This window comes from Rhodococcus sp. HNM0569, assembly GCF_012726205.1.
Taxonomy (GTDB): Bacteria; Actinomycetota; Actinomycetes; order Mycobacteriales; family Mycobacteriaceae; genus Rhodococcus_F.
Genome location: NZ_JAASAE010000008.1, coordinates 168,972 through 209,705, shown reverse-complemented (window position 1 = coordinate 209,705; position 40,734 = coordinate 168,972). Strand labels below are relative to the sequence as shown.

The window sequence follows — 40,734 nt, the reverse complement described above, 5'->3', positions numbered from 1 at the left end:
GGGCGGGCGTTCGTGAAGATCGACCGCTGGTTTCCCTCGTCGCAGCTCTGCTCGGCGTGTGGAGTGGTCGACGGACCGAAGCCGCTCTCGATTCGAGAGTGGACGTGTGCAGCGTGTGGTGCGGTCCACGACCGCGACATCAACGCTGCGAAGAACATTCTCGCCGCAGGACGTGCGGAGAGGTTAAACGCCTGTGGAGGGACCGTAAGTCCTGCCGCGTAGCGGAAGGCACGTCCCGGTGAAACAGGAACCCACCGAAGCGGCGCACCGTGTCGCTGTAGGAATCCTGGTCGTTCACGGCCGGGAGGACGTCAATGAACTGCGCGTCGCTCGCCGCGACGACGAGATCGCACAGCAGCGCGAGATTCCACCCGGCGCCGACGGCATAGCCCTCGATCGCCGCGACCTTGGGCTTCGGCAGCTCGGTGAGCGCCGTCGCGACCGCGGTGATCAGCCGCATGCGTTCGATCGGGTGTGGCGGCGCCGGCGCGCCGAGGTCGGCACCCGAGCAGAAATTGCCACCCGCCCCGGTCAGCACGACGGCCCGCACGTCGGGGTCGGTGCCGAGGGCGTCGAACGTCGTGAGCAGCGCACGGTACATCTCGGGGGTGAGCGCGTTCTTGCGTTCCGCCCGGTCGAGCGTGATGGTCGCGACCGGCCCGTCGCGGTCGACGACGACGGCCCGGTCGCTCACTTGCCGCTCCACACGGGCGCCCGCTTCTCGGCGAACGCCGTGGCGCCTTCCTGTGCGTCGGCGGACGCGAACACGGGGTCGATGATCGCCTTCTGCATCGCGAAGCCGTCGCCCGCCGCGTAGTCGATCGACGCAGAGAGCACCTGCTTGCTCGCGCGCACCGCGAGCGGCCCGTTGGCGGCGATCCGCGCGGCGAGCTCGCGTGCGCCGTCGAGTGCACGGCCGGGCTCGGTGAGCCGGTTGACGAGCCCGTGCGTGTGTGCGACCTGCGCGGTGAGTGGGTCACCGGTGAGCACGATCTCCATCGCAAGCTGGTACGGCAGCGTCTTCGCGAGTCGCAGCAGTCCGCCGCCTGCCGCGGCGAGGCCGCGTTTGACCTCGGGCAGGCCGAATTTGGCGTCGTTCGCGGCGACGATCAGATCCGCGGCAAGCGCGAGCTCGCAGCCGCCCGCGAGCGCCCAGCCCTCCACGGCGGCGATCAACGGCTTCGTCGGCGGCGACTGCGCGATTCCGGCGAAGCCGCGGCCCGGCAGCGACGGCCGCTCGCCGCGCGTGAACGCTTTGAGGTCCATTCCGGCGCAGAAGCTGCCGCCCGCGCCGGTGAGAATTGCGACGGTCATGTCGGGGCGTGCCTCGAACTCGTCGATCGCGGCGGCGACGGCCTCCGCGACCTCGAGGTCGACGGCATTCTTCGCCTCGGGACGGTTGAGCGTGATGACGGCGACGCCGTCGGCGAACTCGGTGAGTACTGTGCTCATGGGATCTCCTTCGATGGTTGCGACGCAGGGCTGGAACACGGGCACGGGCTGGGTTACGGCACTGACACGGGCGTCGGCGCGGGACTCCAACGCACCGGTGACGGGCCGTCGCCGGCGACTCGGCCGCCGGACGCGAGTACCAGGAGATGAGAATAGGTCTCGCGCACGGCCAGACGGCCGAGGTTGGCGTTCATGTCGGCGAACGGCCGCGACCACGAGATTGCCGCCGCGACGTCCCACGCCGTCGACTCGGGCCTGTCCGTGACCGCGGCCGCGATCTCGTCGAGCCGTGCGTCGTGGTGGTGCAGCAGGTCGCGGGCCCGTGCCGCGAGGCCGCGGAAACGGTACTCGTGCGCGGGCAGGGTTTCGCCGTCGGGCATGAGCGCGGTGCGCCGCAGTGACGCCAGGTAGCGGTCGAGCGGGTTGGGCAGCTGCCCTGGAATCACGGAGATGTTCGGCGAAATCCGCGGCAGCACATGGTCACCGGTGAAGACGACCTCGGTGGTCTCTTCGACGAAGCACAGGTGCCCGGGGGTGTGGCCCGGCGTCCAGACCGCGCGCAGCGACCAGCCGGGCAGGTCGAGAGTGTCGCCGTCGCCGAGCATGACGTCGACGGTCTGGCCCTCGGCGAGCCGCACGAGATCGATCAGGCCCGCGTCGACGACCGGCTCGGGTGCGCCGAGACACGCGAGCTGGGTGTCGGATTCACGCTTCATGCGACGCAACGCGTCCGGGGTGCGGTACGCGAGGAAGGCGGCGTCTGCGGCATGCATCGCGACCGCGGCCCCGCTCGCGGCCTGCACTCGCGGCACGAGCCCGAAGTGGTCGGGATGCAGGTGGGTGATCGCGGCGATCCGCACGTCCGACACGTCGTGCCCGGTGGCGCGGATCCCGTCGGTCAGTGCGGTCCAGGATTCCTCGCTGTCCCAACCGGTGTCGACGAGCGCGAGGCCGTCGTCGAGGGCGAGCGCGTAGACGAGCACGTAACGCAGCGGATTGCCCGGCATGGGCACCGGGATCGACCACATGCCCGGGCGGACCTGTTCGACGGGCGGGAGTACCTTGTCGCGCCACGCCTCGCGTTGCCGGATCCCGGTGGTCTCGATCATGCCGTCTCCTCGTGCACCGACAGTTCCTGCCGTAGCTGCCTTTTCAGCACCTTGCCGGTCGACCCGCGTGGAAGATCGGGCACGATCACGACCCGGCGGGGCTTCTTGAACGACGCGATCCGCGCACCCGCGAACGCGATCAGCTCCGGTTCGGTGGGCGCGGGCGCATCCGTGACGAGCCGCACCGCTGCCGTGACCGCTTCGCCCCACACCGGATGGGGCACGCCCACGACGGCGACATCCGCGACGGCGGGATGTTCCGCGAGCGCGGATTCGACCTCGATCGGGTACACGTTCTCGCCGCCGCTGATGATCATGTCCTTGATGCGGTCGGTGACGAACAGATAGCCGTCGTCGTCGAGATGGCCCGCGTCGCCTGTGCGCAGGAAGCCGTCGGTGGTGAACAGTGCGGCCGTCTCGTCGGGCCTGTTCCAGTACCGCTCGGTGTTGTTGCGCGAACGGCACACGATCTCGCCGGTTTCGCCGGGACCGAGCGGTTCACCCGTGACGACGTCGCGGATCGACAACTCGACTCCGGGCATCGGAGTGCCCGCCGACCGCAGCAGGTGGCTGCGGGGCCCGCTCGGGTCGTGGTCGCCGGTGCGCAGCGCCGTGACCGAACCTGCCGTCTCCGTCATGCCGTAACGCTGCAGGAAACCACAGTTCAAGCGCGCGATCGCCTCGGTGAGCAGAGCCGCCGTGGCGGGCGACGAGCCGTACGCGACGAGCTGCAGGCTGGACACGTCGTGCTGGTCGAGGGCGGGGCTGTCGAGCAGCATGCGAATGGTCGACGGGACGAGGAATGCGTGGGTGATGCGGTGCGCCTCGATCAGTCGCGGGACGGCGTCGGCGTCGAACGTCGGGAGCAGCACGACCGGCACAGCGGCGGACAGGCACGTGCTCAGCCAACCGGCGCCCGCGATGTGGAACAGCGGCATCGCGCCGAGCGCGACCGAATCGTCCTGCCACGCATACACCTTCAAGGCCTCTGCGTCGTTGTACAGATTGCGGTGGGTGATCACGACGCCCTTGGGGCGCCCCGTCGTTCCGGATGTGTACAGCTGCAGCAGCGGCGCCGATGCGGCCGCGCCGAAACCCGGGTCGCGGACTGCTCCCGATGCCACGAACGCGTCCCACTCGCCGTCCGTGCGGAGCACCGTCGCGTCGGGCAGTGCCGCGCTCAGGGCCGCCGCGGCGCCGGCATCGGAGTCGTCGACCAACGCGAACGCGAGTCCGGCGTCGACCGCGATCACCGCGGCCTCGGCCGCGGGCAACCGCCAGTTGAGCGGCGTGAACACCATGCCCGCTTTCGCGGCGGCGACGAACAGTGCGGCCCCGGGTAGTCCCATCCGCAGAACGCCGCCCACTCGGTCGCCCGGGCGTGCGACGCGGGTGAGCGCGTCGGCGATGCGGGACGTCAGTGCGTCGAACTCGGCGTGGGTGAGGGCTGCGTCGCCGTCGATCACCGCGACCCGGTCCGGTCGGTCCTGTGCGTGTCGGCGGATTCGTTCCGGCAGATGCAGATCGCTCAACTGACACACTCCTGACGTCGCGGTGGGCAGCGAGGCCCTCGCAGGTCATCCGACCACCCCGCGCAGCGCACGGCAAAGTTCCGTGGGCGAACGATCCATGAGGAAGCGCCTATGGTGCGGACGTTGACTCGCGACGCCCGGTGGGTGATGGTTCGACGGTGGACGAACCAGGCCGGCTACCCCTCGACGGCATCACCGTCGTCGCACTCGAACAGGCCGTCGCGGCACCGCTCGCGACGCGACACCTCGCCGACATGGGGGCGCGCGTCGTCAAGATCGAGCGTGTCGGTGAGGGCGACTTCGCCCGCAACTACGACGACGCCGTGCACGGGCTCGCCACGCACTTCGTGTGGCTGAACCGGTCGAAGGAATCGCTCGCGATCGACGTCAAGTCCGAGCGTGGCCGGGCGCTGTTGCGCTCGGTGATCGACGGTGCCGACGTCTTCGTGCAGAATCTCGCGCCCGGGGCCGCCGACCGGCTCGGCTTCGGTGCGGACGAGTTGCGCCGCGAGCACCCCGAACTCGTCGTCGTCGACATGTCCGGGTACGGGTCGTCGGGGCCCTACCGCGACCGCAAGGCGTACGACATGCTGGTGCAGGCCGAATCCGGTCTGATCTCGGTGACCGGCACGCCCGACGACGCCACCAAGACCGGCATTCCGACATCCGACATCGCGGCAGGCATGTATGCGCTGACCTCGATTCTGGGCGCGTTGGTGCGTCGCGCGACCACCGGAGTCGGTGCGGCGATCGAGATCTCGATGTTCGATGCCACGGTGGAGTGGATGGGTCATCCGATGTACATGCGGCTCTACGGAGATCGGCAGATCCCGCGTGCGGGCGTCGGGCACGCCGCGATCGTGCCGTACGACAAGTACCCCACGAAGGACGGCGAGTTGCTCGTCGGGGTCCAGAACGACCGGGGCTGGCGCACTCTCGCGGAGGACGTGCTGGACCGCCCCGATCTGGCCGCGGATCCGCGCTATGCCACCAACATTCTCCGGGTGCGCCACCGCGGTGAGGTCGACGCCGCCGTCGCCCGCGAGACGGTGCGGTTCACGACGGCAGAGCTGACCGAGCGGCTCGCCGCGGCGGGCGTGCCCGCGGCGGCGGTGCGCGAACTCGACGGCGTCGTCGCGCACCCGCAACTCGGCGAGCGCGACCGCTGGCGGGACGTGGACACCGAGGCAGGCGCGGTGCGCGCGGTGCTGCCGCCGATGACCTTCGGCGACGTCGAGATGCGGATGGATCCGGTGCCCGCCCTCGGCGAGCACACCGCCGCGATTCTGCGCGAGCACGGGGTGTCCGCCGACGAACTCGCAGACCTCGTCGCCGACGGGATCGTGCAGAACTCGTCGCGATAGGCTCGTGCCGTGCGCGAAAGAGGCGTACCCGGACTCGTCGAGTGCTCACAAGCGCACGGGAGGAGGACGCCGTGACCGACGGTCGCGACACCGTGCTGGGCAAGGCCATGGCGATCCTGCAGGCGTTCACCGTCGAACGCACCACCCTCACGTTCGCGCAGATCCGCGACGCCACCGGGCTGCCGAAGGCCACCGTGCATCGCCTGCTGGGCGATCTCGTCGAGCACGGCCTGCTCGACCGAACCGGGTCGACCTACCGGCTGTCGCGGCTCGTGTTCGAGCTGGGCATGCGCGCGTCCGTCGAGCGAGGGCTGATCGAGGTGTCCGGCCCGTTCCTCGAAGAACTGCGCGACCGCGTCCGCGAGATCGTCCACCTCGGGGTGCGTGAGGGCTCCGAGGTGGTCTACGTCGCGAAGATCGGCGCGCACCTCGGTGGCGGTGCTCCGTCGCGCATCGGCGGCCGGATGCCACTGCACGCCACCGCGCTGGGCAAGGTGCTGCTCGCGTTCTCGCCGGTCGACGAGCAGAACCGCATCCTCGCCGAGCCGCTCGCCCGCTTCACACCGCGCACCGTCACCGAGCCCGGCCGGCTACGCCGCCAGCTCGACGAGATCCGCGAGAGCGGCCTGTCGCGGGAGTACGAGGAGTCCGCGGTAGGGGTCGTCTGTGTCGCCGCGCCCGTGCTCGACCGGGACGACCGGATCGTCGCGGCGGTCAGCGTCACGGGCCCGACGACGGGTTTCCAGCCCGAGCGGCACGCGGGCGCGGTGCGCGCCGCCGCGCGCGGCATCTCCGCCACCCTTGCACGGCGCTCCGAGTTGACGGACTGACCGATCCCCAGGTTCCGCTCAGCGGAACCTGGGCGTTGTCCCAGCGTGCACCGGGAGCGCACGCTGAGATGGTGACTTCGACGACAAGAATCCCCGACGCGGACCTCGTGGCCGCAGCGGACCGCCTCGTGGCCGCCGCCGCGAGCGGAACCCCGTGCGCCCCGATCCGCGACCTCATCGGCGCCGACGACCTCGTCGCGGCGTACGCCGTGCAGCAGCGTTTCAACGAGACCCGCACCGACGCCGGTGCCGTCGTGGTGGGCCGCAAGATCGGGTTGACGTCGAAGGCCGTGCAGGAACAGCTCGGCGTCGGCCAGCCCGACCTCGGCGTCCTGTTCGACGACATGAGCTTCGACGACGGAGCCGACATCCCGATGTCGCGGCTCATCCAGCCGAAGGTCGAGGGCGAGGTCGGCTTCGTGCTCGGCAAGGATCTCGTCGACGGCGAGCTCGACGCCGCGCAGGTCCGCGACGCCATCGACTACGCCGTCGCCGCGCTCGAGATCTGCGACAGCCGAATCGAGAACTGGGACATCCGGTTCGGCGACACCGTCGCCGACAATGCGTCGTCCGGCGTGTACGTGCTCGGCACCGAGCGTCGCACGCTCGACGAGATCGTGCCGGTCGACGTCACGATGTCGATGTCGATCGACGGCGCCGAGGTGTCCACGGGCAACGGCGCCGCGTGCCTCGGCGACCCGATCGACGCCGTCGTCTGGCTGGCGCAGACGGCCCGTGAACTCGGCCAGCCGCTCACGGCGGGCCAGGTCATCCTGTCGGGCGCGCTCGGCCCGATGGCTCCCGTCTCCGGCGGCAGCACCGTCTCCGTCACCGTGTCCGGTCTGGGCACCGTGACCGCCCGTTTCGTGGAAGGAAACCACTCATGAGCAAGACCGGTTCGGACAAGACGAAGGTCGCGATCATCGGATCGGGCAATATCGGCACCGATCTCATGATCAAGGTGCTCCGGCACTCCGACGTGCTCGAGATGGGCGCGATGGTCGGCATCGACCCGGAATCGGACGGCCTCGCGCGCGCCGCGCGGATGAAGGTCCCCACCACCGCAGAAGGTGTCGAGGGCCTGGTGAAGCTCCCGAACTTCGACGAGATCGACATCGTGTTCGACGCGACGTCGGCCAAGGCGCACATCGCGAACAACGAGCGGCTCGCGCCGTTCGGCAAGCGGCTGATCGACCTCACGCCCGCCGCGATCGGCCCGTTCGTCGTGCCCGCCGTCAACGCGGACGAGCACCTCGATGCACAGAACGTGAACATGGTGACGTGTGGCGGCCAGGCCACGATCCCGATGGTGGCGGCCGTCTCGCGCGTCGTCCCGGTCGCCTACGCCGAGATCGTCGCGTCGATCGCGTCGAAGTCTGCGGGCCCCGGCACGCGCGCCAACATCGACGAGTTCACCGAGACGACGTCGTCCGCGATCGAGACGGTCGGCGGCGCACGGCGCGGCAAGGCCATCATCATCCTCAACCCGGCCGAGCCGCCGCTCATCATGCGCGACACCGTGTTCTGCCTCGTCGACGCTCCGGATCCGTCGACGCACGACGAGATCCGGCAGTCCATCGAGAAGATGGTCGGCGACGTCGCGGCGTACGTGCCCGGCTACCGCCTCAAGCAACAGGTGCAGATATCCGAGATCCCGGCCGACCAGCCGGTCGAGACGCTGCTCGTCGACGGCAACCGCCCGACGCACCAGGTGTCGATCTTCCTCGAGGTCGAGGGCGCGGCCCACTACCTGCCCGCGTACGCAGGCAACCTCGACATCATGACCTCCGCAGGCATGCAGATCGCGGAGCGCATCGCCCAGAAGAAGGACAACAGCTGATGAGCAACACCACGATCTTCGTCCAGGACGTCACGCTGCGCGACGGCATGCACGCCATCCGGCACCGCATCACCCCGGCCGACGTCAAACGCATCGTGAGCGCGCTCGAGGACGCGGGCGTCGACGCGATCGAGGTCGCACACGGCGACGGCCTCGCGGGTGGATCGGTCAACTACGGCCCCGGCTCGAACACGGACTGGGAGTGGATCGAGGCCGCGTCGTCGGTCATCGAGAACGCGCGCCTCACAACCCTGCTGCTGCCCGGCGTCGGCACCGTGCACGACCTGCAGCATGCGTGGGATCTCGGCGTGCGGTCGGTGCGCATCGCGACGCACTGCACCGAGGCCGACGTGTCGGCACAGCACATCGCGACGGCCCGCGAGATCGGCATGGACGTGTCGGGCTTCCTCATGATGAGCCACATGGCGCCTGCCGAAGAGCTCGCGAAGCAGGCCAAGCTCATGGAATCGTACGGCGCGCACTGCGTCTACGTCACCGACTCGGGCGGCCGGCTCACCATGAACGGCGTGCGCGACCGCATCCGCGCGTACAAGGACGTCCTCGACGAGGGCACCGAGATCGGCATCCACGCGCACGAGAACCTGTCGCTGTCGGTGGCCAACAGCGTCGTCGCCGTCGAGGAAGGCGTCTACCGCGTCGACGCGTCGCTCGCGGGACACGGTGCGGGCGCAGGAAACTGCCCGATCGAACCGTTCATCGCCGTCGCCGACCTGTACGAGTGGAAGCACGGGTGCGACGTGTTCAAGCTGCAGGACGCGGCCGACGACATCGTCCGTCCGCTGCAGGACCGCCCGGTGCGCGTCGACCGCGAAACGCTCACTCTCGGCTACGCGGGCGTGTACTCGAGCTTCCTGCGGCACGCCGAGGCCGCGTCGGCCCGCTACGGCATCGACGTCCGCACGCTGCTGCTCGAAGCGGGTAAGCGCAAGCTCGTCGGCGGCCAGGAGGACATGATCGTCGACATCGCGCTGAGCCTCGTCGCCGAACGGGACGGCGTGTCCGCCTGACTCGTCCCTCGTAACACCGCACGGGCGCCGCGATCACCCAGGTCGCGGCGCCCGTGCGTGATTCAGGCGTGCAGAGACTCGCAAAGTGCTCACGGGTGGTGGGAGCCGAGTTCCGGTGCCGGGCCGGTGAACAGGTGCTCGCCGTCGAACGACGCGGGCAGTCCCGCCGCGAGGAAGCGTCCGATCCCGGGCTGGTCGAGTTCCGCGAACAGGGGATTGGCCTCGAGTTCGCCGCTGTCCGTGACCTCCTGGAAGGTGCGGTAGCGCTCGTGCAACACCGACGTCGACGCGAGCGCGTCCGCGACCTGCACCGAGGTTCGGCTGCGGAACCACGGTGCGAACAGGCCGTTGAGCACCGCGCGGTGCGTGTACCTTTCGGCTTCCTTCGCGAAGTCGGCGCCGAGAGTCTTCTCCACGGCCTCGACTGCGTCGCGGGTCCCGGTCACGTCGACGAGATCGCGGAAATGCCGTGGCGTGAGCGCCACGATCATGAACCGCCCGCCGTCGTCCGTCTCGAAATCCGTTCCGTACGTGCCGTATAGATCGTTTCCGGTGGCCTCGCGGCTGCGGCCGTTGACCTGTGTCTCGGTGAGATAGCCGAGCGCGCTCGAGATCGACAGTGCGACGTCGTCGAGAGGCAGGGTGATCCGCGCGCCCCGCCCGGTGCGCTCGCGCCTGCGGACGGCCGACGCGACGGCGAGCGCCGCATACAGACCGCACGCGACGTCCCACGCCGGCAGAACGTGGTTGACGACGCCGGAGTAGTCGGTGGGCCCGGTGAGCATCGGGAAGCCGAGGCCCGCGTTGACGGTGTAGTCCACTCCGGTGCGGCCGTCGTGGGTGCCGAGAACCTCGACGGTGATCACGTCCGGGCGCATCGCGCCCAGGGTGTCGTAGCTCAGCCAGTCGCGTCCACCCGCGTTGGTGACGAGAATGCCGCCGCCGTCGCCGGATTCGGTGACGAGTCGCTGCACCAGCCGTTGGCCGTCCTCGCTGCGCATGTCGCACGTGACCGACTTCTTGCCCTTGTTGAGGCCGGTCCAGTAGATCGACTCTCCGGTGGACGTGACCGGCCAGCGGTGCACGTCGGCCGCTCCGCCGATCGGGTCGACCCGAACGACCTCGGCGCCGAGCTGCGACAGCGTGAGACCGCACAGCGGGGATGCGACGAAACTGGACACTTCGACGATGCGGAGTCCGTCGAGTGGGCGGGCAGAGTCGTTGGGTGTCACGAAGAGTCCTTCCGGTTCAGGCCATGAGGGCGGCGAAGCGCCAGTCGAGTACCGGACGCGGGGTGTCGGTGTCGTGCGCGTACACGAGCGAGCGCAGCTGCAAGACACCCGAATCATCCAGCGGAGTGGCGGATTCGACGTGCAACTCGCTCGTGAGGGTGTCGCCTTCGTGGACCGGTCCGGTGTGATCGCACGACTGCCACGCCAGGACGGTGACGAGCGACGGCAGCGCGCGCGTGGCCTGTGCGAGTGCGAGGCCGATGGTGTGCCCGCCGTACACGAGACGGCCGGCCTGGCCGACCCGCTCGTCGTGATGTGTCGCGGCGATGTTGAGCGTCAGGCGCGCGAGTTCCGGTGCGCTCGTGACGACGTCGGCGCTGCTCTGGAAGACCGTGCCGGCGAGCGCCGGGGCGAAGTGCGGGCCGGGCACGCGTTCGCGGTACACGCCCAGGTCCCAGTCCGGTGGAATCGCGAACCTGGGCTCGTCGGCCGGGCCGACGTGCGAGAGGTCGTCGGAGCGGGGAGTGCGATCCGGGTCGGCGTCGGGGCTCAGCGGCAGCATGGCGCACCGGTGGAAGTCGAGCACGGTGCGGCCGTACTGATCGGTGGTGTGCATCCGCAATGCGGCGAGGCCGGTGGGGGCGCGGCCCGGCTTGGCGGAGTTCTCGCGCAGGCCGACGACCTCGGTGCGCGTCGACAGCGTGTCGCCGAGATGCGGGAACCGGTGGAAACGCAAGCCGCGGTAGAACAAGTTGGCCTTCACGTGGTGCGTCGCGAGCGTCGACTGTCCGATAGCGAGATCGGTGACCAGCCCGGGATGCGCGACTGCCGTCGACGCACCGGTGACGGCCGCCGACAGGTGCGCGTCGAGCGGCAGTCGCACCCGATGTCCGACGATCGCGTGGTGTGCGGCCGACAGCCCTTCCGTGAGGGTGACCGACGGTGCGCCGTCGAACACCTGACCGGGCTCCAGGTCGTCGAAGTACGGGCCGCCCACCGCCACCGTGCGGCTCATCGGGCGCCCGCCCGCGCGAGGGTGCGCCGTGCGGCGACCGCGACGGCCTCGTCGAGCATCTTGCCGTCGAGCTGCGCGGCACCCGCGCCCGCGGCTTCGGCGTCCGCGAGGGCTGCCAGCACCCGAGTCGCGTCGTCGACCGCCTCACTGCTCGGTGTGAACACTGCAGTGGCCGTGTCGATCTGCGCCGGATGGATGACCCACGTGCCGTCGAATCCGAGGTCGGCGACCCAGCGCTTCGCGGTGCGGAACTCCGCGTCGTCACGGATGCCGAGATACGGGCCGTCGACAGCCTGGACGCCGTGCGCGCGGGCCGAGACCAGCACGCGATCCTGGACCGCGAGCCACTGTGCGGGCGCGGCGGCGGCGGAACGACCCAGCGCTGCACCGAGGTCCGCATACCCGAGAACGAGCGCCGCGAGTCGGTCGGTGGCGCCGCACATCTCGCGCAGGTTCTCGATCCCGAGTGGCGTCTCGACGAGCGCCTGCAGCCGGATCCCGGTGCCGTCCAATGCCGCGTCGGCGTCACGTAGGCCCGCCGCCGTCTCCGCCTTGGGCACGACAACCGACGACAATGCGTCGCCCACCCGTCGACACGCCGCGAGGTCGTCCCGGCCCCACTCGGTGGCGAGCCCGTTGACGCGGATCGAGACGGTGCGAGTGGCGCCGTACTCGGCGGCGAGCACGGCCGCGGCCGCACGGGCCGAGTCCTTGTGGGCCGCGGTGACGGCATCTTCGAGGTCGAGAACGACCTCGCCGGCGGTGGACTCGAGCGCTTTGCGCGCCTTGCGGTCGTCGGACGCCGGTGTAACGAGCACGGCGCGCCGGGCGACGGTGTGGCTGTCGGTCACGAAGATTTCCTCCCGCGCCGCATTTGTGCGGCCAATTGGTCGTGTGATGTTTTCCTACCACTCGGTGGTGCGTGGCCACAACGGTTGACATCCGACTTGCACGCGCCGAATATGGCCGTACAAATCGACGCAGGCACGAGCACAGGTGGATTCCATGACGCACACGATCTCGACCGGACTCGGTGAGGAAGAGGACTTCCTCGTCCGTACGGTGCGGGCCTTCGTCGACCGCGACGTCAAGCCGACGGTTCAGCAGGTCGAACACGCCAACGAGTACCCCGAGAAGTGGATCGAGCAGATGAAGCAGATCGGGATCTACGGGCTCGCGGTGCCCGAGGAATACGGCGGATCGCCCGTCTCGATGCCGTGCTACGCGCGGGTCACCGAGGAACTCGCACGCGGCTGGATGAGTCTCGCGGGCGCGATGGGTGGGCACACCGTCGTCGCGAAGCTGCTCACGCTGTTCGGCACCGACGAGCAGAAACAGCGGTACCTGCCGCGCATGGCGACCGGCGAGGTCCGCGCCACCATGGCGCTCACCGAACCCGGTGGTGGCTCCGACCTGCAGAACATGGCGACCACCGCCACACGCGACGGCGACGACCTCGTCATCAGCGGAAGCAAGACATGGATCTCCAATGCGCGCCGATCGCAGCTGATCGCGCTGCTGTGCAAGACCGACCCCAAAGCCGAGCCCCGGCACACCGGCATCTCGATCGTGCTCGTCGAACACGGTCCCGGCCTGACCGTCTCGCGTGATCTGCCCAAGCTCGGTTACAAGGGCGTCGAGAGCTGCGAGCTGTCGTTCGACGGGTACCGCATTCCCGCGACGGCGATTCTCGGCGGGGAGCCCGGCCAGGGCTTCGGACAGATGATGAAGGGCCTCGAGACCGGGCGCATCCAGGTGGCCTGCCGTGCGCTCGGCGTCGCGGCCGCGGCGCTCGAGGACTCGCTCGCGTACGCGCAGCAGCGCGAAAGCTTCGGCAAGCCGATCTGGAAGCATCAGTCCGTCGGCAACTATCTCGCCGACATGGCCACCAAACTCACCGCGGCCCGTCAGCTCACCAGGCACGCCGCGGAACGCTACGACAGCGGCGAACGGTGCGACATGGAGGCGGGAATGGCGAAGCTGTTCGCGTCAGAGACGGCGATGGAGATCGCGATGTCGGCGGTCCGGATCCACGGTGGCTACGGCTATTCCACGGAGTACGACGTCGAACGCTACTTCCGAGACGCACCGCTCATGATCGTCGGCGAGGGCACCAACGAGATCCAGCGCAATGTCATCGTGGGCCAGCTCGTCGCACGCGGCGGCGTGTAGCGAGACGACATGAACGATTCGCCCCCCGCCTACCGTCTGCTGTCGGACCAGCTGCGACGTCAGATCGCGGCGGGCCGGTTCCGCGACGGCGTCAAGCTGCCCACCGAGTCCGAGCTCGCCGATCGACATGGTCTGAGCAGGCAGACGGTTCGCCGTGCGTTCCAAGACCTCGTTGCCGAGGGCATCGTGTACCGGGTGCCCGGGCGCGGCACGTTCGCGACCGAGTCCGACGGCCGCTACCTGCGGCAACTGGGTTCGATCGAGGACCTGATGAATCTGTCGGCGGACACCACGATGGAGGTGCTCGAGCCGCTGCGCCGACGCGTCGACATCGAGACCGCGGGCCGGCTGCGGCTCGACACCGACGTCGTGTACCGACTGGTGTTCCGGCGACTGCACGACGGCGTGCCGTTCGTCGTGACGACGGTGTCGTTGCCCGAGCGGGTCGCGCGGCTCGTGGCCGACGCGCCGGAGCTGCAGGCAGGCGCGTCGAGCGCCTACACGATCATCGGACTGCTCGAACCGCACCTGGACAGCCCGATAATCGAAGCAGCGCAGTCGATCACCGTCGCGACCGCCCCGGCATCGGTGGCCGCCGAGGTCGGCTGCGAAGAAGGCCACGCGATGCTCCGCGTCGATCGTCTCTACAGTGACACACAGGGCCGCGCCGACGAGTTGGCGGTGAGCTATTTTCTTCCCGAGCACTACACGTATCGCGTCACGCTCCGAAGGAGCGGGCACGGATAGCACAGAACGCTCCGAAGGAGCGGGCACGGATGATCGAGGAGAGTTGAACCATGCGGGTTTTCGAGAACATCGACGCCGTCGAGGCTGCGGTCGGTGAGAAGCTCGGCCACGGCGAGTGGCTCGAGGTGACTCAGGAGCGGGTGAACCAGTTCGCGGAGGCGACGGGCGATCATCAGTGGATCCATGTCGATCCCGAGCGCGCGGCGGCGGGTCCGTTCGGCGGTCCGATCGCGCACGGCTACCTGACGCTGTCGCTGTTGCCGCTCCTCGGTGGCGATCTGATGAAGGTCGAGAACACGTCGATGACGATCAACTACGGCCTCGGCAAGGTGCGTTTCCCGCAGCCGGTGCTCGTCGGCTCGCGGGTGCGCGCGTCGGGCGAGATCACGTCGTTCGAGAGCACGCCGAAGGGCGCTCGTGTCGTCGTCACGATGACGGTCGAGATCGAGGGCTCGGACAAGCCTGCCTGCCTGGCCGAGACGATCCGCGTGATCGTGCCCTGACAATGCCGCGAGCCCACCGGTCCGGACGGGATCCGTGGGCTCGCACCTTTTCAGCGGGTCTTCTTGTCGTAGAGCGCTGTTGCTCCACATCAGGGTGCGAATGTCGACGCTCGGTGTGCGGGCGAGTCTGGACGCCCCTTCTGTATTGCAGTGCGTCCCACAGATTCCGACGATCGTGGACGGTGGGCGCGATGCGGGCCGCCGGGGTCGGCGAAGCAGAGCTGCCCTCACCTACGTTTGTCCCGGACAGTCAGTCGTCCAAGCGTTCCCGCGCCTCGGCCACAGCGGCTTCGGCGTCACGGACGGCCTTGTCGGCGGCATTGCGAGCCGATACCGCGAACCGCTGTTCCTGTTCCGCCCGGGTGAGTTCGGACTTCAGCTCCCTTATTCGCGTGACGGATTCGTCGACTGCCGCACGGGTCCGGGCGGCGGATTCGCGGGCTCGGCCCAGCGCGCGTTCCGCGTCGACGACGGCCCGGTGCGCGGCTGCGCGCTCCTCGGCCTGCCGTTCCGCCGCGACCCCGGCGTCCGCGCCGTCGTCCGGGTTTTCCGGAGGATCGGGCACCGAGGCGAGGACGGCGCCGTCCCCGAAGCCCCCGTACTCCCCGAAGCCGCTGTAGTCCTCGCCGCGCAGCATGCGCCCGCTTTCGAGACGGTCGCCCACATCGGGGTCGGCGACCGCGGCACCGAGCGTCTGGCCGACTTCGCGCACCACTCCGGCCGACAGCAGGTGGCCGCGTGTCGACGCGGTTTCGGCGACGCGGGTGACGAGTGTGTTGGTGAGCTGGGTGCGCTCGTCGGCGAGGCTGCGCATGCGGGCCGCGTCAAGCGACGATTGAGCACGGCTCAGGGACCGGCCCAACGCGCGGAGGCGCGCGAGCTCGCGCGGCTGTGTGCGGGCGAGCAGGTTGAGCGCCCAGCCGGTCACCGTGGGCTTCTTCAGGCGTGCGATCTCACTCGCGAGCTCGCGATGGCCGGCTTTCTTCGCGGACGCGGCGGCCTTGGTGCGTTCGGCGACGAACTCGGCCGGCCACAGCCCGTACAGGAAGTCCGCGACGCTGTCGAAGTCCACCCACCGATTGTCGCTGTTTCAGTGCCAGGTGTGGTCGACGATCGGCGTGCGCGGGCCGAACTTCGGCAGCACCGCGTGGCCGCTCACGACCAGCAGACGCACCGCACGGTAACGGTGCGGACGTACGTCTTCGAGGTATTCGACCATTTCGTCGTCGTCGAACGGGCGGCCCGCGAGCGACCAGCCGACCATGCGCGCGATGTTGTAGTCGCCGACGGCGAGTGCGTCGGCGTCGCCGAACGCGCGCTGTGCGACTTCCGCCGCCGTCCACACACCGATGCCCGGCAGCGACGTCAGACGGCGCTGTGCGTCGTCGGGCGGCAGGTCGGCGAGGGCTTCGAGTCGATCGGCGACCTCGGCGGCGCGCACGATCGCGCGCGACCGACTCGGGTCGACGTTCGCGCGGTGGTACTCCCACGACGGGATGCGCCGCCACACGTCGGGAGCGGGCGGCACGCGCATGCCGTCCGGCGCGGGCCCGGGTGCGGGCGTGCCGTGCGTGCGGACGAGCCGACGCCACGAGCGGTGCGCCGCGATGGTGTGGACGCGTTGTTCGAGCACCGCGGGCACGAGGGCTTCGAACACCCGCCGCGTGCTGCCGATGCGCAGGTGCGGGTGGGTGCGATGGGCCTCGGCGAGGATGGGGTGGGCGGGTGCGAAGTCGTCGCATGCGTCTTCGTCGCCGAGCAGCGCGGGCAACCGGCTGAGCAGTTCGGCGCCACCCGGCCCCCACACCTGGCAGCGCGCGCTGTGCCGGCCGGTCTGCGTGACCCGATACGTGACCGGCCCCGTGGCCTGCAGGGACGTGCGCCAGATCGAGCCGTCGGCGGCGCGCTGCTGGCACGGATCGCCCGGCCCACGGCCGTGCGGGGCGAGCGTGAGAGCGACGTCCAGTGGGCGTCGGGACGTCAGCGTGGCCTGCATGCCGTCGGACGCCGGAGCGTCGGGAGCGGTGCGTGTGGCCGGGTCGAGCGGAACGGTCATCACGGCGAGCGTAGCGCCGGATCCTGAGCGGGCCCACATCGCGGCCGCCGAAATGTGGTGGGCGTCGCGGGCACGGCCGTGTCGGCCTCACCGCTGTCGGGGCGCGGACGTAGAGTCCGAAGGCATGATCATCGTGAGCACCGACGGATCCTGTCTGCGTAACCCCGGTGGGGCGATCGGCTGGGCGTGGGTCAATCACGAGGGTCCCAGCCGCAGCGGTGGCGAGGCGTCCGGTACCAACCAGATCGCCGAACTCCGCGCGCTGCTCGAGGCGATCGAGGCGCACCCGGGGGACGAGCCGCTGCTCATCGAGTCGGACTCGCAGTACGCGATCAAGTGCGCGTCCGAGTGGATCGCCGGATGGCGTCGCAAGAACTGGAAGACCTCCACCGGCTCGCCGGTCAAGAACCTCGCGCTCGTGCAGAGCATCGACGCCGCGATCGCCGAGCGTCCCGGCCCGGTACGTTTCCGATGGGTGCGCGGCCACGTCGGCAACCACTTCAACGAGATGGCCGACACGCTCGCGGGCGACGCCGCGCGTGCGGTGGCGGCGCAGCCGGCGAGTGTGAAGACAGTCGCGAAGCGCGAGACGTCTCCGGAGCCGGTGCGCGCCGAGCTCCGGCCTGCCACCGTTGCCGAGCCTGCCGCCGACGAATCGGCCGACGACGCTCTCACGCTGTTCTGACCATGTGTGCCACCGACTCCGCGAGCCCTGTCCGACCTGACGCCGACATGGCGGAGATCGCGGGCGTCACGCGGTTCTGGCGCGAGCTCGGTCTGCCCGGAATCGTCGACGTGCACACGCATTTCATGCCCCGCAACGTGATGGACAAGGTGTGGGCGTACTTCGACGCGGCAGGCCCGCTCGTCGGGCGTCCGTGGCCGATCACGTACCGAGACGACGAGGACACCCGTGTCGCGCGCCTACGGGAGTTCGGAGTGCGACGCTTCACGTCGATGATCTATCCGCACAAGCCGGGCATGGCCGAGTGGCTCAACGCGTGGGGCGCCGACTTCGCGGCGCGCACACCCGACTGCCTGCACACCGGGACCTTCTATCCCGAGCGCGGGGCCGCCGACTATGTCGGTGCCGCAATCGAATCCGGTGCACGCGTGTTCAAGTCGCACATCCAGGTGGGCGACTATTCGCCGCTCGACCCGTTGCTCGACGACGTGTGGGGCCGACTCGAGGACGCCCGCGTCCCCATCGTCATCCACTGTGGTTCGGGGCCCGCACCCGGCACGTACACCGGACCCGAACCGATCGCGCAGCTGCTGGCGCGGTTCCCGGCGTTGCCACTCGTGGTGGCGCACATGGGGATGCCCGAGTACGGCGCCTTCCTCGATCTCGCCGAGCGTTACCCCGACGTCCGACTCGACACCACCATGGCGTTCACGGACTTCGCCGAGGCCGACGTCCCGTTCCCGCGTACGGACGTGCCGAGGCTCGCCGCGCTGGGCGATCGCATCCTGTTCGGCAGCGATTTCCCCAACATCCCCTATCGCTACCTGCATGCGCTCGAGGCGCTCACCACGCTCGGTCTGGACGAGTCGTGGCTGCGCGGCGTCGTGCACGACAATGCGGCCGCGCTGTTCGACCTTCCGGCGCCGCAGCCTGCATGAACGTCAGCGCGAGTAGTCGCGGAACGTCATGACGAAGCCGACCGCGGCCACCACAGCGGCCACGACGAACACGATCACCTGCACCCACGGCGCGGGATCGGCGCGGTACACGAAGAACGCCGCGAGCAGTGCCGCGATGATCATGACCACCCCGTAGAACGGGGTGCGCTGCGGATGATCGCCTCGGGCCATAAGTCCAGTGTCCGCTCGCCGCGCGGCCGCGGCGTCCGGTTCGGTGATTCCGTCAGGGGCGCGCCGCGAGATAGCCGCGTGTGACGAGTTCGACCTGTGCGGCCAGGTCGGTGAGCACCTCGGCGGCCCCGCCGGTGCTCCTGTGCGCGGCCCGCACGAGCGTCATGTGCAGCGACGTCGACACCGTGCGGGCCGCGATCTCGGGGTCTGGTGGCGACGAGCCGTGCCGCTCGCGCCACGCGTCCGCGAGTGCAGCAGCGATCGCACCGCGCAGTCCGGCGACGATCTCGAGCGCCTCGCCGCGGTACCGGTCGGCCGGGCCGAACAGCACCTCACGCTGATAGGTCGCGACGTTCTCGTCGCCGAGAGACTCGGCGACGACCGGCGACACGAGCGCCATGATCTGCGCGGTGGCGTCGGACCGCGCGTCGTCGCCGCGCGCCTCGGCCAGAGCGTCCAGGCCGTGCGCGACGCGTTCCCGGAATGCCGCGTTGTAGACCATCAGCAGCAGCTCGGGCTTGGTCGACGCGTAGCGGAACACCGTCCCGCTCGCGACCGCGGCGTGGCGCGCGATCGAGTGGGTGGTGACCTCGTCGTAGGGGAGTGCGCGGAAGAGTTCACGTGCCGCGTCGAAGATGCGGACCTCGATCTCGGCCCGTACGTGCGGTCGGTTGCTGTTCGGGCGTCCCGGTCCGCTCATGCCGGCCACCTCCCGAACACGCGCGATCGATGCTCCGAGCGAGCCTACGCGGGGCGCGAGCCGCGCGTCCCTGCATCGGACGCGTTCACACCTCGCCGGTGGCCGTCAGGTAGAGCAGTGCGACATTGAGCGCGACGATGAGCGCCGCCGCCACCCACGCCGCGACCGTGACCGGGCGGCGGTTGACGTGCACGCCCATGACGGCCGGGTCGGACGTGATGCGCACGAGCGGGATCAGCGCGAACGGGATGCACAGGCTGAGCACGACCTGGCTGAGCACGAGTGCGGTCGTGGGGTCGATGCCGATCGCAAGGACCGCGACCGCGGGGATCAGGGTGACGAGGCGGCGCACCACCAGCGGAATGCGCATCGACAGCAGTCCACGCATGATCTCGGCGCCCGCGGCGCTGCCGACGGCGGTGGACGCCAGGCCGGACGCGAGCAGTCCGATCGCGAAGACGACACCGATCGCGGGGCCGAGCGCGTTCTCGATCGCGGCGTGGGCCCCCTCGATCGAGTCGGTGCCGGGTACGTCGCGCAGCGCCGACGCGGCGAGCAGCAGCATGCCGATGTTGACGCTGCCCGCGACGATCAGCGCACCGACGACGTCCCACCGCGTGACGCGCAGCAGACGGTCGAGTGCCCGCCCCGAGGTGTGCCCGTGCCGGTCGCGCGCGAGCGCCGAGTGCAGGTAGATCGCGTGCGGCATGACGGTCGCGCCGAGCATGCTGGCCGCGAGCAGGACGGTCTCGGCGCCTTCGAAGCGCGGCACGAGCCCCCCGACCGTGTCGGTGACCGACACGTCGGTGAACGCGAGCCCGGACAGGAATCCGACCGTGATGATCGCGAGCATCGAGATCACGACGAACTCGAAGGCGCGCTGACCACGGTGATTCTGGATCAGCAGGATCACCATCGAGATCGCGCCGGTGATCAGTCCGCCGACGAACAGCGGGATGCCGAACAGCAGGTGGAGCGCGATCGCACCGCCGATGACCTCCGCGACGTCGGTGGCGATGGCCATCCCCTCGGCCTGCAGCCAGAACGCGCGGCGGTTGTTCGTGCGCAGCCGTGCGCCCATGAGTTGGGGTAGCGATTTGCCGGTGACCAGGCCGGCCTTCGCCGACAGGTACTGCACGAGCACAGCCATCACGTTCGCGAGCACGAGCACCCACACCAGCAGGTAGCCGTACTTGGCACCTGCGGTGAGGTTGGCGGCGACATTGCCCGGGTCGACGTACGCGACCGCGGCGACGAAGGCTGGTCCGAGCAGCGCGACGGCACGCAGCCGTCCGCCGCGACGTCGCCGGGGCATCGTGTCGGTTTCCACGATCCACACTATAGAGTTCGGGTATCCGAACTTCTACTCGCGCCCCTCGGAAACGCGAATGGCCCCGTCGCGGCACCCACCCCCAGAGGGGTGCCGGAACGGGGCCACCGCGTCGCGTCGTCGCCGACGCACAGCCGTGTGCTCTGTCAGAGCAGATGGACCAGCTTGTACAAGCGTTTCGACGGGCCGCCGACGAGGCCGACACTGTCGAGGAACTGCATCAGCTTCGATCCGGACGTGCGGACCATGTCCTTGTAGTGCTGGTTGTTCTTCGCCTCGCGCAGTGCACGCTCGCCGTCGAGACCCGCATTGGTGTAGACGTCCTTGCGGATCATGCTCTTCATCACGAAGAACACGGTGACCGCCGTGTTGAAGCGCTCGAACTGCAGTCGGCCCCAGCTCGCGCCGTCGAGTCGGCGGGCGACTTCCTCGCGGGCGAAGCGGATGTGCCGGGCCTCTTCGAGGACGTGGATCTTGCTGACCGTGCGGGTGATGGGCTGCACGCGCTCGTCACGCAGGAAGTCGCGCTGCATCATGTCGAGGATCTCTTCGGCCGCCATGACCGACGCGTACGCATTGGCACCGCGGTAGAGCGCACCCCACACCTTGCCGAGCTGGTGGATCGGGCCCTTCGGGCCGTAACCGGGCATGCCGAGCTGCTCACCTGCGCGGGCGAACATGACCGAGTGACGGCACTCGTCGCCGACCTCGGTGAGGGCGAACTGCACGTGACGTGAGTGCTTGTCGCGGCTGTAGACGTCGCGCAGCAGCATCTGCATCAGCAGGATCTCGAACCACAGGCCGGTGCCCGACACACTCGCGGCCTCGTGCTTGGTGACCTCGATGCGCTGGGCGTCGGTCATCTCGTCCCAGTACGCGGTGCCGTAGAGCGTGCTCCACTCGGGCGTCATGCCGTACTTGTCGTCGGGGATGGGGGCTTCCCAGTCGACCTCGACCACCGGGTCGTAGGACTTGCGGGCCGACGACGCCAAGAGTCGCTGCGCCGTTTCCTCGCGATCGGAGAGCGCCGGCCGAGCGGCAGAGATGGACGCGGTCATGAACTTCCCTCACTCCTCGGCGGCGCGGCCACCGACTTGTACATGTGACGTTCGGTTACTGGTACCGAACGATACAATGACCACTGTCACAAACGCAACGGAATCCCGATGAGTGGTTGCAGGGGGCGGTCGATTTGTTGCATCCGGTCGATCTACCGCGCGACCGACCGGATGAAGGCATGTGCTGCGTTGTCCACCCGCTCGACGTCGCCAGTTACGAGTCGGTCGAGTAGCAGGCCGCGGAAGGTTGCGGCAGCGATTGTGGCGTCGACCAGCGCCTCTGGCGATTCGCTCCCTGCTCGCACCAATGCGTCTCGAAGTGCGGTCGAGATTGTGTCGAATGCGGCGTTCGCGAACCGGGCGAACGGCTCCGGCCGTGTGAACGCCATGGCCATGACCTGCAGCAGGACTCGCGTGCTTACCGTGTCCTCGCCCGTCGTCATCGAGTTCCACAATTTGCCGAGTGCGTACCGGATTTCCTCGGCATCCTTCACTTGGTCGAACCGGCGCTTCATGTCTGGGTGCTGCAGTTCGAGTGCCTGAACCAGCAATTCTTCTTTGGTTCCGAAGTAGTGGACGAGCATGCGTGAGCTGGTGCCGAGGGCGGTGGCGAGTGGGCGTAGGGACAGGTCGGCGAGACCGTGCGTAGCGATGTAGTCGAGCGCGCCGCGTAGCAGTTCGCGCCGTTTGTCGAGGTCGAGTGGCCTGGCCATGCATTTGACTGTAGCGAATGTTACAGGTATTCACTACCTTATGAATGTAGCGATCGGTTCACAAACCGTGCCGCGGTCCGTGGTTGTAACGGAAATGACGGCGACGACCTCCCTTGCGGATGGTCTCGACGAGACATGGGCCGCGCTGGTCGCCGGCGCGAGCGGTATTCGCGCTCTGATCGACCCGGAACTCGACCGATACGCCCTCCCTGTACGCATCGGCGGAACGCTTCGGAACGATCCGGGAAAGAGCATCACCCGCGTGGAGCGTCGTCGTCTGTCCTTCGTGGAGCAGATGGCGCTGATGCTTGTCCGCAGACTGTGGCCAGCCGAGGACATCGCGGCGACCGACCCCGAGCGGGTGGCGGTGTCTATCGGCACAGGTTTGGGAGGAGGCGAAGTGCTGGTCCGGTCCGTGGACGCTCTGCGTGCCGACGGGTTCCGGAAGGTGCCGCCGCTAGCGGTTCCGATGATCATGCCGAATGGGCCGGCAGCGGTCGTAGGGCTCGAGATTTGCGCGAAAGGTGGAGTGCACACACCTGTCTCGGCATGTTCGTCAGGAAGCGAGGCTGTCGCCCAAGCCTGGCGGCTCGTCGCGACAGGGGAAGCCGATGTAGTCGTCGCAGGCGGTGTCGAAGGGAGAATTGGTGCCGTTCCGCTGGCGAGCTTCTCGAGTATGCGCGCATTGAGTACCCGCAACGATTCGCCGCGAGAAGCAAGTCGCCCGTTCGATCAGGACCGTGACGGATTTGTATTCGGTGAGGCAGGCGCGCTTCTACTGGTCGAAGCCGAAGAGCATGCTCGCGCTCGGGGCGCGGCTATTCGAGGACGACTCCTAGGGGCGGGCATCACCTCCGATGCATACCACCTGGTTGCGCCGACGCCAGACGGCGACGGAATCGCGCGTGCGATGCGCAAGGCGATCCAGGTGGCGGATGTCGACCCCCGTGATATCGGGCATGTGAATGCCCACGCCACCTCGACCCGCATCGGCGATCTTGCCGAAGCATTCGCCATAGCGCAGGTCACCCCGGCCGCTGCGGTGTACGCCCCGAAATCGGCGACCGGCCACTCAATCGGAGCCGCAGGCGCATTGGAGGCAGCCCTGACGCTCCTGACGTTGCGCGACGGCCGCACCCCACCGACACTCAACCTCGATCGCGCCGACCAAAAGATCGAGATCGACGTGTCCGCACGGCTGCGTCGCCTGCAGGGCGTCGAACTGGCGATCAGCAATTCCGTCGGGTTCGGCGGACACAATGTTTCGCTGGTGCTCGGGCGAGCGTGACGTCCGCCAGTCAGCCGCGCTGGCGCTGAGTGCGCATCGCCTTCCGGCCGGGTGCCCAGACGGCGAGGACCACCGCCGTCGCGAGGAGAAGGAAGCCGAGCACGGTCGACGTGTTGTGCATCGCGTCGACGAACGCGGCCCGCGCGAACTCCGCCAGTTGCGGCCCCTGAGTGGGCCCCGCCATGTCCGCGACCTGCAAAGCCGCCGCGAGGGAACTCTCGATCGGCTCCTTCGCGACCTCCGGCGCCGCGTCGACCACCGGTGCGATGTTGCGGCCGTAGCCCGCCGCCAGCAGGCTGCCTGCGAGCGCGATGCCGATCGCCGCGCCCACCTCGCGCGCCGCGTCGTTGACCGCCGACGCGACGCCCTGCTTGTCCGCAGGCGTGTTCTCGACGATCGCCGTCGTCGACGGGGTGGTGCACAGACCCACGCCGAAGGCCGCCACGAGCAGCGGCAGGGCGGCATGCAGATACGACGAGTCGACGTCGAGCCGCACCATCAGCAGGCTGCCCGCGCCGAGCGCGGCGGCGCCGACCGCGAGCAGCACCTTCAGACCGGTCCACCGGATCACGAGCGGCATGAGCACCGACATGATCAGAATCGGCACCGCGATGGGCGCGATCGCGATCGACGACTGCAACGGCGAGTAGTCGAGGACGAGCTGGAAGTACTGGATGACGAAATAGAAGATGCCCATCACCGCGAGGAATTGCACCGCCAGCGAGACCGCGCCCGACGCGAACGCGCGGTTCGCGAACAGCCGCACGTCGAGCAGTGGCTGCGTGCGCCGCAACTCCACGACGACGAACGCGGCCGCGACGACGAGCGACGCAGCGAACAGTGACAGGACGACGACGTCGAGCCACCCACGTTGCGGCGCTTCGATCGTCGCGAGGACGAACAGGGCGACGGCACCCGCGATGAGCACCGTGCCCGGCAGGTCGAGTGGCGTCGTCTCCTCGTCGCGCGACGAGGAGATCGTGAACGACGCGAGGAACAGCAGACCGGACACGGCCGCGAGCGAACCGAAGATCACGGTCCACGACCAGTTCTCCAGGAGCACGCCCGACACCACGATGCCGGCGATACCGCCGGATCCCGCGACACCGGACCAGATGCCGACGGCCCGGCCACGGTGTGCCGCGGGAAAACCGGCGGTGAGCAACGACAGCGTCGCGGGCATCACGAAGGCGGCGCCGATGCCGGCGACGACGCGCGAGGCGATGATCGCGACGGGCTCGTCGTTGAACAACGGAAAGGCATTGGCCACACCGAAGACCGCGAGGCCGAACACGAGCATGCCGCGCCTGCCGTACCGGTCGCCGAGCGCGCCCGCCGGCAACAGCAGCGCGGCGAGGGTGAGCGTGTAGCCGTCGACGATCCACGTCAGCTGGCTCTGGGTGGCGCCGGTATCGCGCGCGAGATCGGGGAGCGCCGTGTTGAGCGCGGCCATCGCCGCGACGACCAGCGCGACGCCGCAGCACGCGACGACGAGCATCCAGATCTGCGCGAACGTCCAGCCGCTCGAGGGTTCGTCGTCACGAGGCGTGACGGTCTCGCGTTCGGTCATGCTGTCCCTCTCCGGTTGCTGGAAACGAGACCGACAGTATCGTTTGTCGTGGGTCGGGTCACTACTTCGTCCGGCGACGGGCGAGTCGGCACTGGTGAGGTGGGTCTTGAAGGATCGGGACGATCCCAGGAAGGTGCGTTCGCGCGCACGGCTGCTCGACGCGGCCACCGAACTACTCGCCTCGGGACGTGCCGAGGCGGTCACGATCGACGCGGTCACCCGGCGGGCCGCCGTCGCACGCGCGACGCTCTACCGGCACTTCTCGAGCAGCACCGAACTCGTCGCGGCCGCGTTCAATCGACTGATCCCGCCCGCTCCGGTCGTCGCCGACACGGGTGACCTGCGGTCACGACTGGTCGAACTGCTCGTCGGGCAGGCGAAGATCATCGAGGACGTGCCGGTGAACGTGGCGGCGATGTGCTGGCTGGGGCTCGGCCCGTCGCTCGGTGACTACTCGAGCTCGGCGTCGGACAATCCCGAGTCGCGTACCTTGCGGAGCACGATCGTCGAGCGCTATCGCTCGGCATTCGACAAGGTGCTGCGGACCCCTGAAGGCGAACGGCTGCTCGGCGACCACGACTACGACCTCGCGCTGTGTCAGCTGATCGGCCCGCTCGTGTTCACCAAACTGCTCACGCTCGATCCGCTGGGACGGGACGCGTGCGAGCGCATCGTCGACGACTTCCTCGCCGCCCGCTCCCGTGCGTGAAAAAGGCGTACCCGGACTCGCAAAGTGCTCACGGTTGGGCGCGGCGGACGGCGTACTGCTCGAGCCTGCGGATGCCCCGGACGCGCCGCGGGCGTAGATGACGGACGTGGTACCGGTCGTCGTCGCCCACGGCGTCCGCGAGATGCGCATCGACGAGGACGGTGCCCGGCCGGGCCGAACTCGTCAGGCGTGCAGCCACATTGACGACGGATCCGTACAGGTCGCCGAATCGTACGAGCACCCGGCCGAGTGCGAGCCCGACGCGGAGCTCGGGATCGGCGTCGTCGACGAGCACAGATTCGTGCAGCCGAAGCGCGATCTCGACGGCGTCGTGCGGGCTCTCGGTCGCGAACATCACCTCGTCGCCGACCGTCTTCACGACCCAGCCGTGATGGCGCGCGATCACGGACGTCGACACCGACTCGAACCGTTCGAGCAGATCGGACAGATCGCGCGCGGCGAGCCTGCGGGTGAGCGAGGTGTACCCCACGATGTCGGCGAAACCCACCACCAGCTCCCGGCTCGCGACGTCGTCGGCGGGATTGCCGACGCTGCGTCCGGTGGTCGACGCGACGTGACGGCGCCACACGTACGACTGGAGTTCCTCGACGGTCGGCACGATCTGCGCAGTGATCGCGAGGACCTGCTCGCGCAGCGCGTCGGGATCGCGGATGTCCGAGCCCGCGAGCACCTCGACGATGTGCGAGCTGACGAGGGACACCTCCCACTCGGCGAGTCGCGACATCGCTTGTCCGAGAGCGCGGGCCGCGGCCACCTCGCCTTCGCGGGGCAGGACGCCGTCCTCGACGAGCTGCGTGATCGACCGCAGCGCGCGGGCGTCGCTGTCGGTGAACATCACGGCGTCCGGGTCGGGATCGAGCGCGAATCCCATCGCGACCCACAACATGTCGGCGCGCTCGCGGCTCACGCCGGCGAACGCCGCCACCTCGTCCTGCGTGTACCGCCGGGGGCCGCCGAGCAGGGATTCCTCGACGTCCGTCTGGACCCGCTGCAGGATCTCCGATGCGACGTCGGCGTCGCGTGGACTCTCGTCGGCCATCGCCCGGGCACCTCCTCACGACACGGTGCGTACAGCGTGCCATGCGCGGTGTGCTGCCGCCGGAACCCGCGCCGCCCGAGCCCGTGCCCCGTTGCCGCGTCCGACCCGTGTGCAAGAGTGTGCACCGCCCGGATCGCGGGGTCGGAGGAGACCTCGGACGGGCCGATCCCTGCACGAGAAAGGATGCGTCTCATGCCGCCCCGCAGACGCGCCGGCGAACCGGCAACGCTCACCGCGGACGACCTCGCCACGCTCACCACCGCTCTCGCCGAAGGGCGAAGGGCCACGGTCTACCTGCGCGACGGCGTCCCGAGCCTGGGCGTCGACCCCGGGGCGTCGGCCAAGGTCGTCTCGATCGACGGCAGTACCGTCACGGTCAGCCCGAAGGGTGTGCACGACGAGCTTCCGTTCGAGGCCGACGAGCTGCACATCAAGCGTCCGCCCGCGCCCAAGCCCGCCGACGCCGCGCCTGCGCCGACCGTCGTGCACCAGGAGATCGAGCCGGCTCCGGCGCCGCGCAAGGCTCCGGCCAAGCCTGCCGCGGCAACCCCGGACAGCGCACCGGTCAAGCCCGCAGCCAAGCCTGCACCGCCACGCTCGGGTAAGCGCAAGCCCGCTGCGGGCGTCGCCGTCACCATCCACGCGGGCGCCGACAACGAATGGACGGTCACCGTGGCGCACGGCGCGAAGCGGCCCGGCAAGGCCGTGCCGGTGTCGCCCGACGCGGTCGAGCGCGCGGTGCGTGAACTGGGCGAACCGACGGCGGTCGACGCCGTCGAGTCGATCCTGGTCGCCGCGCGCACCGCGGCGGCCGCGCGGGTCGAGGAGCTCGCGCGTGAGCTCGAGGAAGCACGCCGCGCGCTCGATTCCCTCGGCGCGCCCGAGTAGCGCGCTGCACACGGGACCTTTCGGGACCGGCGCGTCGGCGGTGCAACCTGCCCAATCGCCGGTACCCGCCCCGGTGCGGCTGCCAGTCTGGTAGGCAGACAGCAACGCACGAACGTGATGTCAGTCACCGGCAGAGGCAAGAGCTCGCCCCGGCTCATTCGAGGCGAGTGCCCGTCCCGAAAGGATCCCCATGCTCAGAAGACTCGCAGCCGCGGCCGCGGCCGCGGCCGTAATGATGACCGGGTTCGTGGCGGGCACGGCGCACGCGGATCCCGGACCGGCGGTCCTGGGCGGAGGTTCGGGCATCGTCATGAACGACGAGCTCGTGTGCTCGATCACCACGATCGGCAACGACTCCGCAGGTCGCCTGGTCGGGCTCACCGCGGGCCACTGCGGCGAGGTCGGGTGGCCGGTGGTGTCCGAGTACAAGCAGGACGCGGGGGTCGTCGGTCATGTCGCGGCGGTCGACCACAGCCTCGACTACGCGGTCGTCGAGTTCGACCGCGCCAAGGTCGTCCCCGTCAACCGGGTCGGCAACGTCACGATCACGCAGATCGGTGCGCCCGCGCAGTTCCCGCAGATCGGATGCAAGGAAGGCCGCACGACGGGCAACACGTGCGGCGTCGTGTGGGGTGACGTGCTGCAGTCTCAGGAGACGTGGACGCAGGCATGCGTCATCGAGGGTGACTCGGGCGCTCCCGTCGTGGTCGGCACCACCCTCGTCGCGATGGTCAACGCCTACCTGCTGGTGCCGTGCCTCGGGCCCGAGGTGGGCACCAACCTGACCCAGATCATGGACGCGATCAATTCGTCGGGCGGCCCGGGCGCGGGCTTCAGACCGATCTGACCCGGTAGGTCCGCGGAGCGGTGCGGTTCAGCTGCGGACAGGTCAACCGCAGACCGCGCCCTCCGATGCCGAACCGACCAGCTTGACGTACTTCGCGAGCACGCCCTTCGTGTAGCGCGGCGGCAACGGCGACCAGCCGTGCTTGCGCGACGCGAGTTCCCGGTCGTCGACGAGCAGGTCGAGCGTGCCCTTGCCGACGTCGAGCCGAATCGGGTCGCCGTCGCGCACGAAGGCGATCGGCCCGCCGTCGACGGCCTCGGGCGCGACGTGCCCGACGCACAGACCCGTGGTGCCGCCCGAGAAGCGACCGTCCGTGAGCAGCAGAACGTCCTTGCCGAGGCCCGCGCCCTTGATCGCGCCGGTGATCGCGAGCATCTCGCGCATCCCGGGCCCGCCCTTGGGGCCCTCGTAGCGGATGACGACGACGTCGCCGTGCGTGATCGTGCCGTCCTCGAGTGCGTCCATCGCGGCGCGTTCGCGGTCGAACACGCGCGCGGTGCCGGTGAACACGTCGGAGTCGAAGCCCGCGGATTTCACGACCGCGCCGCCCGGCGCCAGGGATCCTTCGAGGATCGTGATGCCGCCGGTGGGGTGGATCGGCGACGTCAACGCGCGCAGCACCTTGCCGTCGGGGTCCGGCGGGGCGATGTCGGCGAGGTTCTCGGCCATGGTGCGGCCGGTGACGGTGAGCGCGTCGCCGTGCAGCAGGCCGGCATCGAGCAGTGCCTTCATCACGACGGGCACGCCGCCGATGCGGTCGACGTCGGTCATGACGTGCGCACCGAACGGTTTGACGTCCGCGAGATGCGGGACACGTGCGCCGATGCGCGCGAAGTCGCGCAGGGTGAGGTCGACTTCCACCTCGCGCGCGATCGCGAGCAGGTGAAGCACCGCATTGGTGGACCCACCGAACGCCATGACGACGGCGATCGCGTTCTCGAACGCCTCCTTGGTGAGGATGTCGCCCGTCGTGATGCCCCGTTTCAGCAGTTCGACGACGGCCTCGCCGCTGCGTCGCGCGAATCCGTCGCGCCTGCGGTCGCTCGCGGGCGGCGCGGCACTGCCGGGCAGCGACATGCCGAGGGCCTCGGCGGCGCTGGCCATCGTGTTCGCGGTGTACATGCCGCCGCACGCGCCTTCGACGGGACAGATGACGCGTTCGATGGTGTCCACGTCCTCGCGGCTCATCAGGCCACGCGAGCACGCGCCGACGGCCTCGAACGCGTCGATGATCGTGACCTGCCGCTCGCTGCCGTCGGACAGCTTCGCGACACCGGGCAGTGTCGACCCGGCGTAGAGGAATACCGACGCGAGGTCGAGGCGTGCGGCGGCCATCAGCATGCCGGGCAGCGATTTGTCGCAGCCGGCCATGAGCACCGAGCCGTCGAGCCGTTCGGCCTGCATCACGGTTTCGACGCTGTCGGCGATCACCTCGCGCGACACGAGTGAGAAGTGCATGCCCTCGTGGCCCATCGAGATGCCGTCGGACACCGAGATGGTGCCGAACTCGAGCGGGTAGCCGCCTCCCGCGTGCACGCCTTCTTTCACGGAGCCCGCGAGACGTTCGAGCGACAGATTGCACGGCGTGATCTCGTTCCACGAGGACGCCACGCCGATCTGCGACTTGCCCCAGTCGTCGTCGCCCATGCCGACGGCCCGCAGCATGCCGCGGGCAGCGGTGCGTTCCAGGCCGTCGGTGACGTCGCGGCTTCGGGGTTTCGGATCCGGTGCGGACGAGGTCATGTGCGCAAGCGTAGGCCCACCCGGAGCCGCCGTGGGTGGGTTATCGCCTGCCCTGGTGGGCGGGTCGTCGCGCGGGGTCGCGGCCCGTGAGCGCGACGAGCCGGTCCTGGACCGGCGCCGACTCGGGCACGTCGACCGGCGCGGCGAACAGGCCGCTCGCGGCGAGCATGTCGCGTTGCGGTGCGAGGTCCTCCCACACCGCCTGCACGAGGGTCGCGTCGAGAGTGTCGTCGGTGCCGGTGGCGCGGGCGAGATCCCACGCGTGGATAGTGAGGTCCGAGGTCTGCTGGCGCAGGTAGTAGTCGGCGCGGAAGTCGCCGAACGACAGGTGCACGGTGGCGTCCGGTGCCGTAGCCGCCCACGCGTCCGACGCGGCGCGCGCGTACCGCTGCCACTCCTCGCGCATGTCCCCGTGCAGCGGCGCGATGTCGGCGTCGGCGTCGGCGACGGTGCGGCCCGCGAGCAGGGGCGGCACCCACTGCTGCTCCTCGATCGCGTGGCGCACGAGGTCGGTGACGGTCCACTCGGTATCGGGGGTGGCGGCGTTCCAATCGCCGATCGCGGCGACCCGCCGGCTGAACTCGTCACGCGCGCCCACCTGCAACGCGACCCAGTCGTATCCCATGCGCTCCACGGTAGGAGATCGCACCGGACTCGGGGAAGAAGTCGGGTGCAGGGAAAGACACAGTATCGGCGGACGAACGCGGTAACGGACGACAAGCGCCGAGCAGGGGAGTGCCGCGCAGTAGATTCGGCCTCGATGAAGCGTGTGTGGTGGGTGTGGGGTGTCGGCATCTTCGCGTATGTCGTGGCGGTGCTGCACCGCACGACGTTCGGGGTGTCGGGCCTTGCCGCGGCCGACCGTTTCGGCGTCTCGCCCGGAGTGCTGTCGAGCTTCGTGGTGCTCCAGGTCGTCGTGTACGCGGGCATGCAGATCCCGGCGGGCGTGCTGCTCGACCGGTTCGGCTCGCGCGCGATGGTCGCGGTGGGCGCGCTGGTCATGGCGGCCGCGCAGTGCGTGCTCGCGGTCACCGAGTCGCTGCCGCTCGCGATCGGTGCGCGCGTGTTCGTCGGCGTGGGCGACGCGCTCACCTTCATCTCGGTGCTGCGGCTCGTGCCGCAATGGTTCGCGCCTCGCCGCGTTCCGCTGGTGTCCCAGCTGACCGGCATCTCGGGTCAGCTCGGGCAGATCCTGTCGGCGCTGCCGTTCTCGATGGTGCTCGGCTCGCTCGGGTGGAGTGCGGCGTACGGCTCCGCCGCGGCCCTCGGCGTGCTCGCGTTCGTGTTGTCACTCGCGGTGCTGCGTGACGCGCCGCCCGGGCACCCCGTCGTCGCGGCCCCCGCGGGGCTGAGAGAGGTCGGCAGGCAGGTGCGGGCGGTGTTCGCCAATCACGGCGCCCGGCTCGGCTTCTTCACCCATCTCGGCACGCAGTTCTCGGTGACCACGTTCTCGCTGCTGTGGGGCGTGCCGTATCTGACGACGGCGCAGGGACTGTCGGCGACCGCCGCGGGCGCGATGCTGACGTTGTCGGTGGTCACGGCCATCACGTCGGGCACCGTGATCGGCATCCTCAGCGGGCGCTATCCGATGCGCCGCTCGCTGCTGGTGCTCACGATCATGGTGTCCAACGCGGTGATGTGGACGATCGTGCTCGCCTTGCCGGGCCGCGCCCCGGTGTGGCTGCTGTGCGTGCTGGTCATGGTGATCTCGGTGGGCGGCCCCGGCTCGATGATCGGGTTCGACTTCGCCCGCATGCTCGTGCCGTCGACGAGCATGGGCACCGCTCAGGGCCTGGTCAACAGCGGCGGCTTCCTCGCGACGCTGATCGTCCTCGAATCCATGGGCCTGATCCTCGAAGCGATGGGCGGCTACACCACCGAGGCGTTCCGGGTCGCGTGGTCGGTGCAGTACGTCATCTGGGCCGTCGCGATCACGGGCGTCCTCTTCTTCCGGCGACGGGCTCGCGATCAGCTCGGGGTGACCGTCAGACCGCTCCGTCACGTGATGCGGGAACGCCGTAAATAACGACCCGATCGCATCACCAACGTCTCGAAAAGGCTCGAGATTTTCTTGTGAGGACTGTGTGGGTCGTCACGGACAAGCGTCCGGGAAGCGTCGAAAAGGCGTCTGAACAGGCCTGTTTGGCACGCGCGTGCAACCGGTGGATCACCGCTGTGTGAGTCACCGATTCCGGGGCTCGCGCGGCCACCCCGCACGGGGCGTCACCGGAGGGGTGCCGACCTGCCCGCAGGGCAGCTGATTCTCGGTGTCGGGCGCGGTCTCGTCCGGCATCGAACGGGGCCGTACTTTCGTCGAAAGTTACTGCAGTGCAGCGATTTACGCGCGCACTCCCGGGCCCGTGTCCGCCGGCGTCCGCCCGAGCGCATCGCGCGCGCGAGGGTTTGCCGACCATGTGCCGGCTACCGCCAAGAGGGCTATGACCGAAAAGGTCACAGGTATGTCACGAAGAGGCGTCGGCGGGGACTCGAAGGCGGTGCCACGTGGGGCTTACGAACGTCGGTCCGCGGGCAAGTTGTGACCTGAGTCACCATACGACCGTATTGTGCGAGTCTTCACGATCGCTTGAAGCATCCCCCACCTGGCCCGTTACCTGGTTGTGACCAATTCACGACGTAACGGTGACATGCCCTGCGAGACCCGCTCTCAGTCGGTAACGCCAGCGTCACAGTTCGGAGCCGACACGGCCGATACCCCCATGGAGCACGACCTTGAAGATCTCGAACCAAGCACGTTGCCTCGGCCTCGCAGTTGCCGCCGGAGCGGTGGTCACGGTGAGCAGCGTTGCCATTGCCCCCGACGCCCCTGTCGCGAACGCCGACGGCGCCGCGATGACCGCACAAGCTCCCAATAATGCCAGCACGCTGCTCGCAGCGATCGACGTGCCCCAGGTGGCACAGGACGCGGCGGCCGCCGCAGCGGCCCAGCCCGCCGCCGATGCCGCAGCTCAGGCGGCCGCTCCGGCCGCGGACGCCGCCGCAGCCGCAGCAGCCGCACCCGCCGTCGCAGCGCCCGAGCCGACCCCCGCGCCTGCCGCAGCGCCGGCCCCGCTGCCGACCGACATCAACCTCGACCAGCTCGCCGCGATCGTGCCCCAGGTCTCGCGTGACCAGCTCGCCGGCTACGTCGCGCCGCTCAACGCCGCACTCGCGCACGCAGGCATCGACTCGCCGCTGCGCAAGGCCGCGTTCATCTCGCAGCTGGTCGTCGAGTCCGATTCGTTCCGCACGTTCGAGGAGTACGCGTCCGGCTCGGCCTACGAAGGTCGCTCGGACCTGGGCAACACGCAGCCCGGCGACGGCACCCGGTACAAGGGTCGTGGCGCGATCCAGGTGACCGGCCGCCACAACTACGAGCAGGTCAGCCAGTACACGGGCATCGACTTCATCGCGAACCCCGAGCTGATGGCCAGCCCGGAGAACGCGTTCTCGACGGCCGCGTGGTACTGGACGTCGCGCAACCTCAACGGTGCCGCCGACACCGCGGGCATCGAGAAGGTCTCGCGCCTCGTCAACGGCGGAACCCACGGTCTCGCCCAGCGCATCGACAGCTTCACGCGTGGACTGGCGGTGCTCGGCGCTCCCTGATCGGAGCAACAGACTGGCCGTCCGTGAGGCGGTCGTACGAAAAAGGTCCCGGTGCGGCACTCGGTGGGGGGTGCCGGACCGGGACCTTCGTCGTGTGTCGAGCCCCCTGTGGCGCGCTCAGTAGCCGCGCAGCCGCTCGATCTCGCGGCGTTCGCGCTTCGTCGGCCTGCCCGCGCCGCGATCACGCACCGGGACGGCCGCGCGCAACTCGCGCGGAGGTGGCGGGGGCGACTTGTCGAGGTAGCACTGCACGGCGACCGGCGCGCCGACGCGCTTGGCGATCGGACGGACGACCGTCACGATGCGTTCGCGCTCGCCGCCCCGGATCCGGACCTCGGTGCCCGGACCGACCGGCTGCGACGGTTTCGCCTGTACGCCGTCGACGCGCACGTGGCCCGCGCGGCACGCGGCCGCGGCCGCCGAACGCGTCTTGAACAGGCGCACCGCCCACGTCCAGCTGTCGACGCGGGCGCTCGAGGGGTCGCTCGTCACCACGCGGGTCACTCTACGAGCCCTCGCGCGGCGCCACCGCGGGCCCGGTGACATCGCAGCGCGGAGCCGTCACCACCGGCGCGGGGGGAGGGGCCGTGCGCGGCGAGCGGATCAGCACCGCTGCGATCGCCGCCCCCGCGACGAGCAGACCCACGCAGATCAGCATCGCGACGCGGAAGCCGTCGGAGAACGCGTCGGCGTCGCCCGGTCCGACTCCCGAGATGCCGGCGAGGGCAGGCAAGGCGGCAACCGCGAGCAGTTGGCTCGTACGCGCCACCGCGTTGTTGACGCCCGACGCGATGCCGGACCGGCCGACCGGCACCGATCCCAGGACAGCGGCCGTGAGCGGCGCGACGAGCGCCGACAGGCCGAGACCGAACAGCACGACGCCCGGCAGCACGTCGGTCGGGTACGACGCGTCGTGCCCGATCCGCAACATCGCCACCAGGCCGGCCGCCGCGACGAGCGGTCCCACGGTCATCGGGATGCGCGGGCCGTGTCGCTGCGACCAGCGGCCCGCGCGCGCGGACAGCACCAGCATCAGCAGCGTGACGGGGATCGTCGCCGCACCCGCCTCGATCGGCGAGTAGCCCGCGACGGTCTGCAACTGCAGCACCAGGAGGAAGAACACGCCGCCGAGCGCCGCGTACACCGCGAACGTCACGAGATTCGCGCCGGTGAACATGCGCGACCGGAACAGCGACGGCGGCACGAGCGCGTGTGGCGAGCGTCTTTCGACTTCCACGAACACCGCCATCGCGACGACACCCGCGACCGCCGCGAGCGGCAGTCTCTCGATCAGCCCGAACGTGAGCAGCCCGAGCCCGAGCACCGCGAGTGCCGAGCCCGCGACGTCGAGCCGGTCGGGGGCGTCGGGATCGCGGCTCTCCGGCACGTGCCGCGCGCACACCCACACGACGACGACGGCGAGCGGCAGGTTCAGTAGGAACACGGAGCGCCATCCGACGGCTTCGACGAGCCAACCGCCGACCAGCGGACCGACCGCGCTCGCCACGCCGCCGAGCCCGGACCACAGGCCGATCGCGGCGCCCCGGTCGTCCTCCGCGATCGACGCGTTGATGATCGCGAGGCTGCCCGGCGTCAGCAGCGCGGCACCGATGCCCTGCAGTACGCGCGCGCCGACGAGCACCGTCATGTCCGGCGCCGCGGCGCACAGCGCCGACGCGACTGCGAACCACACCGTCCCGATCACGAACAGACGACGACGGCCGTAGCGGTCGCCGAGGGAGCCGCCGAGCAGGATCAGCGACGCGAGCGCGAGCGTGTAGCCGCTGAGCGTCCACTGCAGACCCGACAGGCCGCCGCCGAGCGACTGACCGATGCGGGGGAGCGCGACGTTGACGATCGTGCTGTCGAGCATCGCGAGCGACGAACCGAGCACCGTCGCCGCGACGATCCATCGTCCCCGCGGCGAATGCAGTGCGATCGGTTGGTCGGCCATTCGTCCATCCTGGCCCGGTTTCCGTCACTTCGGCGTGATTCTCGGGCCGGACCTGTGACGATGGAGCGCGAACCGGCGCAGGTTCAACCGCATGGTCCGTAACCGACGACACGGGGTGGCCCACGTGATCGACAACGACGTGTACAACCGCAAGGGCGCGACGTGGTGGGACGACGACAACCCGCTCAGTTTCCTGCACGGCAGTCTCACTCCGGGACGGTTCGAGTACTTCCGCGATGTGCTGGCCCGCCGCGGCGTGCCCACCGAGCACGGCGCCGGCGCCGTACCCCGCGCGCTCGACGTCGGGTGCGGGGGCGGATTCCTCGCCGAGCGGTTCGCGCGGCTGGGCGTCGACGTCACGGGTGTCGACGTGTCGACCGTGTCGATCGAGACGGCACGGGCGCACGCCGCAGCGAGCGGGCTGCCCATCGAGTACCGCGTCGGCTCGGCCGAGCAGTTGCCGGTCGACGACGCGTCGTTCGACGTCGTGTACTGCTGCGACGTGCTCGAACATGTCGACGACCTCGACGCTGTGCTCGCCGAGGCGAGGCGCGTGCTGCGGCCCGGCGGGGTGTACCTGTTCGACACGATCAACCGCACCTTCGTCAGCCGCGTCGTCACGATCAAGGTGATGCAGGAGTGGCGGCTCACCCGGATGTTCGACACCCCGATCCACGACTGGTCGATGTTCGTGCGACCCAGAGAACTCGAGGCGGCGCTCGCACGGCACGGCATCACGCTCACCCAGACCGTCGGACTCGGCCCCCGCTCGCGCAACCCGATGCGACTGGTCGATCTCGTTCGGGCAGGTCGCGGCCGGCTCACCTACGGCGAATCGAGCAAGCGCATGGACTTCGGGCGGGTCCGGCCGCGGGCACTGTCGTACATGGGTTTCGGAGTGCGCGCCTGAACGGATGTTTGCGGGTCGGTGCGCACGCCCCTAGGATCGCGGGGCGCCCTGTCCGTGCCGGACGGGGTTTCCCGGGATCTGTCGTGGTCGGTCCCGGACGCAGCGCAGGACGCGACGGGCCGCCGCATGCGGTCGAATCCGTTGCGCCCGTCGTCGGGGCTCACACGTTCTGCGATGCCGAGGTGCGCAGGGGGCATCTTCGCCGCGCAGGATCACGACTGCCGCCCCGACCCATCCGTGCCCGGCCCTGCGCGCGGACGATCGGCCGGTCGCATGTGGAAACCGGGATGAAGACGGAGGTCAGTGAGTGGACGACAGAGGTTCCTGTCCGCATACGGGTGCGGTGGCCACCGCACCCGACGCGCCGGCGCTCACCGGTTCGCCGTGCGCGGTGCCGACACCCAGGTGGCGCATCCCCGTGCTCGGTGACCTGCTGAGCGTCGACCCCGCCAAGCCGGTGCAGAAGGAAATGGCGATGGCCGCCGAACTCGGCCCGCTGTTCGAGCGCAAGATCATCGGCTCGCGTCTCACGGTGGTGTCGGGCGTCGACCTCGTCGCGGAGGTGAACGACGAGAAACACTGGGCACGCGCGCTGGGGCGGCCGATCCTGAAGCTGCGTGACGTCGCAGGGGACGGGCTGTTCACCGCGTTCAACTCCGAACCCGCGTGGGCCCGCGCGCACTCCGTGCTCGGCCCCGGATTCAGTCAGTCCGCGCTGCGCACGTACCACGGCTCGATGACGCGTGTGCTCGACGACCTCGTCGCCACCTGGGACGACGCGGCGGCGTCGGGTGCCCGTGTCGACGTCGCCCGTGACATGACGCGACTGACCTTCGACGTCATCGGACGCGCCGGGTTCGGGCGCGATTTCGGCTCGCTGCGTGGCGACGACCTCGATCCGTTCGCTGCCGCGATGGGCCGCGCGCTCGGCTACGTCAACCAGACGTCGAACGACATCCCGTTACTGCGCATGGTGTTCGGCCGCGGCGCCGCCAAGCGTTACCAGACCGACGTCGCCTTCATGCGCGACACGGTCGACGAGCTCGTCGCATCGCGTGCGGGTCGTGCCGAACGCTCCGACGACCTGCTCGACCTGATGCTGCACTCCGCCGATCCGGATACCGGCGAGCGGCTCGACATGGAGAACATCCGCAACCAGGTGCTCACCTTCCTGGTCGCCGGCAACGAGACCACCGCGAGCACGCTCGCGTTCGCGCTGTACTTCCTCGCCCGCGAGCCCGAGGTCGTCGAGCGGGCGCGCGCCGAGATCGCCGACGTCGTGGGCGACGGCGAGATCGCGTTCGAGCAGGTGGCGAAGCTGCGGTATGTGCGCAGGGTCGTCGACGAGACGCTGCGGTTGTGGCCTGCTGCGCCGGGATACTTCCGCAAGGTGCGGCACGACACCGTGCTGGGCGGGCGGTATCCGATGCCGAAGGGCTCGTGGGTGTTCGTGCTGCTTCCTCAACTGCATCGCGACCCGGTGTGGGGCGACGACCCCGAGCGGTTCGATCCCGACCGGTTCGCGCCCGACGCGGTGCGCGCACGGCCGAAGGACGCCTACCGGCCGTTCGGCACGGGCCCGCGCTCGTGTATCGGACGTCAATTCGCCTTGCACGAAGCGGTTCTCGCGCTGGCAACACTCCTGCGGCGATATGACGTCGCACCCGATCCTGCGTACCGGCTCGACATCGTCGAGGCCGTCACGCTCAAGCCGCGTGGGTTCGAACTGACCCTGCAGCGGCGCTGACCCGGCGGCTGAATATCCTCGTGCCATGAACACGTGGTACCTGGTCGAGACCCTGACGGACGATTCGGCGACGGTCGTCGGTGAAGGCGGCAAGGTGCGCGGCTGGACGTCGGTGGCCCGGCTCGCGCCCGCCCCCGACGTCCGCATCGAGCCGGTGATCGACGCGGTGCGCACGTCGCGGCGAGCGTGGACCAAGGTGGTGTCGAGCGCGCGCACCAAGAAGTCGTTCCTGCTCTCGGCGCTGCCCGTGCTCGGGCCGTCGGGCGACACGCACGGTGTGCAGGTGTGGATCGGTGACCCCGACGTGCCGGTGGACCCGCCGCGTATTGCCGCGGGCATCGCGTGGTTGCTCGACCGCACGGTGATCGCCCAGACGGTCGAGGCGTCGATGATGTCGGGGGTGCAGCCCGAAGACCACGTGCCGGAGCGCACACCGGCCGAATACTACGGTAAGGCAGCGAAATTCGACGACTTCGAAGGATTGTTCGCGCTTGCCCTCAACCCGCAGCCGGGCGCGCGATGGGACTCGGAGATGAGCGTCGACCACGCCGACGGCCGCACGATGCGATGGTGGTGCTGGGGCAAGGCGCGCGTCGACGAGGGCAATGTGGGGGCGCGACTGTTGTGGCACGACATCACCGACAGTGGCGAGCCGTCGCGGCCGACCTTCGCGGAACTCGCGATGAAGCAGGGGCTCGCCGCGGCAGGCGTGTACACGGCGGTGCTCGACGTGCAGACGCGGATGCTGGTGGCGTGGCTACCGCGCGAGTCGCCTGCCCCCTGGGTGCAGTGGCGCGACGTCGAATCGGGTAGTGCGGTACTGCATCCCGACGATCACACGGTGCTCGACGACGCGGCAGCGCGCCTCGACGCAGGCGAGGAGACCGTGCGCGTGCGCGCACGGGTGCGCGGTGTCGAGCAGGATTGGGTGGACACCGTGCTGGACGTCAGCAAGCACGCCGGGCCGATGAGCGAACGCATTGTGGTGGCGCGCATGTCCCTCCCCTCGTGAGCACTTTGCGAGTCCTGGTACGCCACAATCACTCACGGTGATTCAGGCCCGCACGAAACCGGTGGAGCGGCAACGCAGGCCCCGAAAACACATGAGCACTGTGCGAGTCTGCGGACTCGCACAGTGCTCATGGTGGGTGGTGCTAGCTGTAGTCGTAGAAGCCCTTGCCCGACTTCTTGCCGAGGCGACCCGCGTCGACCATCCGGCGCAGCAGTGCCGGCGGCGCGTAGTGCGGTTCGGCGAACTCGTCGTAGAGCGACTGCGCCGCGTTGAGCGTGATGTCGAGGCCGACCGTGTCGATCAGCGTGAGCGGGCCCATCGGGTACCCGGCGCCGCCCTTCATCGCGGCGTCGATGTCTTCCTTCGTCGCGTAGCCCGACTCGAGCATGCGCACCGCCGACGTGAGGTACGGGATGAGCAGCGCGTTGACGATGAAGCCCGCGCGATCGCCCGCGCGCACCGTCGTCTTGCCGAGCGTGTTCTTGACGTAGTCGAACACCGCGGTGGCCGTTTCCTCGTCGGTGGTCAGCGCCGACACGACCTCGACGAGCGGCATGACCGGGACGGGGTTGAAGAAGTGCACGCCGACGACCTGGCCGGGGCGCGAGGTGGCCTGAGCCATCTTGACGACGGGCAGCGACGACGTGTTGGTCGCGAGGATGCCCGACGGCTTCACGATCTTGTCGAGCCGCGCGAAGATGTCGGCCTTGATCGACTCGACCTCGGGCGCGGCCTCGATCACGAGATCGCTGTCGGCGAGGTCCTCCATGTCCACCGTGACGGTGACGCGGGCGAGCGCGGCGTCGGCGTCGTCCTGGCTCAGCTTGCCGGACTTGACTCCTCGCGCGATCGACTTCTCGATGCGCGCCTGCGCGGCGTCCGCGAACTCCTGCTTCGTCTCCGC

The 40,734-nt window shown here is 69.5% G+C and carries 41 protein-coding genes (1 of these 41 cut by a window edge); 20 read left to right on the top strand and 21 right to left on the bottom strand.

What is annotated here, in order from left to right; translation table 11 throughout:
- On the top strand, positions 1–222 hold a 222-nt coding region (locus HCA44_RS13500; protein WP_169649116.1), incomplete at its 5' end, for a zinc ribbon domain-containing protein.
- Here the strand turns inward: HCA44_RS13500 and HCA44_RS21045 are convergent.
- The 4 genes from HCA44_RS21045 to HCA44_RS13480 are packed head-to-tail and all read right to left on the bottom strand — an operon-like array spanning position 140 to position 4,093.
- Positions 140–694, bottom strand: a complete 555-nt coding sequence (locus HCA44_RS21045; protein WP_169649115.1) for an enoyl-CoA hydratase/isomerase family protein — start codon at positions 692–694, stop codon at positions 140–142. The two genes, HCA44_RS13500 and HCA44_RS21045, sit on opposite strands and share 83 nt — an antisense overlap.
- The gene (locus HCA44_RS13490) at positions 691–1,452 is read right to left on the bottom strand and encodes a crotonase/enoyl-CoA hydratase family protein (protein ID WP_169649113.1); all 762 of its coding nucleotides are present in this window, start codon (positions 1,450–1,452) and stop codon (positions 691–693) included. Before HCA44_RS13490 ends, HCA44_RS21045 begins: the two co-directional genes overlap by 4 nt.
- 53 nt (positions 1,453–1,505) lie before the next feature.
- On the bottom strand, positions 1,506–2,561 hold the full coding sequence (locus HCA44_RS13485; RefSeq protein WP_169649111.1) for an MBL fold metallo-hydrolase: 1,056 nt from the start codon (positions 2,559–2,561) through the stop codon (positions 1,506–1,508).
- Positions 2,558–4,093, bottom strand: coding sequence for an AMP-binding protein (locus HCA44_RS13480; RefSeq protein ID WP_169649109.1), 1,536 nt, complete (start codon positions 4,091–4,093; stop codon positions 2,558–2,560). Before HCA44_RS13480 ends, HCA44_RS13485 begins: the two co-directional genes overlap by 4 nt.
- Positions 4,094–4,251: 158 nt before the next feature.
- Between HCA44_RS13480 and HCA44_RS13475 the strand changes: the two genes are divergently transcribed.
- The 5 genes from HCA44_RS13475 to dmpG all read left to right on the top strand — a co-directional run bounded on the left by HCA44_RS13475 (position 4,252) and on the right by dmpG (position 9,155).
- Positions 4,252–5,457 carry a CaiB/BaiF CoA-transferase family protein gene (locus tag HCA44_RS13475; protein ID WP_169649107.1) on the top strand — a complete coding sequence of 402 codons (1,206 nt, stop codon included), beginning with the start codon at positions 4,252–4,254 and terminating at the stop codon, positions 5,455–5,457.
- Positions 5,458–5,564: 107 nt separating this feature from the next.
- A complete protein-coding gene (locus HCA44_RS13470) occupies positions 5,565–6,287 on the top strand; it encodes an IclR family transcriptional regulator (protein ID WP_169649157.1) in 723 nt (240 codons plus the stop codon).
- A 68-nt stretch (positions 6,288–6,355) separates the two neighbouring features.
- Entirely contained in the window at positions 6,356–7,174 is an 819-nt protein-coding gene (locus HCA44_RS13465; RefSeq protein ID WP_169649105.1) for a fumarylacetoacetate hydrolase family protein, read from the top strand.
- Entirely contained in the window at positions 7,171–8,127 is a 957-nt protein-coding gene (locus tag HCA44_RS13460) for an acetaldehyde dehydrogenase (acetylating) (protein ID WP_169649103.1), read from the top strand. Before HCA44_RS13465 ends, HCA44_RS13460 begins: the two co-directional genes overlap by 4 nt.
- Positions 8,127–9,155, top strand: coding sequence for a 4-hydroxy-2-oxovalerate aldolase (dmpG, locus tag HCA44_RS13455; RefSeq protein WP_169649101.1), 1,029 nt, complete (start codon positions 8,127–8,129; stop codon positions 9,153–9,155). The genes HCA44_RS13460 and dmpG overlap by 1 nt, the downstream gene beginning before the upstream one ends.
- 89 nt (positions 9,156–9,244) lie before the next feature.
- Here dmpG and HCA44_RS13450 read toward each other — a convergent pair whose 3' ends face one another.
- From HCA44_RS13450 to HCA44_RS13440, 3 genes are read right to left on the bottom strand one after another with little or no spacing between them, the layout of a single operon-like run.
- A complete protein-coding gene (locus HCA44_RS13450; RefSeq protein WP_346764706.1) occupies positions 9,245–10,387 on the bottom strand; it encodes a CoA transferase in 1,143 nt (380 codons plus the stop codon).
- A gap of 16 nt (positions 10,388–10,403) precedes the next feature.
- Positions 10,404–11,402 (bottom strand): MaoC family dehydratase, encoded by a 999-nt coding sequence (locus HCA44_RS13445; RefSeq protein ID WP_169649097.1) that lies wholly within the window; start codon positions 11,400–11,402, stop codon positions 10,404–10,406.
- Positions 11,399–12,253 (bottom strand): CoA ester lyase, encoded by an 855-nt coding sequence (locus HCA44_RS13440; RefSeq protein WP_169649095.1) that lies wholly within the window; start codon positions 12,251–12,253, stop codon positions 11,399–11,401. Before HCA44_RS13440 ends, HCA44_RS13445 begins: the two co-directional genes overlap by 4 nt.
- A gap of 154 nt (positions 12,254–12,407) precedes the next feature.
- On the opposite strand from HCA44_RS13440, the gene HCA44_RS13435 reads away from it, so the two are divergent.
- From HCA44_RS13435 to HCA44_RS13425, 3 genes are read left to right on the top strand one after another with little or no spacing between them, the layout of a single operon-like run.
- On the top strand, positions 12,408–13,574 hold the full coding sequence (locus HCA44_RS13435) for an acyl-CoA dehydrogenase family protein (RefSeq protein WP_206038091.1): 1,167 nt from the start codon (positions 12,408–12,410) through the stop codon (positions 13,572–13,574).
- A gap of 9 nt (positions 13,575–13,583) precedes the next feature.
- Entirely contained in the window at positions 13,584–14,321 is a 738-nt protein-coding gene (locus HCA44_RS13430; RefSeq protein WP_169649093.1) for a GntR family transcriptional regulator, read from the top strand.
- 50 nt (positions 14,322–14,371) lie between these two features.
- Complete coding sequence (locus HCA44_RS13425) at positions 14,372–14,824, top strand: MaoC family dehydratase (protein WP_169649091.1); 453 nt, start codon at positions 14,372–14,374, stop codon at positions 14,822–14,824.
- 250 nt (positions 14,825–15,074) lie between these two features.
- Here HCA44_RS13425 and HCA44_RS13420 read toward each other — a convergent pair whose 3' ends face one another.
- Both HCA44_RS13420 and HCA44_RS13415 read right to left on the bottom strand, forming a co-directional pair.
- Entirely contained in the window at positions 15,075–15,896 is an 822-nt protein-coding gene (locus HCA44_RS13420) for a hypothetical protein (RefSeq protein WP_169649089.1), read from the bottom strand.
- An 18-nt stretch (positions 15,897–15,914) separates the two neighbouring features.
- Complete coding sequence (locus HCA44_RS13415; RefSeq protein WP_169649153.1) at positions 15,915–16,820, bottom strand: DNA-3-methyladenine glycosylase 2 family protein; 906 nt, start codon at positions 16,818–16,820, stop codon at positions 15,915–15,917.
- Positions 16,821–17,004: 184 nt separating this feature from the next.
- On the opposite strand from HCA44_RS13415, the gene HCA44_RS13410 reads away from it, so the two are divergent.
- Together HCA44_RS13410 and HCA44_RS13405 are read left to right on the top strand one after the other, a co-directional pair.
- The gene (locus HCA44_RS13410; protein WP_169649087.1) at positions 17,005–17,565 is read left to right on the top strand and encodes a ribonuclease H; all 561 of its coding nucleotides are present in this window, start codon (positions 17,005–17,007) and stop codon (positions 17,563–17,565) included.
- A gap of 47 nt (positions 17,566–17,612) precedes the next feature.
- On the top strand, positions 17,613–18,503 hold the full coding sequence (locus HCA44_RS13405; protein WP_169649085.1) for an amidohydrolase family protein: 891 nt from the start codon (positions 17,613–17,615) through the stop codon (positions 18,501–18,503).
- A gap of 3 nt (positions 18,504–18,506) precedes the next feature.
- Here HCA44_RS13405 and HCA44_RS13400 read toward each other — a convergent pair whose 3' ends face one another.
- The 5 genes from HCA44_RS13400 to HCA44_RS13380 all read right to left on the bottom strand — a co-directional run bounded on the left by HCA44_RS13400 (position 18,507) and on the right by HCA44_RS13380 (position 22,496).
- A complete protein-coding gene (locus HCA44_RS13400) occupies positions 18,507–18,695 on the bottom strand; it encodes a hypothetical protein (RefSeq protein WP_169649083.1) in 189 nt (62 codons plus the stop codon).
- Positions 18,696–18,747: 52 nt separating this feature from the next.
- On the bottom strand, positions 18,748–19,395 hold the full coding sequence (locus tag HCA44_RS13395; RefSeq protein ID WP_169649081.1) for a helix-turn-helix domain-containing protein: 648 nt from the start codon (positions 19,393–19,395) through the stop codon (positions 18,748–18,750).
- 85 nt (positions 19,396–19,480) lie between these two features.
- Positions 19,481–20,710, bottom strand: coding sequence for an Nramp family divalent metal transporter (locus HCA44_RS13390; RefSeq protein WP_169649151.1), 1,230 nt, complete (start codon positions 20,708–20,710; stop codon positions 19,481–19,483).
- A 161-nt stretch (positions 20,711–20,871) separates the two neighbouring features.
- Positions 20,872–21,783 (bottom strand): diiron oxygenase, encoded by a 912-nt coding sequence (locus tag HCA44_RS13385; protein ID WP_169649079.1) that lies wholly within the window; start codon positions 21,781–21,783, stop codon positions 20,872–20,874.
- 152 nt (positions 21,784–21,935) lie between these two features.
- Positions 21,936–22,496, bottom strand: coding sequence for a TetR/AcrR family transcriptional regulator (locus HCA44_RS13380; RefSeq protein ID WP_169649077.1), 561 nt, complete (start codon positions 22,494–22,496; stop codon positions 21,936–21,938).
- Between the two features lie 40 nt (positions 22,497–22,536).
- Between HCA44_RS13380 and HCA44_RS13375 the strand changes: the two genes are divergently transcribed.
- Complete coding sequence (locus HCA44_RS13375; RefSeq protein WP_169649075.1) at positions 22,537–23,784, top strand: beta-ketoacyl-ACP synthase II; 1,248 nt, start codon at positions 22,537–22,539, stop codon at positions 23,782–23,784.
- Positions 23,785–23,794: 10 nt separating this feature from the next.
- On the opposite strand, the gene HCA44_RS13370 is transcribed toward HCA44_RS13375, so the two are convergent.
- Positions 23,795–25,354, bottom strand: a complete 1,560-nt coding sequence (locus HCA44_RS13370; RefSeq protein WP_169649073.1) for an MFS transporter — start codon at positions 25,352–25,354, stop codon at positions 23,795–23,797.
- Between the two features lie 106 nt (positions 25,355–25,460).
- Here HCA44_RS13370 and HCA44_RS13365 point away from each other — a divergent pair, with 106 nt between their 5' ends.
- On the top strand, positions 25,461–26,063 hold the full coding sequence (locus HCA44_RS13365) for a TetR/AcrR family transcriptional regulator (protein ID WP_240945503.1): 603 nt from the start codon (positions 25,461–25,463) through the stop codon (positions 26,061–26,063).
- Positions 26,064–26,091: 28 nt separating this feature from the next.
- On the opposite strand, the gene HCA44_RS13360 is transcribed toward HCA44_RS13365, so the two are convergent.
- Positions 26,092–27,123: an adenylate/guanylate cyclase domain-containing protein gene (locus HCA44_RS13360; RefSeq protein ID WP_169649069.1), complete on the bottom strand. Its 1,032-nt coding sequence runs from the start codon at positions 27,121–27,123 to the stop codon at positions 26,092–26,094.
- Positions 27,124–27,315: 192 nt separating this feature from the next.
- On the opposite strand from HCA44_RS13360, the gene HCA44_RS13355 reads away from it, so the two are divergent.
- Positions 27,316–28,011 carry a DUF6319 family protein gene (locus HCA44_RS13355; protein WP_169649067.1) on the top strand — a complete coding sequence of 232 codons (696 nt, stop codon included), beginning with the start codon at positions 27,316–27,318 and terminating at the stop codon, positions 28,009–28,011.
- A gap of 190 nt (positions 28,012–28,201) precedes the next feature.
- Positions 28,202–28,858 (top strand): serine protease, encoded by a 657-nt coding sequence (locus HCA44_RS13350; protein ID WP_169649066.1) that lies wholly within the window; start codon positions 28,202–28,204, stop codon positions 28,856–28,858.
- A gap of 42 nt (positions 28,859–28,900) precedes the next feature.
- Here HCA44_RS13350 and ilvD read toward each other — a convergent pair whose 3' ends face one another.
- Together ilvD and HCA44_RS13340 are read right to left on the bottom strand one after the other, a co-directional pair.
- The gene (gene ilvD / locus HCA44_RS13345; RefSeq protein WP_169649064.1) at positions 28,901–30,601 is read right to left on the bottom strand and encodes a dihydroxy-acid dehydratase; all 1,701 of its coding nucleotides are present in this window, start codon (positions 30,599–30,601) and stop codon (positions 28,901–28,903) included.
- 40 nt (positions 30,602–30,641) lie between these two features.
- A complete protein-coding gene (locus tag HCA44_RS13340) occupies positions 30,642–31,226 on the bottom strand; it encodes a TIGR03086 family metal-binding protein (RefSeq protein WP_169649062.1) in 585 nt (194 codons plus the stop codon).
- Between the two features lie 135 nt (positions 31,227–31,361).
- Between HCA44_RS13340 and HCA44_RS13335 the strand changes: the two genes are divergently transcribed.
- Complete coding sequence (locus HCA44_RS13335) at positions 31,362–32,627, top strand: MFS transporter (RefSeq protein ID WP_169649060.1); 1,266 nt, start codon at positions 31,362–31,364, stop codon at positions 32,625–32,627.
- Positions 32,628–33,394: 767 nt separating this feature from the next.
- Positions 33,395–34,207: a glycoside hydrolase family 19 protein gene (locus HCA44_RS13330; RefSeq protein WP_346764705.1), complete on the top strand. Its 813-nt coding sequence runs from the start codon at positions 33,395–33,397 to the stop codon at positions 34,205–34,207.
- Positions 34,208–34,324: 117 nt separating this feature from the next.
- On the opposite strand, the gene HCA44_RS13325 is transcribed toward HCA44_RS13330, so the two are convergent.
- Entirely contained in the window at positions 34,325–34,753 is a 429-nt protein-coding gene (locus HCA44_RS13325; RefSeq protein ID WP_169649058.1) for an RNA-binding S4 domain-containing protein, read from the bottom strand.
- Complete coding sequence (locus HCA44_RS13320; protein WP_169649056.1) at positions 34,713–36,161, bottom strand: MFS transporter; 1,449 nt, start codon at positions 36,159–36,161, stop codon at positions 34,713–34,715. Before HCA44_RS13320 ends, HCA44_RS13325 begins: the two co-directional genes overlap by 41 nt.
- Positions 36,162–36,252: 91 nt before the next feature.
- Here HCA44_RS13320 and ubiG point away from each other — a divergent pair, with 91 nt between their 5' ends.
- The 3 genes from ubiG to HCA44_RS13305 all read left to right on the top strand — a co-directional run bounded on the left by ubiG (position 36,253) and on the right by HCA44_RS13305 (position 39,830).
- Complete coding sequence (ubiG, locus tag HCA44_RS13315) at positions 36,253–37,071, top strand: bifunctional 2-polyprenyl-6-hydroxyphenol methylase/3-demethylubiquinol 3-O-methyltransferase UbiG (protein ID WP_169649054.1); 819 nt, start codon at positions 36,253–36,255, stop codon at positions 37,069–37,071.
- 343 nt (positions 37,072–37,414) lie between these two features.
- A complete protein-coding gene (locus tag HCA44_RS13310; RefSeq protein WP_346764704.1) occupies positions 37,415–38,818 on the top strand; it encodes a cytochrome P450 in 1,404 nt (467 codons plus the stop codon).
- 25 nt (positions 38,819–38,843) lie between these two features.
- Complete coding sequence (locus HCA44_RS13305) at positions 38,844–39,830, top strand: GAF domain-containing protein (RefSeq protein WP_169649052.1); 987 nt, start codon at positions 38,844–38,846, stop codon at positions 39,828–39,830.
- A 142-nt stretch (positions 39,831–39,972) separates the two neighbouring features.
- On the opposite strand, the gene HCA44_RS13300 is transcribed toward HCA44_RS13305, so the two are convergent.
- Positions 39,973–40,734, bottom strand: the 3' portion of a protein-coding gene (locus HCA44_RS13300) for a 3-hydroxybutyryl-CoA dehydrogenase (RefSeq protein WP_169649050.1). Its footprint extends 87 nt past the window's final position; only the last 762 of its 849 coding nucleotides appear in the window; its start codon lies beyond the right edge, outside the window — the gene reads right to left on this strand; the stop codon is at positions 39,973–39,975.

Bases quoted from the DNA above. Each gene is read 5' to 3' on its own strand.
- HCA44_RS13490 (WP_169649113.1), bottom strand. From the start codon at position 1,452: ATGAGCACAGTACTCACCGAGTTCGCCGACGGCGTCGCCGTCATCACG.
- HCA44_RS13485 (WP_169649111.1), bottom strand. From the start codon at position 2,561: ATGATCGAGACCACCGGGATCCGGCAACGCGAGGCGTGGCGCGACAAG.
- HCA44_RS13470 (WP_169649157.1), top strand. From the start codon at position 5,565: ATGGCGATCCTGCAGGCGTTCACCGTCGAACGCACCACCCTCACGTTC.
- HCA44_RS13465 (WP_169649105.1), top strand. From the start codon at position 6,356: ATGGTGACTTCGACGACAAGAATCCCCGACGCGGACCTCGTGGCCGCA.
- HCA44_RS13460 (WP_169649103.1), top strand. From the start codon at position 7,171: ATGAGCAAGACCGGTTCGGACAAGACGAAGGTCGCGATCATCGGATCG.
- dmpG (WP_169649101.1), top strand. From the start codon at position 8,127: ATGAGCAACACCACGATCTTCGTCCAGGACGTCACGCTGCGCGACGGC.
- HCA44_RS13445 (WP_169649097.1), bottom strand. From the start codon at position 11,402: ATGAGCCGCACGGTGGCGGTGGGCGGCCCGTACTTCGACGACCTGGAG.
- HCA44_RS13435 (WP_206038091.1), top strand. From the start codon at position 12,408: ATGACGCACACGATCTCGACCGGACTCGGTGAGGAAGAGGACTTCCTC.
- HCA44_RS13430 (WP_169649093.1), top strand. From the start codon at position 13,584: ATGAACGATTCGCCCCCCGCCTACCGTCTGCTGTCGGACCAGCTGCGA.
- HCA44_RS13425 (WP_169649091.1), top strand. From the start codon at position 14,372: ATGCGGGTTTTCGAGAACATCGACGCCGTCGAGGCTGCGGTCGGTGAG.
- HCA44_RS13415 (WP_169649153.1), bottom strand. From the start codon at position 16,820: ATGCAGGCCACGCTGACGTCCCGACGCCCACTGGACGTCGCTCTCACG.
- HCA44_RS13410 (WP_169649087.1), top strand. From the start codon at position 17,005: ATGATCATCGTGAGCACCGACGGATCCTGTCTGCGTAACCCCGGTGGG.
- HCA44_RS13405 (WP_169649085.1), top strand. From the start codon at position 17,613: ATGGCGGAGATCGCGGGCGTCACGCGGTTCTGGCGCGAGCTCGGTCTG.
- HCA44_RS13400 (WP_169649083.1), bottom strand. From the start codon at position 18,695: ATGGCCCGAGGCGATCATCCGCAGCGCACCCCGTTCTACGGGGTGGTC.
- HCA44_RS13395 (WP_169649081.1), bottom strand. From the start codon at position 19,395: ATGAGCGGACCGGGACGCCCGAACAGCAACCGACCGCACGTACGGGCC.
- HCA44_RS13390 (WP_169649151.1), bottom strand. From the start codon at position 20,710: ATGCCCCGGCGACGTCGCGGCGGACGGCTGCGTGCCGTCGCGCTGCTC.
- HCA44_RS13385 (WP_169649079.1), bottom strand. From the start codon at position 21,783: ATGACCGCGTCCATCTCTGCCGCTCGGCCGGCGCTCTCCGATCGCGAG.
- HCA44_RS13380 (WP_169649077.1), bottom strand. From the start codon at position 22,496: ATGGCCAGGCCACTCGACCTCGACAAACGGCGCGAACTGCTACGCGGC.
- HCA44_RS13375 (WP_169649075.1), top strand. From the start codon at position 22,537: ATGAATGTAGCGATCGGTTCACAAACCGTGCCGCGGTCCGTGGTTGTA.
- HCA44_RS13370 (WP_169649073.1), bottom strand. From the start codon at position 25,354: ATGACCGAACGCGAGACCGTCACGCCTCGTGACGACGAACCCTCGAGC.
- HCA44_RS13360 (WP_169649069.1), bottom strand. From the start codon at position 27,123: ATGGCCGACGAGAGTCCACGCGACGCCGACGTCGCATCGGAGATCCTG.
- HCA44_RS13355 (WP_169649067.1), top strand. From the start codon at position 27,316: ATGCCGCCCCGCAGACGCGCCGGCGAACCGGCAACGCTCACCGCGGAC.
- HCA44_RS13350 (WP_169649066.1), top strand. From the start codon at position 28,202: ATGCTCAGAAGACTCGCAGCCGCGGCCGCGGCCGCGGCCGTAATGATG.
- ilvD (WP_169649064.1), bottom strand. From the start codon at position 30,601: ATGACCTCGTCCGCACCGGATCCGAAACCCCGAAGCCGCGACGTCACC.
- HCA44_RS13340 (WP_169649062.1), bottom strand. From the start codon at position 31,226: ATGGGATACGACTGGGTCGCGTTGCAGGTGGGCGCGCGTGACGAGTTC.
- HCA44_RS13335 (WP_169649060.1), top strand. From the start codon at position 31,362: ATGAAGCGTGTGTGGTGGGTGTGGGGTGTCGGCATCTTCGCGTATGTC.
- HCA44_RS13325 (WP_169649058.1), bottom strand. From the start codon at position 34,753: ATGTCACCGGGCCCGCGGTGGCGCCGCGCGAGGGCTCGTAGAGTGACC.
- HCA44_RS13320 (WP_169649056.1), bottom strand. From the start codon at position 36,161: ATGGCCGACCAACCGATCGCACTGCATTCGCCGCGGGGACGATGGATC.
- ubiG (WP_169649054.1), top strand. From the start codon at position 36,253: ATGGTCCGTAACCGACGACACGGGGTGGCCCACGTGATCGACAACGAC.
- HCA44_RS13305 (WP_169649052.1), top strand. From the start codon at position 38,844: ATGAACACGTGGTACCTGGTCGAGACCCTGACGGACGATTCGGCGACG.